The 55,925-nt window shown below is 68.2% G+C and carries 57 protein-coding genes (2 of these 57 cut by a window edge); 37 read left to right on the forward strand and 20 right to left on the reverse strand.

Annotation, left to right across the window (positions count from 1 at the left end):
• Both C5E05_RS00250 and ilvA read left to right on the forward strand, forming a co-directional pair.
• A protein-coding gene (locus C5E05_RS00250) for an AI-2E family transporter (protein WP_104241644.1) crosses the window boundary here: on the forward strand, positions 1-548 show its end. Its footprint begins 685 nt before the window's first position; only the last 548 of its 1,233 coding nucleotides appear in the window; its start codon lies off the left edge, out of view; its stop codon occupies positions 546-548.
• The gene (ilvA, locus tag C5E05_RS00255) at positions 545-1,792 is read left to right on the forward strand and encodes a threonine ammonia-lyase (RefSeq protein ID WP_104241643.1); all 1,248 of its coding nucleotides are present in this window, start codon (positions 545-547) and stop codon (positions 1,790-1,792) included. Before C5E05_RS00250 ends, ilvA begins: the two co-directional genes overlap by 4 nt.
• Before the next feature lie 85 nt (positions 1,793-1,877).
• Here ilvA and greA read toward each other — a convergent pair whose 3' ends face one another.
• Both greA and C5E05_RS00265 read right to left on the reverse strand, forming a co-directional pair.
• Complete coding sequence (gene greA, locus C5E05_RS00260) at positions 1,878-2,363, reverse strand: transcription elongation factor GreA (RefSeq protein ID WP_104241642.1); 486 nt, start codon at positions 2,361-2,363, stop codon at positions 1,878-1,880.
• Between the two features lie 67 nt (positions 2,364-2,430).
• Entirely contained in the window at positions 2,431-2,871 is a 441-nt protein-coding gene (locus tag C5E05_RS00265) for a DUF4307 domain-containing protein (protein ID WP_104241641.1), read from the reverse strand.
• Between the two features lie 109 nt (positions 2,872-2,980).
• Between C5E05_RS00265 and mca the strand changes: the two genes are divergently transcribed.
• Both mca and C5E05_RS00275 read left to right on the forward strand, forming a co-directional pair.
• A complete protein-coding gene (gene mca, locus C5E05_RS00270; protein ID WP_104340798.1) occupies positions 2,981-3,862 on the forward strand; it encodes a mycothiol conjugate amidase Mca in 882 nt (293 codons plus the stop codon).
• Positions 3,859-4,212 carry a hypothetical protein gene (locus tag C5E05_RS00275; protein ID WP_374953437.1) on the forward strand — a complete coding sequence of 118 codons (354 nt, stop codon included), beginning with the start codon at positions 3,859-3,861 and terminating at the stop codon, positions 4,210-4,212. The genes mca and C5E05_RS00275 overlap by 4 nt, the downstream gene beginning before the upstream one ends.
• Here C5E05_RS00275 and C5E05_RS00280 read toward each other — a convergent pair.
• Positions 4,209-4,949, reverse strand: coding sequence for a hemolysin III family protein (locus C5E05_RS00280; protein ID WP_258063140.1), 741 nt, complete (start codon positions 4,947-4,949; stop codon positions 4,209-4,211). The genes C5E05_RS00275 and C5E05_RS00280 overlap by 4 nt on opposite strands.
• A 70-nt stretch (positions 4,950-5,019) precedes the next feature.
• On the opposite strand from C5E05_RS00280, the gene C5E05_RS00285 reads away from it, so the two are divergent.
• The 3 genes from C5E05_RS00285 to C5E05_RS00295 all read left to right on the forward strand — a co-directional run bounded on the left by C5E05_RS00285 (position 5,020) and on the right by C5E05_RS00295 (position 8,103).
• Positions 5,020-5,796 (forward strand): isoprenyl transferase, encoded by a 777-nt coding sequence (locus C5E05_RS00285; protein WP_374953192.1) that lies wholly within the window; start codon positions 5,020-5,022, stop codon positions 5,794-5,796.
• 258 nt (positions 5,797-6,054) lie between these two features.
• Entirely contained in the window at positions 6,055-7,374 is a 1,320-nt protein-coding gene (locus C5E05_RS00290) for a PhoH family protein (protein WP_258063787.1), read from the forward strand.
• 102 nt (positions 7,375-7,476) lie between these two features.
• Positions 7,477-8,103, forward strand: coding sequence for a prepilin peptidase (locus C5E05_RS00295; RefSeq protein WP_104340799.1), 627 nt, complete (start codon positions 7,477-7,479; stop codon positions 8,101-8,103).
• Between the two features lie 98 nt (positions 8,104-8,201).
• Here the strand turns inward: C5E05_RS00295 and C5E05_RS00300 are convergent, their stop codons facing one another.
• From C5E05_RS00300 to fbaA, 6 genes are all read right to left on the reverse strand, one after another.
• Positions 8,202-9,602, reverse strand: a complete 1,401-nt coding sequence (locus C5E05_RS00300) for an aspartate ammonia-lyase (protein WP_104341181.1) — start codon at positions 9,600-9,602, stop codon at positions 8,202-8,204.
• Between the two features lie 62 nt (positions 9,603-9,664).
• Positions 9,665-10,312, reverse strand: coding sequence for a DUF4245 family protein (locus C5E05_RS00305; RefSeq protein WP_104241635.1), 648 nt, complete (start codon positions 10,310-10,312; stop codon positions 9,665-9,667).
• Positions 10,312-10,548, reverse strand: coding sequence for an exodeoxyribonuclease VII small subunit (locus tag C5E05_RS00310; protein ID WP_104241634.1), 237 nt, complete (start codon positions 10,546-10,548; stop codon positions 10,312-10,314). The genes C5E05_RS00305 and C5E05_RS00310 overlap by 1 nt, the downstream gene beginning before the upstream one ends.
• The gene (gene xseA, locus C5E05_RS00315) at positions 10,545-11,825 is read right to left on the reverse strand and encodes an exodeoxyribonuclease VII large subunit (protein WP_258064725.1); all 1,281 of its coding nucleotides are present in this window, start codon (positions 11,823-11,825) and stop codon (positions 10,545-10,547) included. Before xseA ends, C5E05_RS00310 begins: the two co-directional genes overlap by 4 nt.
• A 210-nt stretch (positions 11,826-12,035) precedes the next feature.
• On the reverse strand, positions 12,036-12,482 hold the full coding sequence (locus C5E05_RS00320) for a DUF6264 family protein (protein ID WP_146080500.1): 447 nt from the start codon (positions 12,480-12,482) through the stop codon (positions 12,036-12,038).
• Entirely contained in the window at positions 12,479-13,504 is a 1,026-nt protein-coding gene (gene fbaA / locus C5E05_RS00325; protein ID WP_104241631.1) for a class II fructose-bisphosphate aldolase, read from the reverse strand. The genes C5E05_RS00320 and fbaA overlap by 4 nt, the downstream gene beginning before the upstream one ends.
• A gap of 232 nt (positions 13,505-13,736) precedes the next feature.
• Between fbaA and glpX the strand changes: the two genes are divergently transcribed.
• Positions 13,737-14,669, forward strand: a complete 933-nt coding sequence (gene glpX / locus C5E05_RS00330; protein ID WP_258064762.1) for a class II fructose-bisphosphatase — start codon at positions 13,737-13,739, stop codon at positions 14,667-14,669.
• Positions 14,670-14,836: 167 nt separating this feature from the next.
• Here glpX and C5E05_RS00335 read toward each other — a convergent pair whose 3' ends face one another.
• Together C5E05_RS00335 and C5E05_RS00340 are read right to left on the reverse strand one after the other, a co-directional pair.
• Positions 14,837-16,060 (reverse strand): DNA recombination protein RmuC, encoded by a 1,224-nt coding sequence (locus tag C5E05_RS00335; protein WP_104340801.1) that lies wholly within the window; start codon positions 16,058-16,060, stop codon positions 14,837-14,839.
• 30 nt (positions 16,061-16,090) lie between these two features.
• Entirely contained in the window at positions 16,091-16,720 is a 630-nt protein-coding gene (locus C5E05_RS00340; RefSeq protein WP_258064727.1) for a 3'-5' exonuclease, read from the reverse strand.
• Between the two features lie 68 nt (positions 16,721-16,788).
• Between C5E05_RS00340 and ychF the strand changes: the two genes are divergently transcribed.
• The 4 genes from ychF to C5E05_RS00360 all read left to right on the forward strand — a co-directional run bounded on the left by ychF (position 16,789) and on the right by C5E05_RS00360 (position 19,262).
• Entirely contained in the window at positions 16,789-17,862 is a 1,074-nt protein-coding gene (ychF, locus tag C5E05_RS00345) for a redox-regulated ATPase YchF (protein WP_104341184.1), read from the forward strand.
• Positions 17,863-17,895: 33 nt separating this feature from the next.
• Positions 17,896-18,177: a type II toxin-antitoxin system RelE/ParE family toxin gene (locus C5E05_RS00350; RefSeq protein WP_104241628.1), complete on the forward strand. Its 282-nt coding sequence runs from the start codon at positions 17,896-17,898 to the stop codon at positions 18,175-18,177.
• Positions 18,152-18,472: a HigA family addiction module antitoxin gene (locus tag C5E05_RS00355; RefSeq protein WP_104241627.1), complete on the forward strand. Its 321-nt coding sequence runs from the start codon at positions 18,152-18,154 to the stop codon at positions 18,470-18,472. Before C5E05_RS00350 ends, C5E05_RS00355 begins: the two co-directional genes overlap by 26 nt.
• A gap of 91 nt (positions 18,473-18,563) precedes the next feature.
• Positions 18,564-19,262, forward strand: coding sequence for a mismatch-specific DNA-glycosylase (locus C5E05_RS00360; RefSeq protein WP_104340802.1), 699 nt, complete (start codon positions 18,564-18,566; stop codon positions 19,260-19,262).
• A 41-nt stretch (positions 19,263-19,303) separates the two neighbouring features.
• Here C5E05_RS00360 and C5E05_RS00365 read toward each other — a convergent pair whose 3' ends face one another.
• Positions 19,304-20,497 (reverse strand): N(5)-(carboxyethyl)ornithine synthase, encoded by a 1,194-nt coding sequence (locus tag C5E05_RS00365; RefSeq protein WP_104340803.1) that lies wholly within the window; start codon positions 20,495-20,497, stop codon positions 19,304-19,306.
• A 152-nt stretch (positions 20,498-20,649) separates the two neighbouring features.
• Between C5E05_RS00365 and C5E05_RS00370 the strand changes: the two genes are divergently transcribed.
• The 3 genes from C5E05_RS00370 (at position 20,650) to C5E05_RS00380 (ending at position 25,335) form a co-directional block, all read left to right on the forward strand.
• Positions 20,650-22,887: a hypothetical protein gene (locus tag C5E05_RS00370; protein WP_104340804.1), complete on the forward strand. Its 2,238-nt coding sequence runs from the start codon at positions 20,650-20,652 to the stop codon at positions 22,885-22,887.
• Positions 22,884-24,656: an HSP90 family protein gene (locus C5E05_RS00375; protein WP_181059252.1), complete on the forward strand. Its 1,773-nt coding sequence runs from the start codon at positions 22,884-22,886 to the stop codon at positions 24,654-24,656. The genes C5E05_RS00370 and C5E05_RS00375 overlap by 4 nt, the downstream gene beginning before the upstream one ends.
• Positions 24,657-24,723: 67 nt before the next feature.
• Complete coding sequence (locus C5E05_RS00380) at positions 24,724-25,335, forward strand: dihydrofolate reductase family protein (RefSeq protein WP_104340806.1); 612 nt, start codon at positions 24,724-24,726, stop codon at positions 25,333-25,335.
• Positions 25,336-25,387: 52 nt separating this feature from the next.
• Here the strand turns inward: C5E05_RS00380 and C5E05_RS00385 are convergent, their stop codons facing one another.
• Positions 25,388-25,822: a hypothetical protein gene (locus C5E05_RS00385; protein ID WP_104340807.1), complete on the reverse strand. Its 435-nt coding sequence runs from the start codon at positions 25,820-25,822 to the stop codon at positions 25,388-25,390.
• Positions 25,823-26,002: 180 nt separating this feature from the next.
• On the opposite strand from C5E05_RS00385, the gene C5E05_RS00390 reads away from it, so the two are divergent.
• Together C5E05_RS00390 and C5E05_RS00395 are read left to right on the forward strand one after the other, a co-directional pair.
• Positions 26,003-26,401: a VOC family protein gene (locus C5E05_RS00390; RefSeq protein ID WP_104241621.1), complete on the forward strand. Its 399-nt coding sequence runs from the start codon at positions 26,003-26,005 to the stop codon at positions 26,399-26,401.
• 69 nt (positions 26,402-26,470) lie between these two features.
• Entirely contained in the window at positions 26,471-26,830 is a 360-nt protein-coding gene (locus C5E05_RS00395; RefSeq protein ID WP_104340808.1) for a DUF2695 domain-containing protein, read from the forward strand.
• Between the two features lie 6 nt (positions 26,831-26,836).
• On the opposite strand, the gene C5E05_RS00400 is transcribed toward C5E05_RS00395, so the two are convergent.
• Positions 26,837-27,199: a TraR/DksA C4-type zinc finger protein gene (locus tag C5E05_RS00400; RefSeq protein WP_104340809.1), complete on the reverse strand. Its 363-nt coding sequence runs from the start codon at positions 27,197-27,199 to the stop codon at positions 26,837-26,839.
• A gap of 138 nt (positions 27,200-27,337) precedes the next feature.
• On the opposite strand from C5E05_RS00400, the gene C5E05_RS00405 reads away from it, so the two are divergent.
• From C5E05_RS00405 to C5E05_RS00435, 7 genes are all read left to right on the forward strand, one after another.
• The gene (locus C5E05_RS00405; RefSeq protein WP_104340810.1) at positions 27,338-28,588 is read left to right on the forward strand and encodes an NAD(P)/FAD-dependent oxidoreductase; all 1,251 of its coding nucleotides are present in this window, start codon (positions 27,338-27,340) and stop codon (positions 28,586-28,588) included.
• 31 nt (positions 28,589-28,619) lie between these two features.
• Positions 28,620-30,185 (forward strand): cryptochrome/photolyase family protein, encoded by a 1,566-nt coding sequence (locus C5E05_RS00410; protein WP_258064729.1) that lies wholly within the window; start codon positions 28,620-28,622, stop codon positions 30,183-30,185.
• A gap of 122 nt (positions 30,186-30,307) precedes the next feature.
• Positions 30,308-30,718 (forward strand): VOC family protein, encoded by a 411-nt coding sequence (locus C5E05_RS00415; RefSeq protein ID WP_104298544.1) that lies wholly within the window; start codon positions 30,308-30,310, stop codon positions 30,716-30,718.
• Between the two features lie 159 nt (positions 30,719-30,877).
• Positions 30,878-32,278 carry an MFS transporter gene (locus C5E05_RS00420; protein WP_104306965.1) on the forward strand — a complete coding sequence of 467 codons (1,401 nt, stop codon included), beginning with the start codon at positions 30,878-30,880 and terminating at the stop codon, positions 32,276-32,278.
• Positions 32,279-32,358: 80 nt separating this feature from the next.
• Complete coding sequence (locus C5E05_RS00425; protein WP_104340812.1) at positions 32,359-32,784, forward strand: Rieske (2Fe-2S) protein; 426 nt, start codon at positions 32,359-32,361, stop codon at positions 32,782-32,784.
• Positions 32,781-34,919 (forward strand): 4-alpha-glucanotransferase, encoded by a 2,139-nt coding sequence (gene malQ, locus C5E05_RS00430; RefSeq protein ID WP_104340813.1) that lies wholly within the window; start codon positions 32,781-32,783, stop codon positions 34,917-34,919. Before C5E05_RS00425 ends, malQ begins: the two co-directional genes overlap by 4 nt.
• Before the next feature lie 5 nt (positions 34,920-34,924).
• The gene (locus tag C5E05_RS00435) at positions 34,925-35,608 is read left to right on the forward strand and encodes a hypothetical protein (protein ID WP_146080977.1); all 684 of its coding nucleotides are present in this window, start codon (positions 34,925-34,927) and stop codon (positions 35,606-35,608) included.
• Positions 35,609-35,669: 61 nt separating this feature from the next.
• Here the strand turns inward: C5E05_RS00435 and C5E05_RS00440 are convergent, their stop codons facing one another.
• On the reverse strand, positions 35,670-36,476 hold the full coding sequence (locus tag C5E05_RS00440; RefSeq protein WP_104241611.1) for a CPBP family intramembrane glutamic endopeptidase: 807 nt from the start codon (positions 36,474-36,476) through the stop codon (positions 35,670-35,672).
• Positions 36,477-36,665: 189 nt separating this feature from the next.
• Here C5E05_RS00440 and C5E05_RS00445 point away from each other — a divergent pair, with 189 nt between their 5' ends.
• The 3 genes from C5E05_RS00445 to C5E05_RS00455 all read left to right on the forward strand — a co-directional run bounded on the left by C5E05_RS00445 (position 36,666) and on the right by C5E05_RS00455 (position 41,431).
• Positions 36,666-38,534, forward strand: coding sequence for an ABC transporter family substrate-binding protein (locus tag C5E05_RS00445; protein WP_104241610.1), 1,869 nt, complete (start codon positions 36,666-36,668; stop codon positions 38,532-38,534).
• A gap of 153 nt (positions 38,535-38,687) precedes the next feature.
• Positions 38,688-40,262, forward strand: coding sequence for an ABC transporter permease (locus C5E05_RS00450; RefSeq protein WP_104241609.1), 1,575 nt, complete (start codon positions 38,688-38,690; stop codon positions 40,260-40,262).
• 14 nt (positions 40,263-40,276) lie between these two features.
• A complete protein-coding gene (locus C5E05_RS00455) occupies positions 40,277-41,431 on the forward strand; it encodes an ABC transporter permease (protein WP_104340815.1) in 1,155 nt (384 codons plus the stop codon).
• Between the two features lie 44 nt (positions 41,432-41,475).
• Here C5E05_RS00455 and C5E05_RS00460 read toward each other — a convergent pair whose 3' ends face one another.
• Positions 41,476-42,081 carry a hypothetical protein gene (locus C5E05_RS00460; RefSeq protein WP_146080502.1) on the reverse strand — a complete coding sequence of 202 codons (606 nt, stop codon included), beginning with the start codon at positions 42,079-42,081 and terminating at the stop codon, positions 41,476-41,478.
• A gap of 80 nt (positions 42,082-42,161) precedes the next feature.
• Here C5E05_RS00460 and C5E05_RS00465 point away from each other — a divergent pair, with 80 nt between their 5' ends.
• The 6 genes from C5E05_RS00465 (at position 42,162) to C5E05_RS00490 (ending at position 49,410) form a co-directional block, all read left to right on the forward strand.
• Complete coding sequence (locus C5E05_RS00465) at positions 42,162-43,955, forward strand: ABC transporter ATP-binding protein (protein ID WP_104340816.1); 1,794 nt, start codon at positions 42,162-42,164, stop codon at positions 43,953-43,955.
• Positions 43,956-44,062: 107 nt separating this feature from the next.
• Entirely contained in the window at positions 44,063-45,979 is a 1,917-nt protein-coding gene (typA, locus tag C5E05_RS00470; protein WP_104241605.1) for a translational GTPase TypA, read from the forward strand.
• A gap of 45 nt (positions 45,980-46,024) precedes the next feature.
• A complete protein-coding gene (locus C5E05_RS00475) occupies positions 46,025-46,477 on the forward strand; it encodes a hypothetical protein (RefSeq protein ID WP_104306957.1) in 453 nt (150 codons plus the stop codon).
• Positions 46,478-46,491: 14 nt separating this feature from the next.
• Positions 46,492-46,818 (forward strand): ferredoxin, encoded by a 327-nt coding sequence (gene fdxA, locus C5E05_RS00480; protein WP_104241603.1) that lies wholly within the window; start codon positions 46,492-46,494, stop codon positions 46,816-46,818.
• Positions 46,815-47,945: a succinyldiaminopimelate transaminase gene (gene dapC, locus C5E05_RS00485; protein WP_104340817.1), complete on the forward strand. Its 1,131-nt coding sequence runs from the start codon at positions 46,815-46,817 to the stop codon at positions 47,943-47,945. The genes fdxA and dapC overlap by 4 nt, the downstream gene beginning before the upstream one ends.
• Before the next feature lie 130 nt (positions 47,946-48,075).
• The gene (locus C5E05_RS00490; RefSeq protein WP_104241601.1) at positions 48,076-49,410 is read left to right on the forward strand and encodes a citrate synthase; all 1,335 of its coding nucleotides are present in this window, start codon (positions 48,076-48,078) and stop codon (positions 49,408-49,410) included.
• Positions 49,411-49,601: 191 nt separating this feature from the next.
• Here C5E05_RS00490 and dapD read toward each other — a convergent pair whose 3' ends face one another.
• The gene (gene dapD, locus C5E05_RS00495; protein WP_104241600.1) at positions 49,602-50,585 is read right to left on the reverse strand and encodes a 2,3,4,5-tetrahydropyridine-2,6-dicarboxylate N-succinyltransferase; all 984 of its coding nucleotides are present in this window, start codon (positions 50,583-50,585) and stop codon (positions 49,602-49,604) included.
• A gap of 75 nt (positions 50,586-50,660) precedes the next feature.
• Between dapD and dapE the strand changes: the two genes are divergently transcribed.
• Both dapE and C5E05_RS00505 read left to right on the forward strand, forming a co-directional pair.
• Positions 50,661-51,791 (forward strand): succinyl-diaminopimelate desuccinylase, encoded by a 1,131-nt coding sequence (dapE, locus tag C5E05_RS00500; protein WP_104241599.1) that lies wholly within the window; start codon positions 50,661-50,663, stop codon positions 51,789-51,791.
• Complete coding sequence (locus tag C5E05_RS00505; RefSeq protein ID WP_104340818.1) at positions 51,773-53,035, forward strand: hypothetical protein; 1,263 nt, start codon at positions 51,773-51,775, stop codon at positions 53,033-53,035. The genes dapE and C5E05_RS00505 overlap by 19 nt, the downstream gene beginning before the upstream one ends.
• A gap of 83 nt (positions 53,036-53,118) precedes the next feature.
• Here C5E05_RS00505 and C5E05_RS00510 read toward each other — a convergent pair whose 3' ends face one another.
• The gene (locus C5E05_RS00510; RefSeq protein ID WP_104298556.1) at positions 53,119-53,715 is read right to left on the reverse strand and encodes a superoxide dismutase; all 597 of its coding nucleotides are present in this window, start codon (positions 53,713-53,715) and stop codon (positions 53,119-53,121) included.
• A gap of 217 nt (positions 53,716-53,932) precedes the next feature.
• Here C5E05_RS00510 and C5E05_RS00515 point away from each other — a divergent pair, with 217 nt between their 5' ends.
• Positions 53,933-54,103 (forward strand): DUF3117 domain-containing protein, encoded by a 171-nt coding sequence (locus C5E05_RS00515; RefSeq protein WP_082775374.1) that lies wholly within the window; start codon positions 53,933-53,935, stop codon positions 54,101-54,103.
• Between the two features lie 101 nt (positions 54,104-54,204).
• On the opposite strand, the gene C5E05_RS00520 is transcribed toward C5E05_RS00515, so the two are convergent.
• Entirely contained in the window at positions 54,205-54,834 is a 630-nt protein-coding gene (locus C5E05_RS00520) for an O-methyltransferase (protein WP_104298557.1), read from the reverse strand.
• 135 nt (positions 54,835-54,969) lie between these two features.
• On the opposite strand from C5E05_RS00520, the gene C5E05_RS00525 reads away from it, so the two are divergent.
• A complete protein-coding gene (locus C5E05_RS00525) occupies positions 54,970-55,389 on the forward strand; it encodes a Sec-independent protein translocase TatB (protein ID WP_374953186.1) in 420 nt (139 codons plus the stop codon).
• Between the two features lie 65 nt (positions 55,390-55,454).
• On the opposite strand, the gene C5E05_RS00530 is transcribed toward C5E05_RS00525, so the two are convergent.
• A protein-coding gene (locus C5E05_RS00530; protein ID WP_104341185.1) for an Mrp/NBP35 family ATP-binding protein crosses the window boundary here: on the reverse strand, positions 55,455-55,925 show its 3' end. Its footprint extends 654 nt past the window's final position; 471 of the gene's 1,125 nt are visible here — the last part of the coding sequence; its start codon lies off the right edge, out of view; it ends in the stop codon at positions 55,455-55,457.

Here is a 55,925-nt window from a genome sequence, read left to right on the forward strand (position 1 = left end):
CCATCGACGGTGCTGGCCAGCGGGGCTGGATCTCGGTCGGCCACTACGTGCGCGTCCAGGTGCTCGTCGCGCTCATCGACGCCGTCGGCATCTACCTCGGTGCCGTCATCCTGCAGGTGCCGTTCGCGTTGCCGATCGGCGTGATCGTCTTCCTCGCGTCGTTCGTCCCCTACATCGGCGCGATCTCGGCCGGCACGATCGCCGTCGCCGTGGCGCTGGCCTACAACGGCTTCCTCAATGCGCTCATCATGCTCATCGTCGTCGTCGCGGTCATGCAGATCGAGTCGCACATCCTGCAGCCGCTCATCATGGGCAGCGCCGTGAAACTGCACCCGCTCGCGGTGCTGTTGTCGGTGAGCGCAGGAACCATCTTCGGCGGCATCGCCGGCGCCGTCTTCGCCGTTCCCCTCGTCGCGGCAGGCAAGGTCATGGTCCAGTTCATCTCGCGTGGCACTTGGCGCGATGACCCCGACCCGACGAAGATCACGCAAACCCCCGTATCCAAGCGCGAGAAGGCCAAGCGCGAGAAGAAGGCAAGCACGGTATGACCGCTCCCACCATCACGCTGGAACAGATCGTCGCCGCACGTGAAATCGTGCGGCAGGTCATCTCCCAGACCCCCATCGACTCGGCCCGGTTCCTGTCCGAGAAGCTCGGCTCTCCTGTGCTCCTCAAGTGCGAGAACATGCAGCGCACGGGCTCGTACAAGATCCGCGGGGCGACGTACCGCCTCTCGCGGCTGAGTGAGGAGCAGCGCTCGCGTGGAGTCGTGGCCGCCTCGGCCGGCAACCACGCGCAGGGCGTCGCCTTCGCGGCCCGCGAGCTCGGCATCAAGGCGACGATCTTCATGCCGGTCGGCGTTCCGCTGCCGAAGCTGCAGGCGACCCGCGGCTACGGTGCAGAGGTCGTCCTGACCGGCGTCAACGTGGCGGATGCGCTCGTCGCCGCCAAGCAGTTCGCCGTCGACACCGGGGCCGAGTTCATCCACCCGTACGACCACGCCGACATCATCACGGGCCAGGCCACCCTCGCGCTGGACATCCTCGAGCAGGCGCCCGACGTCGACACGATCATCGTGCCCATCGGCGGCGGCGGGCTCATCTCGGGCGTCAGCGTCGCGGCGAAGCTCCTCGGCGAGCAGCGTGGGCGGCCCATCCGCATCATCGGCGTGCAGGCGGCCAACTCTGCGCCGTTCCCCGTCTCGCTCGAGGCCGGCTACCCCGTGAAGATCCAGGCTCGCCCGACCATCGCCGACGGCATCGCCGTCGACATGCCCGGCGAGATCACCTTCGAGGTGGTCCGCAATCTCGTCGACGAGGTCGTCACCGTCTCGGAAGACGACATCTCGCGCGCCATCCTGCTCCTCGTCGAGCGGGCCAAGCTCGTGGCCGAGCCGGCAGGTGCGACCGCCGTCGCTGCCATCCTCGCGGACAAGATCAAGGACGCGGGCACCACGGTCGCCATCCTGTCCGGCGGCAACATCGACCCGCTCATGCTCGAGAAGGTGCTGAGCCGCGGCCTCGCCGCCTCTGACCGGTACCTGAAGCTCGTCATCGAGCTGCAGGACGTTCCCGGCCAGCTCGCGCTGATCGCGAAGACCATCAGCGAGGTGAACGCGAACGTGGTCGAGGTGCTGCACACTCGCCACAACAAGGGTCTGCAGGTGAGCCACGTCGAGCTCGAGGTGTCGGTCGAGACTCGAGGCACCGAGCACTCCCACCAGGTGATGGATGCGCTGCGTGCGCTCGGCTACCAGCCGCGGACGAGCAGGGACGCGTCCCCGCTTCCCTGATCGCGAGCACCCTCGCAGGAACGAGAAGAGGACCTCCCGCGGGAGGTCCTCTCCGTGTGTCCGAGTGCGTGGCCGCGTCGAACGGCTACGGGTGGAAGGTCTCGACCTCGGTGATCTCGACGTCGATGGAGTTGCCGTTCGGCGCCTCGTAGCTCGTGGATGCGCCGATCGCGAGGCCGAGGATCGAGGCTCCGAGCGGGCTCTCGCCCGAGTAGACGCGCAGCTGGGTCTGAGACGCCATCTCGCGGCTGCCGAGGAGGAACTTCTGCTCCTTGCCGCCGATCTTCGCCGTCACGACGGTGCCCGTCTCGACGATGCCGGACGCTTCTGGCGCTTCGCGGACCTCGGAGTTCTTCAGCATCGTCTCGAGCTGGTTGATGCGGGCTTCGATCTTGCCCTGCTCGTCCTTCGCCGCGTGGTAGCCGGCGTTCTCCTTGAGGTCGCCGTCTTCGCGCGCCTCTTCGATGCGCTTGGCGATCTCTTCACGACCGTTCACAGCGAGCTCGTCGAGCTCCGCCTTGAGGCGGTCATACGTCTCCTGGGTGAGCCAGGTCACCGATGGGTTAGCCATGCTGGAACTCCTTGTGCAGCCGGATACGACCAAAGCCCTGACGCGAGTCAGGGCCTCTGGTGCCATTCTACGGCAACCAGCATTCCTTCACCAAAGCCGTGGTTCCTGCCTTCGTGGTGCGCACCTGCGCGTTGAGGACCTGCGAGGCCTCGTCGGTCGCGGGGACGTCGACGATGTCCCAGCCGACGACCGCCTGCTGCTCGTCGCGGATCTCGATCGCGCACGTCGCCTCGGTTCCGGCAGGGGCGGTGATGCGGTAGTCGAAGCTCACGTTCGCGTCGTCGACGATGGAGAAGCGCACCGTGTCGGCTCGGATCGCCGAGGAGGAGACGGGGCCGACCGTGGTCGTCGCCCAGAAAGCGACGACGGCGATGACGAAGATGCCGACGACCATCCAGATCCAGCGCTCCGGCTTCTTCTCCGAGCGAGGCGCGCGGGCGCCGTAGCGGTCGACGAGGTCAGCTGAGGTGGCGGCGGTGTCGGCGCGGGTCTCGCGTTCAGCTGACACGTGGATTCCTCTCGACTGAGGGCGGGCGCGGCCAGAAAGTGCGGGCCGCGCGAGATAGGCTCTCTGTCTAGGTTAACGTTCCCCGAGGAGACCAGTGACACTTCGACTGATGGCGGTCCACGCCCATCCCGACGACGAGTCCAGCAAGGGCGCCGCGACATACGCCGCGTACCGTGCCAAGGGCGCCGAGGTCATGGTGGTGAGCTGCACCGGAGGCGAGGCCGGCGACATCCTCAACCCGGGTCTCGAGTCCGTCTCGCACGCCCAGCGCGACCTGGCGGGACTCCGGCGCGTCGAGATGGCTGCCGCCCAGGAGTTCCTCGGCGTCGAGCACCGCTGGCTCGGGTACGTCGACTCCGGCATGGCCTCGGAGGACGGATCGCTGCCGCTGAACTCCTTCGCGAGCATCCCCCTCGACATCTCCGCGCGTCCGCTGCTGCGCCTGGTCAGGGAGTTCCGCCCGCACGTGCTCGTCACGTACGACGAGAACGGCGGCTACCCGCACCCCGACCACATCCGCACCCACGACATCTCGATGCGCGTGTGGCGGGAGTCGGGCCTCGCGACGCACCCCGAGCTGGGCTCGCCGTGGCGCATCTCGAAGCTGTACTACGACCGCACCATGAACGGGAAGCGGGCAGACAGCCTCCTGCAGCACATCAAGGCGCTCGACCCCGAGTCGCCGCTGCTCGATCGCCTCGAGCAGATGCTCGCCTGGATGCGAGACAAGCCGAGCAACGTGACGACGCAGATCCAGATCGACGAGTTCTTCGACGCCCGCGACTCGGCGCTCCGCTCGCACGCGAGCCAGGTGGCGCCTGACAGCGGGTTCTTCGCGATTCCTCGCGACATCGAGGCCGCGGCGTACCCGTACGACGACTTCGAGCTCGTCGACTCCCGAGTGGATGCCCCGACGCCAGAGACCGACCTGTTCTCGGGCGTCGACGAACGCAACGACGACAAGCAGGGCGCTGCGGAGGCCTCCGAGTGATGCTGCTCGCCTCCGCCCAGTCCTGGGTGCTGTCGCTTGCGGCGACGGCGCCGACGCCTGGGGAGGAGCTGCCCTTCAACCCGGACGACGTGACGCCGGGCCCGCTCGGCTTCTTCGTCTTCATCTTCGTCGCCGTCGCGACCGGCCTCCTGGTGATGGATCTCATCCGCCGCACGAGTCGGGTGCAGGCGAGGGCTCGTATCCGCGAACAGCTGCAGGCCGAGATGGCAGCGAACGAGGGCACGGTGGCCGAGGGCACCGAGAGCCCTCAGCTCGGCCAGGAGCCCGAGGAGCAGGCCGCGCCTGAGCATCGCGAGCCCGACCACGAACCCCCGGCGGCCAAGCCCTAGGCGAAGACCGGCGGGTCGATGCAGAGCAGCAGGATGCCCGTCCACTGGCTGAGGAACGCCAGCACCGTGAACACGTGGAACAGCTCGTGGAAGCCGAAGTGCCCCGGCCAGAAATTGGGGCGTTTGAGCGCGTAGAAGACGGCGCCGGCCGTGTAGAACAGGCCGCCGACGACGATGAGCACCACCGTGGCCACGTTCACGGCGGCGATGTCGCCGAGGTAGGCGACGGCAGCCCAGCCGAGCGCGATGTACAGGGCGACGTACAGCCACCGCGGGGCGCCGATCCAGAACACGCGGAAGCAGATGCCAAGCAGCGCTGCGCCCCACACGATCGCGAACAGCGGCCACCCCTTCTCCGGCGGCAGCGCGACCAGCGCTATGGGCGCGTAGGTCCCAGAGATGAGCAGGAAGATGTTCGCGTGGTCGAACCGCTTGAGGGCGACCCGCGTCTTCTCGCTCCAGTTGAAGCGGTGGTAGAGGGCGGAGATGCCGAAGAGCAGCCAGGAGCAGATCGCGTAGAGCGCGCAGGCCAGCTTGGCGGTCGTGCCCTCGGCGAGCACGATGAGCACGATCCCCGCCGCGATCGAGACGGGAAGCGTGCCGGCGTGCACCCAGCCGCGCCATGATGGCTTCGCCTCCGCGACGCTCGCGCCCGATTCAGCTTCGAGCAGGGGCAAGTGCACGGTGGGCTCCTGGCCCGAGTCGAGTTCCGAATCCGCGTGATGTTCTGAAGCCACCCTCGCACTCTACGCGGCCCCGTGCACGTGCATCTGACCCGTGGTCCGGTACGTTGTTCGAACCATGTCGATGATTCCCACGAGCCTGCGGAGCTTCCTGTACGGGCTGTACACGAGGCGACTGCGCCGATCTCTGCACGGTCGTCCCAAGCCGAAGCACGTCGCGATGATCATCGACGGCAACCGGCGTTGGGCCAGGCAGCTCGGGTTGCGGGATGCGGCCCAGGGGCACGCAGCGGGGGCCGCCAAGATGATGGAGTTCCTCGCCTGGTGCGACCGGGAAGGCGTCCAGGTCGTGACCCTCTACCTCCTGTCGAACGACAACCTCAAGAACCGCAGCAGCGAAGAGCTCGACGCGCTCATCGACATCATCGAGAAGCTCGCAATGCAGATCGCCGACAACGCGCGCTGGCGGGTGCACCACGCCGGATCTCCCGAGCACCTCCCTTCCGGACTCGGGGCGACGCTCGAGCGTCTGCAACGCGACACGGCGCAGCGTCGAGGCATGCACGTGAACCTCGCGGTCGGGTACGGAGGCCGCAGCGAGATTGTCGACGCGATGCGCAGGATCGTGCGCGCACACGCGGCAGATGGTGGCGACGTCGCGGCCCTCGCGGACATCCTCACGCCTGACCTCATCGCCGAGCACCTATACACGGGCGGCCAGCCGGACCCCGACCTGGTCATCCGCACCTCCGGTGAGCAGCGGCTCAGCGACTTCATGCTGTGGCAGTCTGCGCACTCCGAGTTCTACTTCGTCGAGGCACTGGGACCCGACCTGCGCGAGGTCGATTTCCTCCGCGCGCTGCGCGACTTCGCGTCCCGCCAGCGACGCTACGGCCAGTAGCCGCGACGCTCCCAGACACGACACAAAATTTAACTTTCGCCTGCGCGTGGCGTGGTCCCCGCCGTCGTACGTTAATGCCATCAGGTACGGTGCCTGATCGAAACGGCCACAGGTTCCCGAAGTTCGTTTCCCCCTACCGAGTGCCCCTGTGGTCGGAACGTAACCCAGCGACGAGCGAGAGCTTGGCGAAGGAGCGGAACTGCCGTGATACCCGCACAGCGCAACACCGACCACCTCGAGAACGAGGAAGGGGGCGCCGTGCATGTCGCGGTTCCCGACTCGTCCATCTCGACCCGCACCTACGTGCTCGACACGTCGGTGCTGCTCAGCGATCCGAGGGCACTCTTCCGCTTCGCGGAGCACGCGGTCGTCATCCCCGTGGTCGTGATCACGGAGCTGGAGAAGAAGCGCCACGACCCGGAGATCGGGTACTTCGCCCGCCAGGCGCTCAGGTTCCTCGACGAGCTGCGCATCAAGCATGAGCGCCTCGATTTCCCCATCGCCATCGGGGAGGCAGGCGGCACGCTGCGCGTCGAGCTCAACCACTCGAACATGAGCGTCCTCCCCAGCGGAATGCAGCTGGGAGACAACGACACACGCATCCTGGCCGTCGCGCAGAACCTCGCTGGTGAGGGCCTCGCCGTGACGGTGGTGTCCAAGGACCTCCCGATGCGCGTGAAAGCCTCGGCGATCGGCCTGGCTGCTGAGGAGTACCGAGCCGAGCTGGCCCGCGACACCGGTTACACGGGGGTCGCCGAGATCTCCCTCGGCGCGGACGAGCTCGACACGCTGTACACGGACGAGACGGTCGCGACCGCCACCGTCGACGAACTGCCCATCAACACGAGCCTCGTGATCCACTCGGACCGCGGATCAGCACTCGGACGCGTGTCGGGGAAGGGCGCCGTCCGACTCGTCCGCGGCGACTTGGACGTGTTCGGCGTGCACGGGCGGTCTGCGGAGCAGCGACTCGCCATCGACCTGCTGCTCGACCCCTCGATCGGCATCGTCTCCCTCGGCGGGCGCGCGGGCACTGGGAAGAGTGCCCTCGCCCTGGCTGCAGGGCTCGAGTCGGTGCTCGAGCGCGGGCTGCACCGGAAGATCATGGTCTTCCGACCGCTCTTCGCCGTCGGCGGGCAGGAGCTCGGCTTCCTGCCCGGCGATCAGGGCGAGAAGATGAACCCGTGGGGCCAGGCGGTCTACGACGCTCTGTCGGCGATCGTGTCGGAGAACGTCATCGACGAGGTCATGGACCGGGGGATGCTCGAGATCCTGCCTTTGACGCACATCCGGGGCCGCTCGCTGCACGACGCGTTCGTGATCGTCGACGAGGCGCAGTCGCTCGAGCGGAACGTGCTGCTCACCATGCTCTCTCGGATCGGCAAGAACTCTCGCGTGGTGCTCACCCATGATGTGGCGCAGCGGGACAACCTGCGCGTCGGCCGGCACGATGGGGTGGCCTCGGTCATCGAGACCTTGAAGGGACACAAGCTCTTCGCCCACATGACGCTCACGCGGTCCGAGCGCAGCGACATCGCGGCGCTCGTCACGGAGCTGCTCGGAGACTACGAGGTGTGATGGGGACGCGGGCCCGGCTCGGTTGCGCTGCACCGAGTCGGGCCTCGACCTGGCCTGTGGGGAACTTCTGCGGGTGGGTCCAGATCTGACTAGTGTCCGGGCATGGCAGAACGTGCGGAGGCCGACCCTCTTACTGGGACGGGGCCGGATCCCCTGCGCAGTGCTTCGGACGCGCAGGGTCCGGTCCCGCGGTCACGGTGGTCGCGCGCCGGAGCGGCGCTGTGCGTCGGGGCGCTGCTCGTGATCGGCGTGGCATCGGCGGTCCCGCAGCACTCGGAGCTCCTGCCGGCGTCGCTCGCCGTCGCAGCGGTTACTCCACGACTCGTGGCGGTGGATGCCCGGGAGCACCGGCTGCCGAACCGCCTCGTCGCGCTCGGGGCGCTCGGGGTCCTCATCGCCTGGGTCGCCGACTGGGCACTGCACGGAACGCCGGATCTTCTCGCCGCCGCCACCGGCGCCGCGGCAGGGGCCGTCCTGCTCGTCCTGGCGCTCACCGGCGGCCTCGGCATGGGCGATGTGAAGCTCGGGGCCGTGCTCAGCTGGGCGGCGGCGCTCGTCGACCCCTCGCTCGCCGTGCTCCTCGGCGTGCTGGCGATTCTCATCGGGGGAGTGCAGAGCGTCATCGTCCTGGCACGGACCCGGGATCGCCGTCGCAGCATCGCGTTCGGGCCGGCGCTACTCGCCGGGTACTGGCTTCCCGTCTTGTGGCTCGCCGTGCCGTTCGGGTAGTGCCGGCGCTTGCGCTCGTGCTGTCGAGGCGCAGGCCTCTGGGGACGCAGAAGGCCCGCCGGGTTCTCCCGGCGGGCCTTCTGCTGTCGGCTCTTCGCCTACAGGTTGGGCGTGGTCATGCTGAGCACGTCGAGCTTCTCGTCGAGCTGCTCTTCCGTGATGTCGCCGCGCTCGACGTAGCCGAGGTCGATGACGGACTGGCGCACCGTGACCTTGTTGGCAACCGAGTACTTCGCGATCTTGGCTGCCGCCTCGTACCCGATGATGCGGTTGAGCGGGGTCACGATCGAGGGCGACGACTCGGCGAGCGCGCGGGCACGCTCCTCGTTCGCGACGAGGCCATCGACGGTCTTGTCGGCGAGCACACGCACGCCGTTGGAGAGGAGGCGAATCGACTCGAGGAGCGCGGTTCCCATGACCGGGATCTGAACGTTGAGCTCGAACGAGCCGGAGGCTCCGCCGAAGACGATGGCTGCGTCGTTGCCGATGACGCGCGAGGCGACCATGAGCACGGCCTCAGGGACGACCGGGTTCACCTTGCCCGGCATGATCGAGGAGCCAGGCTGCAGGTCGGGGATCTGGATCTCGCCGAGTCCCGTGTTCGGGCCCGAGCCCATCCAGCGGAGGTCGTTGTTGATCTTGATGAGGCTCACCGCGATGGTGCGCAGCGCGCCGGAGGCCTCGACGAGGCCGTCGCGTGCGCCCTGAGCCTCGAAGTGGTCGAGGGCCTCGGTGAGCGGGAGCTTCGCGTTGTCGGCGAGCTCGGCGATGACCTGCTGAGAGAAGCCGGCAGGCGTGTTGATGCCGGTGCCGGTCGCGGTGCCGCCGAGGGGAACCTCAGCGACGCGCGAGATGGTCGACTGCACGCGCTCGATGCCGAGGCGGATCTGACGGGCGTAGCCCGCGAACTCCTGTCCCAGCGTGACCGGGGTGGCGTCCATGAGGTGCGTGCGCCCGGCCTTGACGGTGGATGCCCACTGCTGCGCCTTGCGGTCCAGGGCCTCGGCGAGGTGCGTGAGACCCGGGATGAGGTCGTTGAGGAGCGCGTCCGTCACGGCGACGTGCACGGAGGTCGGGAAGACGTCGTTCGACGACTGCGACGCGTTGACGTGGTCGTTGGGGTGGACGGGGCCGCCGAGGCCGCGCGTCGCGAGTGTCGCGAGGACCTCGTTGATGTTCATGTTCGAGGAGGTGCCGGACCCGGTCTGGTAGACGTCGACCGGGAACTGGTCGAGGTACTTGCCGTCGATGATCTGCTCAGCGGCCTCGACGATCGCGTCGGACACCGGCTGCTCGATGATTCCGAGCTTCGCGTTCACGATCGCGGCGGCGCGCTTGATGCGCGCGAGGGCGATGATCTGGCCCGGCTCGAGACCTGCACCGGAGATGGGGAAGTTCTCGACTGCGCGCTGCGTCTGCGCTGCGTAGAGGGCGTTCTTGGGAACGCGGACCTCGCCCATCGTGTCGTGCTCGATGCGGTACTCGTCTTGATTTTCCACCACGTTGTGTGACCTTTCCAGGTAGCCGATCTCTGTCCGAGCCAGCCTATCGAGTCCTGGCCTCAGTCGAGGTCGGCCGCGACCAGCTCTGCCAGCTTCGTGACCGTCTCGGGGGAGTTGTTGCCGTAGACGAGGTAGGCCTGGCCGTCCTGCTCGTGGACGAGCATGTAGGCCCGGTTGCCTGCATCCTCCGGGCTGAGGTCGGTCGCGTCGTATTCGATCCAGTCGAGGCCGCCGACCTGCACGGTGCCCGTCGGGGTGCGCTCGCGCGTCGCGTCCAGCAGCCAGGTGGGGTTGACGCCGATGCCCTGGCTGACGCCGACGTACTCGGTGGGTGCGCCCTTCGGGCCGACCAGGAAGCCGATGTACCACTCGCTGACGCCGTCGGCGCTTGTGCGGATCTCGGCTTCGTTCGCGGTCCAGTCCGCCGGAACCTGAGGCACGACCAGCGGGGCGGCGAAGTCGCCCTGCGCGCTCTGCGCCTCTGACGCGAAATCGACGTCGAAGGTCACGGGAGTGTCGTTGCGCGGCACGATCGCCACGATGAACAGCACGAGGCCCAGCGACACCAGGAGCGAGTAGACGAGGTTGTTGATCGTCTTGCGCTTCCGGTATAGCCGCGAAGACTCGGCCTTGCGCGCGAACGTCTCCTCCGGGGTCTCCGGCCGCCCGAGTTCCGCGACGACCGGTGGCTGCTTCTGCTTGGCCATCAGGCCTCGTCCAGAGCTTCGTCGTCGCGTCGACGTGCCGCCTCGAGGCGCTTCCTGGCACCGAGGAGCCAGGACTCGCAGTGCGCGGCGAGCTGCTCGCCGCGCTCCCAGAGCTTGAGCGACGCCTCGAGGGAGGCGCTGCCCTGTTCGAGCTGGCTCACGACCGAGATGAGCTCGTCGCGTGCCTGCTCGTAGCTGAGCTCGGCGATGTCGGTCTGTTCCTGCATGGTGGTCATTCTACGTTCGCCTCCGTTGCGCCGTCCGGGGCGCCTGGTGTGATGATGACCTCGCCGCCGAGCGACGAGGCTGAGATGCGGCCATCGGCCGTTCGGATGCGGAGCTCGGTCGACGCGGGGGCGTCCTGCCATCCGGTGACGAGCGACTTCGCACCACCGTCGACGCGTTCGACGATGGAGTAGCCGCGCTCGAGCGTGCCCTGCGGCGAGAGGCCCCGCAGGTGCCTCGCCAGCGACTCGAGCCGGTCGTGCTCGCGGTCGATTCGCCGAGTGATGAGCTCTTCGCCGCGCTGGGAGGCCCGCATGAGCTCCTCGCCGCGCTGGTCGATGATCCACGATGGGTTGGCGAGCGCTGGCCGTGAGACGAGCGACTCGAGGGCGTTGGACTCGCTGCGCACACGGTCGACGATGCGCTGCAGGATGCGGGCTCTGGCCTGCTGGACGCCGGCGAGCTCCTCCGCGACGTCCGGTACGACGCGCTTGGCGGCGTCTGTTGGAGTGGAGGCGCGGAGGTCGGCGATGTCGTCGAGGATCGGACGGTCGGCCTCGTGGCCGATGGCGCTGACGACGGGCGTGGAGAGCGTCGCGACGAGGCGCACCAGGCTCTCGTCGCTGAACGGCAGCAGGTGCTGGAAGTCGCCGCCGCCTCGGGCGACGATGATGACATCGACCTCGGGGTCGGCGTCGAGCTCGCGGAGCGCGGCCGAGACCTCGGCAACGGTGCGCTCGCCCTGCACGGGGGTGTGGATGGTGCGGAACTGCACCGCTGGCCAGCGGAGCTCGGAGTTGCGGCGCACGTCCTTCTCCGCGTCGGACTCGCGCCCCGTGATGAGACCGATGGTGCCCGGCAGGAAGGGGAGGGGCTTCTTGCGCTCGTCGGCGAAGAGGCCTTCTGCCGCCAGCTGCTTCCGGAGTCGCTCGAGCCGCTCGAGAAGATCGCCGAGCCCGACGTGCCGGAGGTCCGAGACCTGCATCGACAGCGTGCCGCCCTTGACCCAGAAGTCGGGCTTGATGCTGGCGATGACGCGGTCACCCTGCTTGAACTCGCCGTCGAGACGCTGCACGACGCTGCGCCAAGCGGTGACCGACAGGGTTGCGTCAGCGTCGAGGTCCTTGATCTTCCCGTAGGCGTGCCCACCGCGGATGCTCCAGCCGGTGAGCTCTCCCTCGATCCAGACCGACCCGAGGCGTGCGATCCAGTCGCGGACGAGCTCTGAGACGACGCTGACGGGCCACGGCGCATCCGGCGTTGACTTCGGGGGCTGGATGACGACCACGTGCCTCTTCTCGAATCTGATGTCTCCCGCTGCGGTAGCGGAGGGAGCGTGCTGCTTGGCACAGAGCATCGGCCGCCGCATGCGAGATCGAGGATATCGCGTGCGGCGGCCGATGCTTCAGTGCTGTGGAGAACCCGGCCCGCCCGGGCGGCCAGGTGGCTCGCCCGGGCAGGCACGTGGTGACGTCAGCGTGACTGCTGTCGCCACGCCCTACGTGGAGGTTGGCGTCGGCGTCGGCAGGGCGCCGCTCGAGATGGCCTCGAGCAGCTCACCGTGCATCAGGATCGCGGCGATCGTGAAGCCGAAGATCGTGATGAGGGTGACGACGGCGCCGATGATCGGGATCCACATCGCCCGCTTGCCGGCCTTCCAGCGGACGAGCGTCAGGTACAGCGTGAGGGCGTAGATCGCCGGCAGTACCAGGACAGCGGTGGTGGACAGGGAGCCGAGACCCTCAGGTCGCACGTAGCCGCTGATCCCGAAGTCCTCGTAGAGCAGGGCCATCTGGCCCGCCAACGAGTTCTCCGTGAACGTCGTCATGTTCAGGACTGTGGCGACGAGGCCGAGCACGAGGAACCCGATGCCGAGGAAGCGGTCGTTCTTCCGCTTTACCTCCTGCACCGAGTCCTGCGGCTCGGATCCCGGCGTCACGCTCACGCGGCCGAGTGACCGAACGAGCCGAGCTGCTTGGTGGCCTCGATGATGCGAGCCGCCATGGCGGTCTCGGCCTTCTTGCCCCATGAGCGGGGGTCGTAGACCTTCTTGTTGCCCACTTCGCCGTCGATCTTGAGGAAGCCGTCGTAGTTCTTCAGGACGGTGTCGGCGACGGAGCGGCTGAACGCGTACTGCGTGTCGGTGTCGATGTTCATCTTGATGACGCCGTTGCGGACCGCCTCGGCGATCTCCTCGTCGGTCGATCCCGAGCCGCCGTGGAAGACGAGGTCGAGCGGCTTGGCGCCGGTGCCGTACTTGGCTGCGAGGCCCGCCTGGATCTCCGCGAGGAGCTCGGGGCGCAGCTTGACGTTGCCCGGCTTGTAGACGCCGTGGACATTGCCGAAGGTGAGCGCGGCCATGTAGCGGCCGCGGTCGCCGAGGCCCAGTGCCTCGACGGTCGCGATGGCGTCGTCGAGCGTCGTGTACAGGTGCTCGTTGATCTCGTGCGCGACGCCGTCTTCTTCGCCGCCGACGACACCGATCTCGACTTCGAGGATCTGGTTGTTGGCCTGCGTGAGCTTCAGGATCTTCGACGCGATCTCGAGGTTCTCCGTGAGCGGCACAGCCGAGCCGTCCCACATGTGCGACTGGAAGATCGGCTCGCCGCCGCGCTTGATCTGGTCAGCGGATGCCTCGAGGAGCGGGTAGACGAAGCCGTCGAGCGCGTCCTTCGGGCAGTGGTCGGTGTGCAGCGCGACCGTGATCGGGTAGTTCTTCGCGACCTCGTGCGCGAATGCGGCCATGGCGAGCGCACCGGAGGCGCGAGCCTTGACGGACTGGCCGGCGAAGTAGTCGGCACCGCCCGTGGTGACCTGGAGGATGCCGTCTGAGCCGGCTTCGGTGAGACCCTGGAGGACGGAGTTGATCGTCGACGAGCTGGAGACGTTGATCGCTGGGTACGCGAAGCCGCCTTCCTTGGCTCGGTTCAGCATCTCGGCGTACTGGTCCGGTGTTGCGATGGGCATATGTGCTCCTTCAGCGCTTGGAACTTACGACTGAAGTCTAGCCAGGGCCGCCGACTTTCTCCGAGCGCTCGTACTAGGGTTGAGAACCGGATGGCGCGGAGCAATGGTGTCGTGTGATTGCTCGGCGAGAACGTCCACAACGCCAGCGAAAGGGACCCTTGTGACCTCATCTTCCGCCACTTCAACTCCGGAGCACGGGCAGCTCTTCGCGAACCCCGACCGCAACCTCGCTATGGAGTTGGTGCGTGCGACCGAGGCTGCGGCCATCCGGGCGACGCCGTTCATCGGGCGAGGTGACAAGAACGCCGCCGACGGTGCGGCGGTCGACGCCATGCGCAAGTTCCTCTCGACCGTCGATTTCGCCGGCGTCGTCGTCATCGGCGAGGGCGAGAAGGACGAAGCCCCGATGCTCTTCAACGGCGAGCAGGTCGGCAACGGGCAGGGCCCCGACTGCGATATCGCCGTCGACCCGATCGACGGCACGAGCCTCACGGCCGCTGGCCGGCAGAACGCGCTGAGCGTCATCGCCGTGGCCGACCGCGGCTCGATGTACAACCCGAAGGACCTCTTCTACATGGAGAAGATCGTCACGGGTCCCGAGGGTGTCGGCGTCATCGACCTGGCCCGCCCGATCGGCGAGAACATCCGCGCCCTCTCCAAGGCGAAGAACAAGCCGGTCGAGGACATGGTCATCGCCGTGCTCGACCGTCCGCGCCACGAGGATCTCATCAACGAGATCCGCGCGGCGGGCGCTGGCACGCAGCTCATGCTCGACGGCGACGTCGCCGGTGGCATCAACGCGGCGCGAGGCACCGGTCGCATCGACATGTGCGTCGGCATCGGCGGCACTCCTGAGGGCATCATCACGGCGTGCGCCATCAAGGCGCTCGGCGGCGTGCTGCAGGGCCGCTGGTACCCGCGCAACGCCGAGGAGCGCGAGCGCGCGATCGCTGCCGGGCACGACCTGGACGCAGTGCTCACGCAGGACGACCTGGTCCGCACCGAGAACACGTACTTCGTGGCGACGGGTGTGACCGACGGTGGACTGTGCGCCGGGGTTCGCCGGTCCGGCAACCGCATCTTCACGGACTCGGTTGTGCTCCGGTCCCGCTCCGGCACTGTGCGTCGTGTGACGGCCGAGCACCTCGCGGACAAGTGGCTCTGATCTTTTTCCGCAGCTGACGCAGTTCTTCTTCTGGAGCTGCCGCCAAAGCGCTGCCAGTCTGATGTTCCCGGCATTCCCTGTCGCGGCATCAGGCTGGCAGCGTTTGTCGTTGAGGAGCCGGTGCGCGTGCGATTCTTCCGGGAGTTCGCCCGTTCGCTGGGTCTGGGTCAGCGCTCCGTGAGCTCGGGCTGCGTGTCTCGATGCTCGGTGAGTTCGGGCGCGGTGAGCCCGCGGAGCTGCTCCTCGACGGGGCGCGGCGTGCTGATGGGGGAGCCGATGTTGAGGGCGTCCAGCTTTCGAGCGGTGGGGAGGACTCGCGTCTCGAGGGAGCCCAGGAACGCGTTGTAGCTGGTGGTGGCACCAGCCAGCGACCGGCCGAGCTTGTCGATGTGCGTGGCCAGCGTGCCGAGACGCGTGTGGAGCTGGGTGCTGAGTTCGAAGATCTCGTGGGCCTGGTCTTCGAGCACGTCCTGCTGCCAGGCGTAGGCGATGGCGCGGAGCGTGGCCCAGAGCGAGACGGGAGACGTGACCGCGACTCCGCGGTGGATCGCGTCTTCCAGGAGCGACGGGTCGGAGGCGACTGCGGCCGAGAGCGCCGACTCGCTCGGGACGAACGCGATGACCAGCTCGGGGGATCCGGGCACCGCGCTCGGGTAGCCGCGCGCAGCGAGGGCGGTGACGTGTGAGCGAAGGGCCTTCGCGTGGTCGCCCATGAGGCTGCGCCGGCGTGCGGTCTCCTCCTGGTCGCCGAGTTCGCTGAGCTGGCTCGCGGCGAGATACTTCGCCATCGGGGCCTTCGCGTCGATGACGAGGTGCTTGCCCCCTGGCAGGTGCACGATCATGTCCGGGCGCCCCGGGCCCTGCTCCCCGGTGAGCGTGACCTGCGTGTCGAAGTCGACGCGCTCGATCATTCCGGAGGCCTCGACGATGTTGCGAAGCTGCGCCTCGCCCCACACACCTCGGGCCTGGTTCGACTGCAGCGCGGAGGCGAGCGAGTCGGTGGTCGCCCGCAGGCGCTCGTCTGCTTCGTGCTGGTTGCGGAGCTGCTCGCTGAGCTCGCCGTGCTGCTGCAGGCGCTGCTCCTCGATGGCGGCGACGGCGCGGCGCATGAGCTCGAGCTGCTTGTTCACCGGCGCGAGCGCCGTGAGCACCTGCTGTTCGCCGACGTCCTTCGTGCGTCGCGCCTCGAGCTGCGAGCGTTCCCGTGCGAGCACCTCCTCGAGATGCTGCTCGGCGGTGGAGCGTGCCTCGCTCGCAGCGAGGGCGCGTGCGCTGGCACCCGCCAGCTCGGTCGCCAGCTGTTGGCGCTGATTCGCTCCTCGCATCGCGGCGATCGCGAAACCGACGATGAGGCCGAGGAGGAGGCCGATGACGAGCGGAAGAAGGTCCATGCATCCACCCTCGCAGGTGCCTCCGACATTTCAGGCGAAGGTGGCCGCCGCGGTGAGTGTCGCGGCGAGTTCCCGCTCCCTGCTGAGCTCGATGCGCTCGATATCGACGCCCGTCGACGCGCCCACGTCGGCGAGTTCCGCAGCTCCCAGCCTTCGCGAGACGTCGACGACGATGGCGGCGCTCGCCTCCGCATCGGAGACGGGGTCGTGGTGCACGAGCGTCGTGAAGCCTGCCGCCTCCGCGGCCACCGGGAGGCGGTAGGAGTGCAGCTCGTAGCTGCGTCTCGCGAGTCGGAGCGAGCAGAAGTAGGCGAGCGGTGGGAGCGTCGTGTTCGTCGCAAGGCTGATCGTGACGGCAACGCCGATGTCGAAGCGGGCGTTGTGCGCGACCAGCACATCGTCTCCGACGAAGGCCAGGAGACGGGGGAGCTGCTCCTCCCAGGTCGGTGCGCTGCGGGTCATCTCCCGGCTGATGCCGTGCAGCTGGACGTTGAAGGGCAGGAACGCGTCGTGGGGCTGCGGGGGCTGGATGAGCCAGCTCGCGCGCTCGACGACGGCACCGTCCCGCACCTTGACGAGTCCGACGGCGCACGCCGAGGCGGGGGAGCCGTTGGCGGTCTCGAAGTCGATCGCGGTGAAGTCGATGGTCACGTCATTCATGGTGGCACGAACCTGGCGCCGGTCGAATCGGGTGTGGCGCATCCGGTGGGCAAGTACGATAGGTGCTCGTGGCTCTTACTCTTGGCATCGTCGGCCTGCCCAACGTCGGCAAATCGACCCTTTTCAACGCACTCACGAAGAACCAGGTTCTCGCGGCGAACTACCCGTTCGCCACGATCGAGCCCAACGTGGGGGTCGTCGAGCTGCCGGATGCACGGCTGAAGGTGCTCGCCGAGATCTTCGGCTCTGAGCGCATCCTGCCCGCCGCCGTGTCGTTCGTCGACATCGCCGGCATCGTGCGCGGTGCGAGCGAGGGCGAGGGGCTCGGCAACCAGTTCCTCGCGAACATCCGCGAGGCGGACGCGATCGTCCAGGTCGTGCGCGGCTTCGAGGACGGCGACGTCGTGCACGTCGACGGCAAGGTCGAGCCCGCGAGCGACATGGAGACGATCAACACCGAGCTGATCCTCGCCGACCTGCAGACCATCGAGAAGGCGCTCCCGCGCTTCGAGAAGGAGGTCAAGCAGAAGCGCCTCGACTCCTCCGTGCTCGAGGCGGCGAACGAGGCGAAGGCGGCGCTCGACGAGGGCACGCTGCTCTCGGCCACCAAGATCGACCTCGAGCCCATCAAGGAGCTCGGCCTGCTGACGGCCAAGCCCATGATTTTCGTCTTCAACATCGACGAGGCCGCGCTGAGCAGCGAGGAGAAGCTGGCTGAGCTCGCGGCGCTGGTCGCTCCGGCGAAGGCGATCTTCCTCGACGCGCAGACCGAGTCCGAGCTCATCGACCTCGACCCCGAGGAAGCCGCCGAGCTCCTCGCGTCGCTCGGTCAGGACGAGTCGGGCCTCAGCCAGCTCGCCCGCATCGGCTTCGACACGCTCGGGCTGCAGACCTACCTCACCGCGGGCCCCAAGGAGTCGCGCGCGTGGACGATCCGAAAGGGCTGGAAGGCACCAGCGGCGGCCGGCGTCATCCACACCGACTTCGAGCGCGGCTTCATCAAGGCCGAGGTCATCTCGTTCGACGACCTTGTCGAGACCGGCTCCACCGCCGAGGCTCGCGCCAAGGGCAAGGCCCGCATGGAGGGCAAGGAGTACGTCATGCAGGACGGCGACGTCGTGGAGTTCCGCTTTAACGTCTAGCGTTATTGACGCTCTGCGTTATACGCTGACCTCGTGATCAGATCGTTCGGGAGCAAGGAGACCGAGCGCATCTGGCGCGAGCAGTATGTCAAGGGCGTCGATCGGGCGGTCCAACGAGCAACCCTGAGGAAGCTCGAGCTGATCCATGCGGCGAAAGATGCGGAAGATCTGAGGATCCCTCCGGGGAACCGCCTGGAGAAGCTGGCTGGCGATCGACGCGGTCAACACAGTATCCGTGTGAACTCCCAGTGGCGTATCTGCTTCGTCTGGAGAGAGGGAGGGGCGGAAGATGTCGAACTCATCGACTATCACTGACGCGGACGCGATCGAGCCGATCCACCCAGGGGAAATCCTGATGGAGGACTTCATCGAGGGGTTCGGCATCACGCAGAACAAGCTCGCGGTGTCCATCGGTGTGCCTCCGCGTCGGATCAACGAGATCGTGCACGGCAAACGCGGCATCACCGCCGACACCGCGATCCGACTGGCGCGGTACTTCGGGACGTCGGAGGAGTTCTGGATGAACCTGCAGTCGAACTACGAGTTGCGACTCGAGCGCAGGGCTCTGCGCGACAAGGTTGCCGCGATCACACCGTTGAAGGTCGCATGATGGATCTGTCGATCGGTGTCTCTGCGCACGGTGACGCAGTCGACGCTGAATGCCTGTCGCCGTGACTCCGCATGGCTTGGATGGCGTGGAGATGTCGTCCCATTCTCCGCCTCGTGCGGCTGGAGTCGAGATCGAACCGCCGGATTCCTCGCACGTCCCGGCCAGGGAGCGTCGCGCGTCCCCACTCGGCGGACGCAAGCCCGTGACCGCCGAGCTGGCACAGTTCCAGACGCCCGATGAGCACGCCATGGACGACATCCTCCCCGTCGACCTCGCGACGGTTCGTTTGCTCATCGTGGGCGTCAACCCGGGACTGTGGACGGCCGCGGTCAACGCCCCCTTCGCGCGACCCGGCAACCGATTCTGGCCATCGCTCCACCGGGCCGGCTTCACGGATCACACCGTCGACGCATCGCGTGGCCTGTCTGCGCCAGACGAGCAGCAGCTGCTCCGGCGGGGCATCGCGCTCACGAACCTCGTGGGCCGAGCCACGGCGCGTGCCGACGAACTGACGCCCTCGGAGCTGCGCGACGGTGGGCAGCGAATCATCGAGCGAGTGAAGGAGATGCGGCCCGACGCCGTCGCCGTCGCCGGGATCACCGCATTCCGCACCGCGTTCGGCCTGCCGAAGTCGAAGCTCGGACGCCAGGAGGCGGGGACTGTCGTGGGCTGGACGGAGGACGTCGACCTGTGGGTCGTCCCGCAGCCCAGCGGACTGAACGCGCACGAGACGATCGACACCCTCGCCGCCAAATGGCGAGAGGTCTGGGACTCGCTTCCTCCCGAGTGACGACGCAGCCCTCACGTCACGGAAACTCCAGGCATGCTCCGTCAGGACGCGAGCGGCACCTGGGCGGCGGCAACGCGGTGCGGGTACTCGGCCTCGCGCCCCTGGAAGCTCAGGATGCTCGGGTTCTGGATCACACCGTCCCGAATCTCGATCGCGCGAGTGAGCGTCGCACTCTCAGCCCACGCCTCCGGGCCTTCGAGAGCGGGGCGGAGGAACGGGAGCAGGGCCTCGCTGATGTCCCAGGTCGCGGAGTTCCACAGGTAGGACGGGCTGTGGTCGACGGCGTAGTAGTTGACGCCCTGCCCGACCGTGAACATCGGCTGCTCAAACGTCGTGGGCCGTGCCCACTCGAACCCCATGCCCTCGTCGCAGGAGACGTCGATGATGAGGCTCCCCGTCGAGAACCGTGCGAGGTTCTCCGTGAGGAGGTAGGTCAACGGTGCGGCGACATCCTGGAAGGTGCAGTTGACAACGATGTCGTAGGTGGCCAGGAAATCGGGGAGCAGCCAATCGCCCTGCTCGGTGCTGACCGTGCTCAGGTGCGTCGGCCCGTCATCCGTGTTGAGCTGCGTGATGTGGGCGTTGTGGATGGGGGAGCCCACGGCCGCCGCGCCGCGCTGCGTGAGCACCTCGATGTCGTGGATGCCGTGCGCGTTGAGCGCCGTCACCGCGCCTCGAGCGGTCGCACCGAAGCCGATCACCACGGCCCTGAGGCGAGGGCCGTAGAGGCCCGTCAGCCCGATGAGGCTGAGCGCGTGGATGACGGAGCAGTAGCCGGCGAGCTCGTTGTTCTTGTGGAAGACATGCAGGCTCATGTCACCCTGCGGCGTCCAGTGGTTCATCGCCTCGAACGCGATCAGCGTCAGCTTCCTGTCGATGGCGAGCTGCGTCACCTCCGGGTCCTGGACGCAGTGCGGCCACCCCCAGAGCACCCGCCCTGGTGTGAGCGCCGCCACATCCGCAGCCTGCGGCTTGGGGAGCAGGAGCACGTCAGCGGAGGCGAGGACCTCGGCTCGCCCGGCGACCCTGCCGACACGCGATTCCACGTAACCGGGCTCGAGCTGGAAGTCGGCCCCGTAGCCGCGCTCCACGATCATGCGAGCCCGCACGTCCGCGTCGATCCGATCGAGGTGATGCGGGTGGAGGGGAAGCCGGCGTTCGTTCTCCATCGAGGAGTCGGCGAGGACACCGAGCGAGAGCAGCGGAGCACGGGTGGAGGCGACAGCGGACGACATGGGATCCCATCATTGGGGAACCAGAGTCAGCTCCTGCCCTGACAGTACGCCCATTTCGGGCAGGCGCATTCGCTAGGGTGACCGGCAGCCACCTTCCCCAGCGTCCAAGCGTGCGGTGACCTCGGGAAGCAGACCGCAGCCTGGAGGCCCAGATGATCGCGTACTCAGAGATCGCCACGCTCGACGCCGAGCAGCACGAGCGCATCCAAGCTCTCTTCGAACGCAGCTCCGCGATCTGGGACCTTCCCGAGGACGAGGGCAAGCTCGAGGTCTGGGACGAGTTCATCGAGGACTGTGAGCGCGCCGAGTTCCCCCACCTCATCGCGAGCGCCCGCTTCGGCCAGTACACGACCCTCGTCAAGGCGGGACTCGCGGTCCGAGCGCTCGATGCGTACGTGCGGCTCATGCAGGTCATCCACCGCCACGGCGACCTCATCGCGCCCGAGAACGTCGGGCGCATGCTCAATTCCATCGCGACCGCGAGCATGACGCTCGTCGACGACCCGGCGGTGTCGCTTGAGCAGATCGCCCGCGCCATCGACCTCGTCGAGCAGCAGATACGACAGCGCGGTGCCGACATCGTGGGCGTCTACGTGGCGCGCGCCGTGGTCTCCGCGGCCAGGGGAGACGCCGACGCGACGTTCGACTGGATCCAACGGTGGCGATCCGAGAACAGCGTCGAGTGGCGGCCGGACGACTCCGGCGTCATCCAGATGGAGCTGCCGCTCGTCGCGCGCTTCGATCTGCCGCGCGCGACGGAGACGCTCGAGCAGCGGCTGCGGATGCTCGAGATCGACCCGAGTCAGTTCGACGCCACGCGTTCCGACGCGGAGAACGCCACGCCCCTCCTCATCCTGCTCGCCTTCTTCTACGTGCGCGCCGACCGTCGAAGCGACGCGAACCTCATCGCCGACCAGCTCCTCGCCGGGATCGGGGCCTCCCGACTCGCGCGGGACGGGGTCGCGGAGTTCCTCATCCCAGTCCTCGAGGAGCGTCCGGAGGCCGCGCTCGAGGCCGTGGACCACACCCTCCGCAACCTGCACCTCGACGGGAGCGACTGGGAGGCCACCGCCGCCACGGCGCGCAACCGCATCCTCGCCGACCCGACTGGGGACGAGGGCGGGCTGCTGCGAGCGCTCGCCGAGGAGGCTGCCGCCTCGCTCGACCGACGCGGCGGAACCGACGTGCACTCGCGGGAGCTCGACGAGTTCTGGTGGGCCGGCCTGCCCGCACCGACGCGACCGGAGGCTGCCGATGACGAGGACGTCTGGGGTGACGTGGAAGAGCGCGCGGAGACGATCCTCGCGTCCGGCTGGCTGCCGCGCACCGCCTCGGTCAGCATGGACGAGCCGCCCATCTCCATCAAGCACCGCTACGTCGCGCACCTCGGCGCCACGATGGACCTTCTCTCGGCCGAGACCGCGGAGGACGCCGACGCCCTCGCGGCCTCGCTCTCCGCGCGCTCAGAGCAGCTGAAGTGCGCCACCACTCGGTACTGCGTGCCGCTGCTGCATGGCCTGCGCGCCGGCCAGCAGGGCGACATCGCCACGCTCGTGCGCGACTTCCGCGCGGCCCAGGTGGAGCTTCGGAACGACTCGGACGCGATCGAGGACTCCATCGCGGCCATCGGCGAGCGCTTCTTCGCCGTGACCGTCGACCAGGCGGTCGCCGCGCCCGACGTCACGTGGCCGGAGATCGAGGAGCTCATCGAGGCAGAGGTGCGCCTCCGAGCGGTCACCGGGGGACCCACCGCCCACCTGACCCTCGCACGCGCGGAGGTGGCGGCCCACCGCGGCGATACGGCGTCGCTGCGCGCCGCCCTCGAGCAACTCGGACCCCAGCTCGAAGCGGAGAGCCGAATGCTCGATCGGGTCACGGTCGACCTCGAAGTCGTCCGCCTCACCGCGTTCGCGGCGCCTGCGTTCGCGGCGGCAACCGCGAGAGTGATCCTCGCGGATGGCGACGCTGAGCAGGTGCGCGCCGCGACCGCCTGGCTGTGCTGGCTGGACGCTCGGTCAGGGAACAGGGCCGAAGCCTCGGCCGAGCTGGCCCGCATCCTCGAGAGTGTCGACGGCGACGTGGACGCGTTCGGTCCGCTGCCCGGATGGGTGCTGCTCGAGGGGATAGCCGCACCCGGCGTCGAGCTTGGGCCGCTCATCGACGCGCTGCTGGCGGACGTCGACGAGTCGCCGAGCGACCTGATGATCTTCGCCGCGTGCGGCAGCGCCCTGCTCGCCACGGCCCCCGACGACCCTCGAGGGCCGGACCTCCGTGCGCTCGCCGCCGACATCACCCGACGGCTGGATGCCCGCAACGGCGATGACCGCTGGAGCACCTGGGTGCGCGAGAGATGGTTCGCGGGCGACGCTTCCCTCGGGGCGTCCGCATGAGCGGGGAGAGCTTCCGCGTCGACCTGCGCGGCATCGTCGACATCCTGTCCCATCACCTGTACTCGAGTCCGCGCGTGTACCTCCGCGAGCTCATCCAGAACGCCAGGGACGCGGTCGTCGCCAGGAGCGAGCTCGATCCGACCGCGCCCCAGGAGATCGCGGTCGAGGTCGAGGGCGGTGGGGCCGTGCTGGTCCGCGACCATGGCATCGGGCTGACCGAGGAGGAGATGCGGTCGGTGCTCGCCACCATCGGCGCGTCGAGCAAGCGCAGCGACTTCACCCGAGTGCGCCGACAGTACCTCGGCCAGTTCGGCATCGGCCTCCTCTCCTGCTTCCTCATCGCGGATCGCATCGAGGTGCGCTCGCGCAGCGCGCGCTCGGCGGACGCGCCGACGATGAGCTGGGTTGGGAGCTCGGACGGCACGTTCACGATCACACCAGCGGAGACTCCGTTGCCGGACGCGGGCACCGAGGTGCGCGTTCAGGCTCGCGCCGACGACCGAGAATGGGTCGACCCGGTGCGGGTGCGTCTGCTCGCCGAGCGCTTCGCCAGCCTGCTTGAGCTCCCGATCTCGCTGCGCACGACTCCCCGGCAGCCGCCAGAGCTCGTCAGCACCGGGACGCCACCGTGGCGGACCTCCGACTTCGAGGCGGCCGAGTGGTGTCGCCGTGAGCTCGGGTTCATGCCCCTCGCGGTGCTCCCCGTCGACGTCCCGACCGCGGGTGTGGTCGGCGTCGCCTTCATCTCGGACAGCCCGGGGCGGGTCGGGAACCGACACGGCGACACGGTCTACTCGCACGGCATGTTCGTCGCCGACGACAACGTGCAGCTCGCTCCGAACTGGGCCTACTTCGTGCGGCTCGCCGTCGAGGGCGGCGACCTGCCCTTGACCGCATCCCGCGAGTCCCTCCAGGACTCGTCGGCGATCGGCGAGGTGAAGGCGCAGATCGGCACGCAGCTCCGGCAGGGCATCGAGCACTTCGCGCTGCGCGATCCCGTCGGCTTCGACCGATTCATGGACGTGCACGCGAAGGGCATCCTCGCGATGGCGGCGGGGGACGACGACATGCTCGACCTCGTGATCGGCCACGTGCCATGGGAGACCAGCGAGGGCACGATGACCCTCGCCCAGATCCTGCGCATCTCGGACGACGTGCAGTACGCCGCCTCGATGACCGACTTCACGGCGTTCGCGCCGCTGCTTCGCGCGAGGAAGGCGCTGCTGGTGAACGGCTCCTACGTGTACGGGAGCGAGATCCTGCGCAAGGTGCGCGAGCGTCGTGGGCACGCGGCGCGCGTTCGGGCGTTCGACCCCCACTCGTTCCTCGACGAGCTGCCGGAGCCGCGTGACGACGACGCTGCGGCTCGAGGATTCGAATCGCAGGCGCGTATCGTCCTCGACCGGCTCGGGGTCGATCTCGACCTGCGGGAGTTCGCCCCGGCATCCACCCCTTCCCTGTTCGTCGCCGCACCGAGCGAGCAGTACCGGGGTCAACCGACCGATGCCGACGCGGAAGCGGACCCGTGGGCGGACCTCCTCAGCGCACCGGCGTCGCAGCCCACGCGACCGAGGCTCGTCATGAACGTGTCGAGCGACGCGGTGCGCTCGCTTGGGCAGGTGCGTGACGAGCGCGTGCGTGCCGAAGCGATCAGCGGACTGTACGTCATCGGCCTGCTGCGAGCCGGCGAGACGCTCGACGAGCGGCACGGTGAGCTGCTCAGCAGCACGCTGCACACGCTGATCGCCGCGGTGGGCTCCGGGGCGTGACAGGGCGACGAGACCGGGAGTAGGGTCGCGTTCACGGGCCGATCCCGCGTCGACGGAAGGACTCTCGATGTCCGACACCACCTGCCACATGTCCATCTCCCTGGACGGCTTCGTAGCGGGTCCCGAGCAGAGCGCGGAGCATCCGCTCGGCCGAAGAGGGCACGAGCTGCACGGCTGGCACATCGGCGACCCACGGGCGACGGACGCCGACGAGCTCGCGACCGGCTGGCTCATGCGACCTCGCGGCGCCTACGTGATGGGCCGGAACATGTTCGGTCCCGTTCGCGGCGAGTGGGATGAGGATTGGCGCGGGTGGTGGGGTGACGAGCCGCCGTACCACGCGCCGGTCTTCGTGCTCACGCACCACGCACGCGACCCCATCGAGATGCAGGGTGGCACGAGCTTCCACTTCCTCACGGGCGGCTTCGACGCCGCCTACGCGAGGGCCGTCGAGGCCGCTGGAGGCAAGGGCGTCGACATCGCCGGCGGCGCTTCCACCGTTCGACAGGCGCTCAACGCGGGGGTTGTCGACGAGCTCACGCTCGACGTCGCGCCAGTGCTGCTCGGCTCCGGCGAGCGGATGTTCGACGGCGTCGAGGTGTTCGACTACGAACCCGTCGAGGTGCTGCACTCGCCCCTGTCGACGCACATCCGCTACCGGAGGTCGGCCAAGCGCTGACCGCACCGGGTCGGCAGGGGTCTGCCCGTCATCTCTCCTCGAGGGGCTCAGCTCAGCCAGCGGCCTTGCGGACGTGATCCGCGATGGTCTTCTCGGTCTCGGGGGTGAGGCTGATGAGCGCGAACGACGTCACCCAGAGGTCGCCGTCGTCGAGCTGCGCTGCCTCCTCGAACCCGAGCGTCGCGTACCTCGTCGTGAACTTCGAGGCCGCCTTGAAGAACACGACGACCTTGCCGCCGGCGTCGGTGTACGCGGGGAACCCGTACCAGGTCTTCGGCATGAGCTGCGGGGCGACCTCCTTCACGATGCGGTCGACGCCCTCGGCGAGCACTCGATCCTCGTCTGTCATCTCTGAGATGGCCTTCTGGATGGCGGCGTCGCCCGCGGCACGATTCTTCCCGGCCTTCTGCTCAGCGCGCAGCTCTGCGGCGCGCTGCTTGACCGCGTCCCGCTCGTCCTTCGACAGTCCAGCCGTCTTCTCCGCCATTGCGCGCTCCTTCTCCGTGTTCCTGACCGGTGGTTCAGGACCAAACGTACGACCCATCGGGGCTGCGCGCTTCTCTGAAGCTGCTCGGACCCGCCATCGAGGCCCCATGGCATCCCGCTCGCACCCAGCTCCGGCCAGCAGGATGGGCTGATCGTGATGGGCCGGTCTGAGGAGGCACGCATGGGACTTCGCTGGTATTCGACCGTCGTCGACGCGCACGACCACCGTGCGCTTGCGGCCTGGTGGGCGGAGACGCTCGACTGGCAGGTGAGCTTCGAGGACGAGAACGAGGCCGCGGTCATCCCCAAGTGGCTCGACGAGGAGAACCCGGGGGTGCCGTTCGAGCAGGTCGGGCCGGGACTCGTCTTCGTGCCGGTTGCGGACGAGCGGACGGTGAAGAACCGGTTGCACATCGACCTCGCCGCCCCGTTGCACGAGAGCCAGGTGGCGCACGTCGACGCGCTGCTCGCCCGCGGGGCCAGCCGAGCTGACGTGGGGCAGGGGGAGGACACCACGTGGGTCGTGCTGCGCGACCCAGAGGGCAACGAATTCTGCGTCCTCTCGTCTCGGGAGTCCTGAGCGCCGTCCCGCACACCACCCCCGCGAGTGGCCCGTCAGAATGTCGGTGGTCCGGTCCAAACTGTCGGCATGACAGATCAACGAATTGACAGAGAAGCCGAGTCCTTCGTGCGGAGCCTCGCCGGTGAGCTCCTTGCGCCGAGATCAGGGGAGTGCGTGCTCTGCTACGTCGCCGACCAGCTCGACGAGTTCGGATGCGATGGAACGCATCGGTTCTCGAAGTGGTACCAGGAGCGCCAGGCGCCGCGGGCAACCGCGCTCCTCGAGCGACTCGGCCGCATGGGCGCCTACTGCGACTGCGAGATCTTCCTGAACGCCGCTGATGCCGGCGAGGACGAGCCCCAGGTCCTGCCAGCCTGCCTGGGCGTTCGTCGCGGGTCGACGCAGCCCTGCAGGCTCTGGTGGACAGAGCGCGGAAGCGCCTACTGACCTCGGTCAGCGACGAGGGAGCGACCGCTCCGCGCAGGCGACGCACTGCTCGGCGAACGGGCGCACGCGCAGGCGCTGGTCCGGAATCCGCCTGCCGCACGTCACGCAGACACCGTAGGTGCCCGCCTCGATGCGCAGCAGCGCTGCTTCGATCTGCCGGAGCTCCGACTTCGCGGCGTCGGACTGGCCTGCGAGCCTCGACCACTCCGCCGAGAGGGGCGCCCCATCTGGGTCGTGCTCGTCGTCATCGTTGAGCGACGCACGATCATGCACCAGCGTCTCGAGGGCGGCCGCACTGCTCGCGACACGCCCTGCAGCGAGCAACCGCAGGGCCTCCAGGCGTTCCGCGTGCGTGTCAGCTCCATCCATGCCGCCATTCTCGTCCAGCACACGCCGGAAGTCCTGACGGAACCCGAACCGCCTGAACCGCCTGAAGTGCCTGAAGCGCTCAGGGGCGGCCCGGGTTGCTCACGGACAATGACGCACTACGCCATCGAACGGAGTTTTATGGACACGGACGTCGTCATCATCGGAGCCGGACTCGCCGGCCTTCGGGCAGCGCAGAGCCTCGAGTCTCGTGGACAGAGCGTGGTCGTCCTGGAGACGCACGACGAGGTCGGCGGACGAGTCCGCACCGAGGCCATCGACGGGTTCCTCTGCGACCGGGGCTTCCAGGTGCTCAACCCCGCCTACCCGGCACTCAGGGAGTGCGTCGACCTGGGGGCGCTCGACCTGCAGAGCTTCGGCGTCGGGGCGATCGTGCGATCGGGCGAGAAGGCGACGACGCTCGCGCATCCGATCCGCCACCCTCAGCACGCGCTGCCCACCCTACTGAGCGCGCACACCCCGCTCTCCGATCTCCTCGCGCTTGCCCGGTGGCTCGGCCCGACGCTGCTGAGACCCGACTCGGAGCAGGCGGGCACCGACCAGGAGCTCGGCGCCTCGTTCGACGATGCGGGGCTCACCGGCCGCCTCCGCACCGACCTGCTCGACACCTTCCTCGCCGGTGTCCTCGCCGACAGCAGCGGCACCTCGTCTGCCGCCTACGTCAAGCAGCTCGTCCGCTACTTCGCCCTTGGCGCGCCGGGACTCCCCAAGGACGGCATGCGCGCGCTGCCGGCACAGATGGCCGCGGGGCTCCACGAACCCGTGCGGCTCGGCACCGTTGCGCGCGACGTCGAGGAGACGTCTGGCGGGGTGAGGGTGACCACAGACCGCGGCACCATCCTGGCTCGCGCCGCGATCGTCGCGGTGGCGCCCGACGAACTGCCCGCGGTGACAGGCCAGACGGCGCCGAAGACCCACGGGCTGACGACCTGGTGGTTCCGGGCGACGGGTACGCCGCGAACCGGGCCCTTCCTGCTGCTCGACGCCTCGCGTGCTGGCGGGGGACCGGCTGGGCCCATCTGGAACACCGCCGTCATCTCGGAGGTCGCGCCCTCCTACGCCCCAGCAGGAGCGCACCTCGTGCAGGCGACGACCCTGCTCGATCGCCTGGACGGGCTGGCGAGCGAGGCGGAGGTGCGCCGTGATCTCGCACGCCTGTACAAGACCTCCACCGCGGATTGGGAGGTGATCACGCACCACGTCATCCCGCACACGCTCCCGGTCCAGCTGCCACCCCTGCGGGATCGCGGGCCACAGCTCCTTGGGGAGCGGGTCGTCGTGACCGGGGACCACCGCGAGACGGGGTCGATCCAAGGGGCGCTCGTCGCCGGCCAGCGAGCGGCAGCGGCAGTCGCCGAGTCCCTTGCCTGAGCCGGCCAGGAAGGGCGGCAGTCTGCGCCTGGTGTTCCCGAACCAGCTCTTCGAGGAGCACCTCGCAGCGCCGGTCGGCACCCGCTTCGTGCTGATCGAGCACGAGCTCCTCTTCCGCCAGTACCGATTCCACTCGCACAAGCTGGTCCTCCACCGGGCCTCCCTTGCGCGGTTCGCGAAGAGGCTCACCGGGCACGGCTTCGCCGTCGAGTACCTCGAGAGCAGGAAGGAGCTGCCTTCCAAGCGGCAGCTGGCCGAGCTCATCCGCCGCGAGGCGCCTCGCCGGGTCACGTGGTTCGACGTGGTCGACGACTGGCTCGAGCGCGACCTCCTCGGCGCGCTCGAAGCTGGTGGCTACACGTGGAGCGGCGACGACGAGCTCGAGTCGCCCAACTTCCTCACTGGGCGAGCCGAAATCGACGCGTGGTTCTCGGGCAACGATGCTCGCATGCACGCCTTCTACACCTGGCAGCGACGGCGACTCGGTCTCCTGCTCGACGAGGACGGTGAGCCCCTCGGCGGGCGGTGGTCGTTCGATGCCGAGAACCGCAAGAAGCTGCCCCGCGGGTATGTGCCACCGAAGGTCGCGCGCTTCGAGGGGCATCCCGTGCTGCAGCGGGAGGGGACGTTCGACCTCGACGCGCTCCTGGGGGACGAGCCGGCGGCAGGCAGCGCCGAGCCTAGGAACGCCGACGTCGAGGAGGCCATCGCGTGGGTCGGCAGCGAGTTCCCCGATGCCCCTGGCGACCCGACGACGTTCGTGTGGCCGACGGACGCCGACGAGGCCCAACGTCACCTGGCGGAGTTCGTCCGGGAGCGGCTTCGCGACTTCGGGCCCTACGAGGATGCGATCTCGAGCGAGCATCCTTTCCTCAACCACGGGCTCCTGACCCCGGCACTGAACATCGGCCTGCTGGACCCGAGGCAGGTCGTACAGGCCGCGCTCGATGCGGCCGACACGGAGACACCCCTCGCCTCCCTCGAGGGCTTCGTCCGCCAGGTCATCGGGTGGCGCGAGTACATGCGGGCCACCTACCAGGTTCGCGGTCGAGAGCTGCGGACCTCGAATGCCCTGGAGCATCACGGGCGCCTGGCCCCCGGCTGGTGGCAGGGCACGACAGGACTCGAGCCGGTCGACCTCGTCATCTCCCGTGTCCTCGAGACCGGTTACGCCCACCACATCGAGCGGCTCATGGTGCTCGGCAACGCCATGTCGCTGCTGCGCATCCACCCCGACGAGGTCTACCGCTGGTTCATGGAGCTGTTCGTCGACGCCTACGACTGGGTGATGGTGCCGAACGTCTACGCGATGAGCCAGTTCGCGGCGGGCGCGGACATCACGACCAAGCCGTACGTCTCCGGCAGCAACTACCTGCGCAAGATGTCCGACCTGCCCGCTGGCGACTGGACCGCTCGGTGGGACGCCCTCTACTGGGCCTTCGTGGACGACCATCGTGCGGTGTTCGCGCGGAACCCGCGCACCCAGATGACCGTCGCGCTCCTCGACCGGATGGAGCCGGAGAAGCGGGCCGAGCACCTGGCGACCGCGGCCGAGATCCTGCGTCCGTCAGCAGCAGCGGCAGACGCGGACCGCTGAGCGGAGAAGCCGGCCACCGCAAGGCCCGAATCCCGCATTTTCCTTCTAGGATCATGAGACGACGAGGACCGCGTCATCTCAAGATCCCGTCATCACATGATCCACGTGCAAAGGAGCCGCTCATGGGCGCGTCCATGGTCTTCCCGAACTTCCCCGTCGCCGATGTCAAGGCGGCGACCGACTTCTACGTCGGCCTCGGCTTCACCGTGAATCCGATGTTCTCCGACGACAGCACGAGCTGCATCGTCGTGAGCGAGCAGGTGGCGATCATGCTGCTGCAGACGGAGCGCTTCCAGGGCTTCCTCCCCGAGGGGGCAGAGGCGATCCTCGGTGGCAACCGTCACGAGAGCACAACAGCCCTGCTCCTCGGCAGCGACGCGGAGGTCGACGAGATCACGGCGAAGGCCGAGGCGGGTGGTGCGAAGATCCACCGTCCCGCGGAAGCCAACGAGTTCGGCATGTACGGCGCCGCCTTCGATGACCTCGACGGCCACCTGTGGGAGGTCTTCCACATGGCCGCGCCCGAGGCGTAGCCACCCGACGCCAACCCCAACAGGGGAACGCCGAGCGTGACCTCTCGGCACCTCGGCTCCACCTGCTCCATTGCCGATTGCGGCACGGGGACTGGTGGAGCCGTTTCCCGTCTGGCACGGTTAGGCGTCCACTCCACTCCCGCACCCTTGGATACGCACATGACCGAGCCTCGCCCGGCAGACAGCCCCGCCGCCGCAGCACCGCAGGTACCCCTCACGCGCAACCAGCGCCTCGACCGGCTCCCGTTCACGGGCAGGCACCGGAAGCTGCTCTTCGGCTCCGGCATCGGCTGGGCGCTCGACGCCATGGACGTGAGCCTCATCTCGTTCGTGATGGCCGCGCTCGCGGTGCAGTGGAGTCTCGACGCGACGACGCTCTCGTTCATCGCGTCCATCGGTTTCGTCGGGATGGCGATCGGGGCGAGCCTCGGCGGTCTGCTGGCCGACAAGCTCGGCCGGCGTCAGGTCTTCGCCGCCACGCTGCTCATCTACGGCCTCGCGACGGGAGCCTCGGCGCTCGCGGCGTCGGTGGCGGCGCTCATCGTGCTCCGCTTCGTCGTCGGCCTCGGGCTCGGGGCCGAGCTCCCCGTCGCGTCCACACTCGTGAGCGAGTACGCGCCGAAGCGCATCCGCGGCCGAGTCGTCGTGCTGCTCGAGGCCTTCTGGGCCGTGGGCTGGATCGGTGCCGCGCTCATCGGCGCCTTCATCATCCCGCTGTCCGACGACGGCTGGCGCTGGGCGCTGCTGACGGGTCTGCTGCCCGCGATCTACGCGGTCGTCGTGCGCTTCGGGCTGCCGGAGTCGGTGCGCTTCCTGGAGAGCAAGGGCAGATACGGGGAGGCCGAACGCGCCGTTCGGCAGTTCGAGGAGTCGGCGGGGGTGGATGCGCCGGAAGCATCGGCCGTCGAGGCCACGGACCGCGCGCAGGCCGCTGAGCGCGCGAGTGCGGCGTCCGGCGCGCGGCCGGCGCGGTGGCGTGACCTGTGGGCTCCCGCGCTGCGCCGCAGGACGGCCGCGCTCTGGGCGGTGTGGTTCTGCATCAACCTCAGCTACTACGGCGCGTTCATCTGGATCCCGAGCCTGCTGGTCGGCCAGGGGTTCACGCTCGTGAAGTCGTTCGAGTTCACGTTGATCATCACGCTCGCGCAGCTGCCTGGCTACGTCGTAGCCGCCTTCCTCATCGAGCGGATCGGCAGGAGGGCGACACTCGCGATCTTCCTGCTCGGCTCGGCGGGGGCCGCCTTCTGGTTCGGCTTCGCGACCACGGAAGGCACCATCCTGGCCGCAGGAATGTGCCTGTCGTTCTTCAACCTCGGCGCCTGGGGTGCCCTGTACGCGATCGGACCCGAGCTCTACCCGACGAGACTGCGGGCATCCGGAACGGGGGCGGCGGCCGGCTTCGGCAGGATCGCGTCGATCATCGCGCCGCTGCTTGTCCCCGTCATGCTGGCCGCCGGCGGAGGCGTGCTCGTCTTCAGCGTGTTCTCGGCGGCCTTCCTCCTCGCGGCCGCGGCGGCATTCACCCTTCCCGAGCTCATGGGCACCGAACTCGAGGAGTAGCGCTGCGCGAAGCCCGTGCTCCGTGCGCGGACCGCGCGCGCCGCAGCTCGACCGAGGCGGTCGCCGACTAGCCTGGAGCCGTGAGCGAACGACAGGATCCTTCACGACGCGGGGTCATACGGGGAAGCGCGGCGGTCGGCGGAGGAATCGCGACGGCGGCGCTGCTCGCTGCCTGCGGAGGGCCAGACAGCGAAGGCGCTGGCGGTTCCGATACGGCGGCGAGCGGATCCATCCCGCTCACCGAGGTGCCCGTGGGCGGTGGGGCCATCGTCGCAGCCACCGAGACCGTCATCACGCAGCCGGCGGCTGGCGAGTTCTTCGCCTTCAGCTCGATCTGCACGCATCAGGGCTGCCCGGTCTCGCAGGTCACCGCTGAGCACATCATCTGTCCATGCCATTCGAGCCACTACGACACGAGGACCGGCGAGCCCGTCTCCGGACCAGCCAACCAGGCCCTCGCCCCGCGCACCGTCACCGTCACCGAAACTGAGGTCGAATACTCGTGAGCATCACCAACATCGAGGCGATCCGCGACCTCGCGTCGAACGCCGGCCTGGAAGTCGAGTACTGGGGCTGGCGGGGCGAGAAGGAGCAGGTGTCGCCGGAGACGTTGGCGGCGGTGCTCGATGCGCTCGGGCTGTCGGCGAACACCGATGACGAGGTGGCCGCATCGACCGTCGCCTTCGAGGAGCGTCCGTGGCGGCGCACGGTGCCCGCCTGCACGACCGTGCGCGCGGGGAGTTCCGCGAGCGTCTTCATCCACGTGCCGCACGGCAGCGCCGTCACCGCAGAGGTTCGGCTCGAGGATGGCACCGTCCGCCAGCTCGAGCAGCTCGACAACTGGGTCGACCCGCGCAGCATCGACGGCGCGCTCGTCGGGCGAGCCACGTTCGCCGTGCCGACCGACCTGCCGACGGGCTGGCACTCGATCGCCGCCAGCGTCGGCGAGGGAGCAGCCGCCGTGGAGGAGGCGGACTCGGGCACGCTCATCGTCGTGCCGACGACCACGCCATGGCCCGAGCAGCGCTCCTGGGGACTGTTCACGCAGCTGTACCAGCTGCGCTCCTCCACGTCCTGGGGCATCGGCGACCTCCGCGATCTCTCGGTGCTGACCGCCTGGGGAGCTGAGCGCGATGCCGACTTCGTGCTCGTCAACCCGTTGAACGCGAACCCTCCGGTCTCACCACTCGAGCCGTCCCCGTACCTGCCGACCTCGAGGCAGTTCGTCGACCCCCTCATCCTCAACATCGACTGGGCTGCCGTCTTCGTCGCGGAGCGCACGCCGCTCCCAGCCTCGACGATCGAGCTCCTCTCGGGGCTCGCAGCCGCGGCCATCGTCGGGAACGGCATCGACACGATCGACCGCGACGAGGCCTGGGCGCTGAAGGAACCCGCTCTGCGCGCGCTCTTCGAGGCCTGGCGGTCGGCGAACGTGGTCGACGACGAATTCGAGGACTTCCGACGAGCCTCGGGTGAGCCACTCGAGCGGTTCGGCGTCTTCTGCGCCATCTCGAGCGTGCACGGCCGCGACTCCCGCGAGTGGCCGCGCGAGCTGGCGACGGCCAACGGAGCCGAGGTGCTCCCGTTCGCCATCGCGCACGCCGAGGACACCGAGTTCCATGTGTGGCTCCAGTGCCTCCTCGAGGTGCAGGCGAGGAGGGTGCAGTCCGAGGCCAGGGCCGCCGGGATGTCGCTGGGAGTCGTGCATGACCTCCCCGTCGGCGTGCATGCCGGTGGCGCTGACGCCTGGTCGTTCGGTGCGGCGATGGCCCGTGGCGTGACGGTCGGGGTACCTGCCGACCAGTACAACCAGTTCGGTCAGAACTGGTCCCAGCCGCCGTGGCGCCCAGACATGCTCGCCGAGCTCGGCTACGCGCCGTACCGGGACATGCTCCGCGCCGTCTTCCGCAACGCGGGCGCCGTCCGCATCGACCACATCCTTGGCTTCTTCCGCCTCTGGTGGATCCCGGAGGGGAACACCGCGAAGGACGGCTGCTTCGTGCGCACCGACGCGGAGGCGATGCTCGGCATCCTCGCGCTCGAGGCCGAGCGCGCCGGCGCCGTCGTGATCGGTGAGGACCTCGGCACGGTGCCACCCGAGGCTCGGGATGCACTGGCTGAGCGGGGCATGCTCGGCGCCTCGGTGCTCTGGTTCGAGTGGGAAGAAGACGGTGTCCCACTCGCCGCCGAGGACTACCGGCGCGCCTGCCTGGCGACGGTGACGACACATGATCTGCCGCCGACGGCCGGGTTCCTGGCCCTCGAGCATCTTGACGTTCGCGAGCGCCTCGGCCTCCTCGAGGGCTCCGTCGAAGAGGCGAGGGCCGAGGAGACCGAGACGATCTCGAAGGTCGTGGACCGCCTCCGGACGGCGGGTCTGGTGGGGGAGGAGCCCTCCAACGAGGATCTCGTCGTCGCGCTCCACGAGTACCTGGCGGCCTCCTCGGCGCAGCTCTTCGGGGTCGGGGTCTCCGATCTTGCCGGTGACCGCCGCGGCGTGAACCAGCCGGGCACGGCCGACGAGTATCCGAACTGGCGTGTCCCGATGACGGATGCGAGTGGTCGTCTGGTGCTGCTCGAGGAGCTGCTCGCCTCGCCGCTGGCGGCGAGGATCGCGGCCTCCTCGGCCAGATCTGAGTGATGTCCATGAGGCGCGTCGACCGCTGGCGGTCCCGGCGGGGTCGGGGCGTCCTCCTGGTCGGGGCGCTCGGCATCCTGCTGCTGCTCTCCGCCTGCTCGCCGGCGTGGCCCGAGCCCTCTCCCGGCCCGGCTGAGGCGGTCGACGTGATCGCCACCCCGGGGGCGACGCCGGTTCCCACGGCCACTTCGAGCCCCGTGAACGTGCAGGTCGTGGCGGCGCCGCGCGTGGCCGAGAACGAGAACCCTAAGCCGGTCGACGGCGAGCTGCGCTTCACCCGTGGGCAGTGGGCGACCGTCCTCGGCGCGAGCGGAGAGCCCGTCGGCCGCTTCACGGTGATGGGGGTCTCCTTCGGCGTGAAATGCCTCGCTGCGGACGCGCCGAAGGCGAAGGGGAGCTACGTGGCCATCCAGCTGCAGGTCGAAGGCTACGGCGCGTTGGGGGCAGAGCATGACGGCGGGGGCTACGGGCCCGTCTTCGGGTTGAACGACCTGCAGCTCCTCGAGCAGAACTCCGAGTCGCGTCTCGGCGGTTCCATCGCCGAGGACTGCATGGACGGCTCGGTGGAGCAGCGCGAGTACGGGGTCGGCACGGAGTCCGGCTACCTCGTCTTCGACGTGCCCAAGAAGAAGTTCGACGTCGTCTGGGAGTACGGCGAGCAGACATTCCGCTACGTCAACCTCATGCAGTGACGCCCCTCGTGCTCTGACGAGGGGACGCAGGGGATGCCTGCGAATCGCTTCAACCGCGGGCTCAGGTGAAGAGCTGGGGGAGGAGTGCCGCCGCCAGGGGATAGCCGAGGAACGAGACGGCATCGAGGATGAAGTGGGCGACCACGAGCCCGCCCACGCGCCCCCTGCGCAGGAACCACCACGAGAACAGCGCGCCCATGGCGACGTTCCCGATGGCCATTCCCGGCCCCTGGTACAGGTGGTAGGAACCGCGCAGCAGCGAAGAGGCGACGATGATCTGCCACGTCGCCCACCCGAGTTCACGCAGTCTCGTCACGAGATAGCCGACGACGACGACCTCCTCGAGCAGTGCCGCTCGCAGCGCGGCGAGCAGCAGCAGGATCACGGTCCACCAGGTGATCTCCTGGGCGCTCGCCTCGACCGAGAGCGTGAGGCCGAGGGCCCGCGTCGCCAGGTAGAACAAGATGCCGGGGATGCCGATGCAGGCGGCGAGCAGGAGACCATGGCCCACGTCGCGGACCGGCTGGCGCGCATCCAGACCGAGCCTCCGGAAGCCGGAGACCGTGGGTGTCCAGAGCAGCCAGATAACGAGCGCCACGGGGACGAGGTCGGTCGCGACGCTCATGAGCTGCAGGAGCGCGTCGAAGAGCGGCCTGGCGTCGCGGGAGGCGTTCAGCGTGGTGGTCTGGTCGGCGATGGCTGTGTCGCGGGTGGCCCGCTCGGCGAGCGAGATGATGGCGTAGAGGCTGGACGGGAGGATCGCCAGCGCGAGGACGATCCAGATCTCCCAGCGCGTGCGGATGCGCGCGGAACGGTCCAGGAGTGGGGGACCTTCACTGACCGTGACGTCAATGCGCGAATGTGACATGTCGGCAGTCTACGAACGCCGACGGGCTTGTGTGAGATGAACAAGACCCGTTTCGTGTGCGTAACAATCTTCTGAATTGGCAAGAGGGCGCGCGCGCGGGGGCGTAGGTTCAACGGGTATTTGTCGAGAATTCACAGAGTCCGTGGATCTTCGACGCTCACACCCCCATGTTTCCCCCAAGGAGGTCCTATGAGGACATCACGAGTTATCGCCACGGGAGCCATCGTCGCCACAAGCGCGTTGGTGCTCGCTGGCTGCTCCGCCCCGAACCGCGATCCGGAGATCGTCGGTGGCTCCGCCATCACGGTTGCCTGGAACGATCCGTTCTTCGCGTTCAACGTCAACACCTCGGCCAACAACGCCGCGGCGAACGCCAACATCGTCCACGTCACGTCGGACGGCTTCATCGACTACGACCCGACCCCTGAGCTCGTGGAGAACACCGAGTTCGGCACGGTCGAAGAGGTCTCGAGCGACCCGCTCACCATCAAGTACACGGTCAACGACGCGGTGACCTGGAGCGACGGGACGCCGTTCGACGGCGCCGACCTGCTCCTCACCTGGGCTGCCAACACGACGCACCGTTCCGCCGGCGAGGTCCCAGAGGCCGAGTACGACGACGAGGGCAACGTCACCAACCAGGACGCGATCGACGCGGCCGCAGACGCTGGCGTCTACTGGGGAACCGACCCGGCTCCCGGCCTCCAGCTCGATCTCGCCTCGGCAGTTCCGACGCTGGCCGACGACAACAAGTCGTTCACGGTCGTCTACGACCAGCCGTACGCCGACTGGAAGACCATGTTCGCGCCGGACACGACGGCGATCTCGGCACACGGCACCGTCCAGCTCGCCTACCCGGGTGAGTACGACGACGCGCAGGCCGCCAAGGATGCCTTCATCACGGCCGTCAACGACAACGACACCGCTTTCCTCGGCAAGGTCGCGTCCGAGTACCGCACGGGCTACGACTACACCTCGATGCCAGAGGAGCCGCAGAAGACGCTCTCCAACGGCCCGTACACGATCACGGATCTCGTCGAGAACCAGTACGTGACGCTCACGGCCCGCGAGGACTACACGTGGGGCCCGCTGCCGCACTACGAGACCATCACGATCCGCTTCATCCCGGACCCGCAGGCACAGGTGCAGGCGCTCCAGAACGGTGAAGTCCAGATCGTCTCCGGCCAGCCGACGACCGACCTCCTGCAGCAGCTCGAGGCCACCGAGGGCATCGAGTGGGAGTCCTCGCTCGAGGGCACCTACGAGCACGTCGACCTCCAGGTCGCCAACGGCGGCGTCTTCGACCCCGCAACCTACGGCGGCGACGAGGCCAAGGCCCAGCAGATCCGCGAGGCCTTCCTGCTCACGATCCCGCGCCAGGAGATCGTCGAGAAGCTCATCACGCCGATCGCACCGGATGCGACCACCCGCGACTCGCTCGTGTTCCTCCCCGGAGCCGACGGCTACGAGGATTCCGTCGCCGCCAGCGGCGTCGACCGCTACTCGGGCGACGACGCGGCCATCGAAGAGGCCAAGGGCCTCCTCGCGCAGGCCGGCGTTGCCAACCCGTCCGTCCGCTTCATGACGGCATCGTCGAACCCGCGCCGCCAGCAGGAGCTGCAGCTCATCAAGGCCTCGGCTGAGAAGGCCGGCTTCACGATCGTCGACGCGAGCGCCGAGGACTGGTCCACCGTGCTCACGACGCAGACCGACGCCTACGACGCAGCCCTCTTCGGATGGCAGTCCGAGGGTCTCGGTGTCGGCGAGCCGTCCCCGAACTACATCACGGGCGGCATCAACAACTACTACGGCTGGAGCGACCCCGAGCTCGACCAGATCCTCAAGGACGTCGAGGTCACCCTCGACCCGGCTGAGGCTCAGGGCAAGCTCGTCGACGCCGAGAAGATCATCATGGACAAGTCCTGGTCCGTGCCGATCTTCCAGTTCCCCGGCGTGGTCGCCTGGAGCGACCAGGTCGCGAACGTCAAGCCCGGATTCCTCTCCCCGCAGTACTTCTGGAACGCCTGGGAGTGGGCACCCGTGGAAGCCGCTGAGTAGTCACACCAGCGTCGAGCTCTCGACGCGCTGACCGCCGCGCGGTCAGACCAAGCGACGGCGGGAGTACCGTAGTCTTCTCGACTGCGGGACTCCCGCCTCGTCTGTTCGCGGCCACACCCCGGCCGAATGCCTCCTCCAGAACAGGACACCTCTGTGCTGAGATTCACCCTCCGACGCCTCTTCGTGTCGATCTTCATCCTGCTTGGCGCGCTCTTCATCGTGTACAACCTCGTCGCGATCTCGAAGGACCCGCTCGCGGACATCTTGGAGTCCACGGCTCCCAACAAGGAGCAGCTCATCGCCGCGCGCGTGGAGCTCCTGCAACTGGATGTGCCCGCCCCAGCCCGCTTCTTCCTCTGGCTCGGTGGCATCCTCGGGTTCTTCATCCCGACCTTCGACGACCCGAACGGACTGTTCGGCTTCCTCGGCAACAACTTCTCCATGGGCGTCAACATCGTCGGCCAGGACGTTGGACCGCTCATCGCCTCGGCGGTCGGCCAGACCCTGCAGCTCGTCACCGCCGCGACGCTCATCGCCGTCGTGATCGGCGTCGCCGTCGGCGTGACGACCGCTCTGCGCCAGTACTCGGGCTACGACTACACGGTGACGTTCCTGTCGTTCCTCACGTACTCGCTGCCGATCTTCTTCGTCGCCGTGCTGCTGAAGCAGTACATGGCCATCGGCTTCAACGACTTCCTGCAGGCCCCGCAGATACCGATACCGATGCTGCTGCTCATCGGCGTGGTCATCGGCTTCATCTTCATGTCGATCATCGGGGGGCCCGCAAAGACGCGAGCCATCGTGTTCGGAGCCGGCACCGCTGGCAGCATCGCGATCCTGTTCGGGATGGAACTGCTCGACTGGTTCCGGAACCCGGGCCTCGGCACGGTGCTGATCATCTTCCTCGGGCTCGCGACGGTGCTCATCACCGCGGCGCTGACCGTCGGCCTCTCGCACCGCCGCAACCTCATCGTCACCGGTGCGGTCGCGGTCGTCGGGGGAGCGCTCTGGTACCCGCTGCAGTTCGCGATGACGAACGAGATCGGCGCCTGGTTCCCGATCGTCCTCATCGTCGCCTTCACCGCCATCGCCTACTTCGCCGGCAAGTTCTTCGGCGGCCTCGACAAGCGCAACGTCGCAGGCAATGCGGCGATCGTCGGCTTCGTCGTCTCGCTGCTGCTCGTCATCGACCGCGTCATGCAGACCTGGTCCGGCTACTACGACCAGACCGGCGGGCGACCGATCGCGACGGTCGGCGCATCCAGCCCGCAGCTCGGCTCCGACCCGTCCATCTGGCTGCAGATGCTCGACGGCTTCACGCACCTGCTGCTGCCGACCATCGCGATCATGGTCATCTCCATCGCGAGCTACAGCCGATACTCCCGCTCGAGCCTGCTCGAGATCATGAACCAGGACTACGTGCGGACTGCTCGCGCGAAGGGCCTGCCGGAGCGCACGGTGGTCATGCGCCACGCACTGCGCAACTCGCTCATCCCGATCACCACGATCGTCGCGGCCGACGTCGGAGCCATCATCTCCGGCGCGATCGTGACCGAGCAGATCTTCGGCTGGAGGGCGATGGGCTCGATCTTCTCCGAGTCGCTGCGCAACGTCGACCTCAACCCGCTCATGGGCTACGTCCTCGTGACCGCCGCCCTCACGGTGATCTTCAACCTGATCGCCGACATCCTGTACTCCGTCCTCGACCCGCGAATCCGCCTGAGCTGAGAGAGGGCTGAGCTATGACGACTCCGAACTTCACTGAGATCACCTCACCCCAGCCGCACGGCCCCGGGGACGAGCTGACCATCGAGCAGCGAGAGACCATCGGCCTGAGCCAGGGCCAGATCGTCTGGCGCCGGTTCGTGCGCCACACGGGTGCGATGGTCTCGACCGCCGTCCTCCTGGTCATCGTGCTGCTCGTCTTCACCTCCGTCGGCATCGTCGTGCCGTGGTGGGACTTCTCCGAGGGCAAGTTCACGCAGATCCAGGTCCCCGGCTGGTGGGCCTATGACTGGAACTCCATCGCCCCCATCGAGAACGGCGGCAACCCGACCTTCGTGAGCCTGTTCGACTGGGGCTCGCACCCGTTCGGTCAGGACGAGATCGGCCGCGACATCTTCGCCCGCGTCATGCGCGGAACGCAGCAGTCGCTCACGGTCATGTTCATCTACGGCATCCTCGCCGCGGTCATCGGCATCATCGTCGGCGGCATCGCGGGCTACTACCGCGGATGGGTCGACAACGTGCTCATGCGCGTCACCGACCTCTTCCTCGTCATCCCGACGCTTGTCTTCGCGGCCGTCCTCGGCCAGCTCGCCGGCCAGAACGAGGTCCTCCGGGCCTACGGTGCCGTCTCGCTTGCCGTCGTGCTGGGTCTCGTCGGCTGGATGTCGCTCGCCCGCCTCGTGCGCGGGGAGTTCCTCACGCTCCGAGAGCGCGAGTTCGTCGACGCGGCTCGGGTCGCCGGTGCATCGGGGCGCCGCATCATCTTCCGCCACATCCTGCCGAACGCCCTCGGCGTGGTCATTGTCTCCACGACCCTGCTCATGAGCGCGGCCATCATCCTCGAGGCCAACCTGTCGTTCCTGGGCTTCGGCATCCAGCCGCCAGACGTCTCGCTCGGCCAGATCGTGCAGGAGTACCAGGGCGCGTTCGCCACTCGCCCGTGGCTGTTCTGGTTCCCGGGTGCCTTCATCGTCGCCATCGCGCTGTGCATCAACTTCATCGGCGACGGACTGCGCGACGCGTTCGACCCGCGCCAGCGCAAGATCCCCGGCAACGGCACCTGGTCGCGCATGTGGCGCACGCTCACGTCGCGCGACGGCCGCCCCACCAAGGGCGACACGAGCACGGGTGGCGCAAGCACGGGTGACGCGAGCAAGGCGGATGCGTGACGCGCCTCGTCGCAGAGCACGCCCCTCGCCTGGTCCTCGCCGGGCTAGATGGCGATGAGCGCGCCGACCACGAGCACCGTCGTGATGAGCACCACCGTGTTCAGCACGTTCTGGGTGCGCACGACCGGACCGATCGGCGTTCCGGCGTCTCGCTGCTGCTGAGCCCGGCGATGCGTGAGGTTCACGGCGGCGTCGCCGGAGTAGGTTCCGGGAGCCGCGCTCGTGCGGATGCTCTGGGACTCGTCCGTGAGCCGGCGCGGGTCCTTCCACAGGAGCGGATCGCGCGGGTCCATGCGCTCAGCGCTGAGTCGGTCGGGCGGGGGAGCAGCCCACGCGCTGACCTTGCCCTCCGGCGTCGTGACGGTGAAGCCGCGCGTCGTCTCGACGAGCTCGATCTGCCCGTAGGGCACGACCGTCTTCTTGAGCGGGTTGTTCACCTCGAGCGCATCGTCCGTGAAGACGACGCTCGGGCTCACCAGGGTGATCCATCCGAGGCCGAGGGCCAGGATGGGCAGCGGCAGCACCGAGAGCAGGTGCCGCTCGGCTCCCGGAGTGATCATCACGGAGATGACGGCGACGAGCGCCATCGCGGCGATGACGCCGTAGACGACAAGACCCATACGGGGGCGGAGAACGGTTCGCTCGGACACCCGCCCATTCTCGCAGAGGCCGCACGGCCCACACCCCAGACAGCACGCGCTGCAACCGCAGCCCACCGGGAGGCACGCTCATGAGCACGACTTCACGCAAAGACGACGCGACGCCGATCCTCGAGGTCCAGGATCTGAGTGTCGAGTTCTGGGTCGGCGGCGACTGGGTCACCGCCGCGAAGGACATCAACTACGTGGTCCGGCCGGGCGAGGTGCTCGCCATCGTCGGCGAGTCGGGTTCCGGCAAGTCCGTGTCGTCCATGACGCTCCTCGACCTCCTCCCGAAGAATGGGCGCACCTCCGGCAGCGCGAAGCTCAACGGCACCGAGCTCATCGGGGCGCCGCAGTCGACGCTGCGCCGCGCTCGAGGCAACGACATCGCGGTGATCTTCCAGGAGCCCATGACGGCGCTCAACCCGGTGCTGACGATCGGGTTCCAGATCTCCGAGGCGCTGCGCATCCACAACCCCACGATGACGCCGAACGCCGCCAGGGAGCGCGCGCTCGAGCTCCTGCGTCTCGTCGAGATGCCCAACCCGGCGAAGGCGTTCGACTCGTACCCGCACCAGCTCTCCGGCGGACAGCGGCAGCGCGCCATGATCGCGCAGTCGCTCAGCTGCGACCCTGACCTCCTCATCGCCGACGAGCCGACGACGGCCCTCGACGTGACGATCCAGGCCGAGATCCTCGAGCTCATGCGGTCACTGCACGAGCGCCTCAACTCGGCGATCGTCATCATCACGCACGACATGGGCGTGGTCGCCGACATCGCCGACAACGTCATCGTGATGAAGGGCGGCGAGATCGTCGAGCGCGGCACCGTGCGAGAGATCTTCAAGAACCCGCAGCACGCCTACACCAAGACGCTGCTCGACGCGGTTCCGCACCTGGGCACAGGAGAGGCGAGCGGGCTGGATGCGCGCGAGTTCACGGGCGAGCCGGCGCTCGTCGTGCAGAACGCCGACATCGAGTACCCGAAGCAGGGCCGCGTCCCCGCGTTCAAGGCCGTCGAGGACGCGACCTTCGAGATCTACCCGGGCGAGATCGTGAGCGTCGTCGGAGAGTCGGGATCGGGGAAGACCACGGTCGCTCGCGCGGTCGTCGGGCTGCTGCCGGTCGCCGCCGGCTCGATGAAGCTCAACGGCGTCGAGCTGAACGGGGTCTCGAGGCACGACCTCGCCAAGGTGCGCCGCGATATCGGCATCGTCTTCCAGGACCCGGGCTCGTCGCTCAACCCGAGGTGGCCCGTCGGGCAGTCGATCGCGGAGCCGCTCATCCTCGAGAAGAAGCTGACGAAGGCGGAGATCGAGGCCAGAGTCGGCGAGCTGCTCGACCAGGTCGAGCTTCCCCGCTCGTTCCGCAACCGCTACCCGAACGAGCTGTCCGGCGGACAGCGTCAGCGCATCGGCATCGCGCGCGCCCTGGCGCTCGAGCCGAAGCTCCTCGTCGCCGATGAGCCCACCTCCGCCCTGGACGTGTCGGTGCAGAAGCGCGTGCTCGAGCTGCTCGTCGAGATCCAGCAGCGGCTGCAGTTCGCCGTGCTGTTCGTGACGCACGACCTGGCCGTCGTCGACCAGCTGGCGAACCGAGTCATCGTCATGAACCACGGCAAGATCGTGGAGCAGGGGCCGACGGACCAGATCCTCCGTGCTCCGCAGGACCCGTACACGCAGCGCCTCGTCGCCGCCGTGCCGGTGCCGGACCCTGACGAGCAGGCGATCCGCCGAGCCGAGCGGGCCGCGCTCAAGCGCGCAACCGAGGGCGCGGTCACGGCCGAGGTCCTCGGCGACGACATCGTGGCCTCGGATGCTCCTTCGGCGCAGCAGGAGGACATCCTGCGCGCCGAGGCGGAGGAGCGGGAATCCGGCCAGTGACTCGATAGAAACTTCGGCCAGCGTGGGGGCGATCTCACGCTGGTCGGGAGGCGTGTCCTCCGTGACGTAGGATGAACTGCCCTTTTCTCAAATGAAAGCACCCTTGAATGACTGCTGTGCCTGTCGCCCACCGTTCTGAACTCCGTAACGTCGCCATCGTGGCGCACGTCGACCACGGCAAGACGACCCTCGTCGACGCCATGCTGAAGCAGACGGGCTCGTTTGGCGAGCACGACAGCAACTCGACCGAAGCCCGAGTCATGGACTCGAACGACCTCGAGCGTGAAAAGGGCATCACCATCCTCGCCAAGAACACGGCGATCTCCTACAAGGGGAAGCACGCCACGGATGGCCCGATCACGATCAACGTGATCGACACCCCTGGCCACGCCGACTTCGGTGGCGAGGTCGAGCGCGGCCTGTCCATGGTCGACGGTGTCGTCCTCCTCGTCGACGCCTCCGAGGGGCCCCTCCCGCAGACCCGCTTCGTGCTCCGCAAGGCGCTCGCCGCGAACCTCCCGGTCATCCTGTGCGTCAACAAGACCGACCGTCCGGACGCGCGCATCGACGAGGTCGTCGCCGAGAGCCAGGACCTGCTCCTCGGTCTCGCCTCCGACATGGCCGATGAGGCGCCCGATCTCGACATCGACGCGCTCCTCGACCTGCCCGTCCTCTACGCCTCGGGCCGTGCTGGTGCCGCTTCGCACAACCAGCCCGCCGACGGCGAGCTGCCGGACAACGACGACCTCGAGCCGCTCTTCGAGACGATCCTCAAGCACATCCAGCCGCCGGCCTTCGACCCGGAGGCGCCGCTGCAGGCGCACGTGACGAACCTGGACAGCTCGCCGTTCCTCGGTCGTCTCGCTCTGCTGCGCGTCTTCAACGGCACGCTCAAGAAGGGCCAGAACGTGGCCTGGGTGAAGAACGACGGCTCGGTGCACAACGTGCGCATCACGGAGCTGCTCGAGACGAAGGCGCTCGACCGCGTCCCCACCGACTCCGCTGGCCCCGGTGACATCGTCGCCGTCGCCGGCATCCCCGAGATCATGATCGGCGAGACGATCGCCGACCCGGAGGACATCCGTCCGCTTCCCGGCATCACGGTCGACGAGCCCGCCATCTCGATGACGATCGGCACGAACACCTCGCCCATCATGGGCAAGGTCAAGGGCCACAAGCTCACCTCGCGCATGGTCAAGGACCGCCTCGACCGCGAGCTCATCGGCAACGTCTCGATCCGCGTCCTCGACATCGGGCGCCCGGACGCCTGGGAAGTCCAGGGCCGTGGCGAGCTCGCGCTCTCCGTCCTCATCGAGAACATGCGCCGCGAGGGCTTCGAGCTCACCGCCGGCAAGCCGCAGGTGGTCACGAAGATCGTCGACGGCAAGACCCACGAGCCGTTCGAGCACCTCACGATCGACTCGCCGGAGGAGCACCTCGGCGCCATCACGCAGCTCCTCGCCGCGCGCAAGGGCCGCATGGAGTCGATGTCGAACCACGGCACGGGCTGGGTCCGCATGGAGTTCATCATCCCGTCGCGAGGCCTCATCGGCTTCCGCAGCGAGTTCATGACGAGCACGCGTGGAACCGGTATCGCGAACGCCATCTCGCACGGCTACGAGCCGTGGGCCGGCCAGATCACGACCCGCATCTCGGGTTCGATCGTCGCCGACCGCGCGGGAGTCGCGACGCCGTTCGCGATGCAGGCACTGCAGGAGCGCATGTCGTTCTTTGTGCAGCCGACCGAAGAGGTCTACGAGGGCATGGTCATCGGCGAGAACTCGCGCGCCGACGACATGGACGTCAACGTGACCAAGGAGAAGAAGCTCACGAACATGCGTTCCGCCAACGCGGACACGTTCGAGTCGATGACGCCTTCTCGCCAGCTCACGCTCGAGGAGTGCCTCGAGTTCGCCCGCGAGGACGAGTGCGTCGAGGTCACGCCCGAGAAGATCCGCATCCGCAAGCTGCTCCTCGACGGCAACGCGCGTGCGCGTGCCACGTCGCGCGCCAAGAAGCAGTAGTTGCGCGTGCGCCCTCGCACGGCAACACGTGAACAGTAAGGTCGTATGACGGAAGTCATCGAACAGCCTGCCGCAGAGCAGCGAACCGGGGAACGCATCCTCGGGGCGCTGCTCTACGCGCTTTTCGGCCTCATCGTCGGCACCGTGACGACGTTCCTCCACCGTGGCCGCGTCGAGCTCTTCGAGACGACGCTCTGGGTGGGCATCGTGCTCGGCCTCGCCTGCATCCTCTGCCTCGGCATCGGCCTGCGCCTGTACCTCGTCGACCGGTGGATGAGCACCGGGTTCGCGGTGGGGGTCATCGTCGCGGTCGTCGGCCTCGGCGTCTGGAATCCGGGCTCGAGCGTCGTCGTGGTCGGCGACGTGGTCGGCCTCGCGTGGCTCGCGCTTGCGTCCCTCGTCGCGGCGGGCTGCGCGTTCTGGCCGGCCCTGCCCAGTCGCCGATCGCGAACGGCGACCGGCGGCGGCGAGTACGATGAGAGATCGCAACCGAGCTAGGAGGAGTCACCTCAGTGACCTACGTCATCGCCCTTCCCTGTGTCGACGTGAAGGACCGGGCCTGCATCGATGAGTGCCCCGTCGACTGCATCTACGAGGGCGACCGGATGCTCTACATCCACCCCGACGAGTGCGTCGACTGCGGTGCCTGCGAACCCGTCTGCCCTGTCGAGGCCATCTACTACGAGGACGACCTGCCGGAGGAGTGGAGCGAGTACTACACCGCGAACGTCGACTTCTTCTCCGAGATCGGCTCGCCAGGGGGAGCGGCGAAGGTCGGCGTCATCCACCATGACCACCCGGTCATCGCGGCGCTCGAACCGCAGGGAGAGGGCGCGTGACGCTCGGCGAGCTGCCTGACTACCCCTGGGACCAGCTGAAGCCCTACATCGACCAGGCGAACGCGCACCCGGATGGTGCCCTCGACCTCTCGATCGGCTCTCCCGTCGACCCGACGCCGGAGGTCGTTCGCGCGGCGCTGCGGCAGCACGCCGACGCGCACTCCTACCCGACCACGATCGGCACACCGGAAGCCAGGGACGCCGTCGTCGCCTGGTTCGCGCGGTGCCGTGGCGTGAGCGGTCTGCTGCGCTCGAACACGATGCTCACGGTCGGCTCGAAGGAGTTCGTCGCGACGACGGCCTTCTTCCTGCGACTCGGCGAGGGCGACACGGTCGTCTACCCTGCCCGGGCCTACCCGACGTACGAGATCGGCGCGGTCTTCGCCGGAGCCCAGGGCTTCGCGGGCGACGACCCCGCGGCCTGGCCGGAATCGACGAAGCTCATCTGGCTCAACAGCCCAGGCAACCCCGACGGCCGAGTGCTCGGCGTCGAGGAGCTCGCGGCAGCCGTCGCCCGTGCTCGCGAGCTGGGCGCCGTCATCGTCAACGACGAGTGCTACGCGGAACTCGGCTGGGGGGACTGGTCGGGGGAGCGCATCCCGAGCATCCTCGACGAGCGGGTCACGGGTGGAGATCTCAGCAACATCCTCGCGTGCTCGTCCCTCTCGAAGCGGTCGAATCTGGCGGGCTACCGGGCGGCCTACGTCGCGGGTGACGCGCAGCTCATCTCGCGCCTGCTCACGGCACGCAAGCACGCGGGGCTCATCGTCCCGGCCCCGGTGCAGGCGGCCGTCGTGGCTGCGCTCGGCGACGACGAGCATGCCGTCGAGCAGTACAACCGCTACCTCCGTCGCCGAGAGGTGCTCCTTCCCGCGCTCCAGGCGTGGGGGCTGCGTATCGAGCACAGCGAGGCGGGCCTCTACCTGTGGGGCACCAAGGGCGACGACTCCTGGGCAACGATCGAGGAGCTCGCAGAGCTCGGCATCATCGCGGGTCCCGGGGTCTTCTACGGCGAGGCCGGCGGACGGCACGTCCGAGTCTCCCTGACGGCCACGGATGCGCACGTCGACGAGGCCGCGCGGCGCCTCATCGCGGCCAGTCCTGACCATTCCGCGCAAGCTCAGTAGGTATCGAACAGCACATCGCGAGTTTCATTGTGGATTCGCATAGTCACCTGGTCGACCGATTAGGCTATGAGAACACTGCGCGTTCTGCGTGCTCGCCGGGGAGCATCCCCCACCCGCTCGAGGAGGATCTGTGACTGAACAGCACAAGCAGGCTGAGGCCCACCGGAATGAGGCGGACTCAGCCACCTTCAGGATCGGCGACAGGACTGCTGAGTTCCCGGTTCTGCGCGCCACCGAGGGCGCTGACGCGGTCGACATCTCGACGTTCATGAAGCAGACCGGGTACACCACGCTCGACCAGGGCTTCGTCAACACCTCGTCGACCAAGTCGGCGATCACGTACATCGATGGTGCCAACGGCATCCTCCGCTACCGCGGGTATCCGATCGAGGAGCTCGCCTCCAAGTCGAGCTTCCTCGAGGTCGCGTACCTGCTGCTCTACGGCCAGCTGCCGACCGAGTCGGAGTACGAGAACTTCACCGACCGCATCCGCCACCACACGCTCCTCCACGAGGACCTCAAGCGCTTCTTCACGGCACTGCCGCCGCACGCGCACCCGATGTCCGTGCTGTCGAGCGCCGTCAACGCGCTCTCGACGTACTACGAGGATTCCCTCGACGTCCACAACCCCGAGATGGTCGAGCAGTCGACCATCCGCCTCCTCGCGAAGATCCCGGTCATCGCCGCCTACGCGCACAAGAAGAGCATCGGCCAGGCGTTCCTGTACCCGGACAACTCGCTCGACTTCGTCGACAACTTCCTGAAGCTCAACTTCGGCAACCTCGCGGAGCCCTACGAGGTCAACCCCGTGCTCTCGAAGGCGCTCGAGCGCCTCCTCATCCTGCACGCCGACCACGAGCAGAACGCGTCGACCTCGACGGTGCGTCTCGTCGGCTCGACCGAGGCGAACATGTACTCCTCGATCTCCGCTGGCATCAGCGCCCTCAACGGCCCGCTGCACGGTGGCGCCAACGAGGCCGTCCTCAAGATGCTCGCGCAGATCCAGGAATCCGGCGAGGGCGTCGACCGCTTCGTCGAGCGGGTCAAGAACAAGGAAGACGGCGTGCGCCTCATGGGCTTCGGGCACCGGGTGTACAAGAGCTACGACCCCCGTGCGAAGCTCGTCAAGGAGTCTGCGGACGAGGTGCTCGCCGCGCTCGGCGTCAACGACCCGCTTCTGGAGCTCGCGACGCAGCTCGAGCAGGTCGCCTTGAACGACGATTACTTCAAAGAGCGAAGCCTGTACCCGAACGTCGACTTCTACACGGGCCTCATCTACAAGGCGATGGGCTTCCCGACGCGCATGTTCACGGTGCTGTTCGCCATCGGGCGCCTCCCCGGCTGGCTCGCGCACTGGCGCGAGGCGAACGCGGATGCCAAGACCAAGATCGGGCGCCCGCAGCAGCTCTACACGGGTGAGGCCGAGCGCCACTACCCGGAGAACCGCGGCTTCCAGCTGCTCTGACGCCGGACCCGCGCCGGTGACGCGTGCCGCCGCAGCCTGGAATCCCCTGTGAGGGGTTCCGCTGCGACGGCACGCGTTCTACGCTGATCGAACAAGACACTCCCCGCTCGAGCCGCACGACAGGTGGCCAGCGGGGAGTGTTGTTCTGTCTCCGGGCTGCTGACCACAGGGTCAGTCCGAAGGCGTTGGGGTCAGGCGTGCAGGGCGTCGTTGAGCTGGATGCCAGCCCCGGTCCGCGCCAGGGCCTCGACCGCGCCATTGACCGAGTTCCGTCGGAACAGCAGGTTCGGCACACCGGAGAGCGCCGACGCCTTGACCGACTGCGGCTCGCCGATCTGGCCATCGGGGTCGCTCTGGCCGATGAGCGAGACCTTGGTTCCGGCGGTCACGTAGAGGCCGGCCTCGACGATCGAGTCGTCGCCCAGCGAGATGCCGATCCCGGAGTTCGCGCCGAGCAGGGCGCGCTCGCCGATGCGGATGCGCTCCTTGCCGCCACCGGAGAGCGTGCCCATGATGGACGCTCCGCCGCCGATGTCGCTGCCTGCTCCGAGGACCACGCCCTGCGAGACGCGCCCTTCCACCATCGAGCGGCCGAGGGTGCCAGCGTTGAAGTTCACGAAGCCCTCGTGCATGACGACCGTGCCTGGTGCCAGGTGCGCGCCGAGACGGACCCGTCCGCCGTCGGCGATGCGCACGTCCGCCGGCATCACGTAGTCGAGGAGGCGTGGGAACTTGTCGATCGCGTAGACCTGGATGCCCTCGCGCTGGAGGATCGCGCGCGACGAGGCGGCGAGGTCGGGTCGCATGGGGCCGACGTTGGTCCAGGCGTTGGTCGGCAGGTGGCCGAAGATGCCATCGAGGTTGATGCTGTTCGGCTCGACGATGAGGTGGCTCAGGAGGTGCAGGCGGAGGTAGGCGTCGACGACGCTCTCGACGGGCTCATCGAGCCGCACCGTTACGGTGACCGGGCTGACCTGCACCTGGCGACGCTCGTCGTCGTAGGAGAGCGCCGCGAAGCTGGCGGGAGAGATGTGCGGGTCGCGGCCCTCTGGCAGCGGGCCGAGCGCGGGGGTCGGGAACCAGGCATCGAGCACCTGTCCGTCGTTCGTGATCGTGGCGAGGCCGTCGCCCCAAGCTGTCCGCTGGTCGTGGGAGGTGGGTGCATCGTTGGTCATGCGCTCCAGGCTACCCAGGGAAGGGCCCGCGCGGGCACCGCGCTGTGCTCTTGCCGAGCACTTAGGCTTGAACCCATGTCTTCCTTCGCGAGTGGCGACGCCCTCGACCTGACGCGACCCTCCACCGAGCTCACGCGCCTGCTGTGTGACATTCCCTCTGTCTCCGGAGACGAGGCGACGATCGCCGACGCCATCGAGGCCGCGCTGGCGCCGTTCGCGCATCTCGAGGTGCAGCGGCTCGGCAACACCATCGTGGCGCGCACCTCGCTCGGGCGCGCTCAGCGGGTCGCGATCGCGGGGCACATCGACACCGTGCCGATCAACGAGAACCTCCCGACGCGGCTCGAGGTCCTCTCTCCCGAGCAGGCCGCGGCAGATGTGCCGGATACGCCGTCTGGGGAGTACCTCTGGGGGCGCGGCACGGTCGACATGAAGGCCGGCGTTGCCGTGCAGCTGAGGCTCGCAGCTGAGCTCGTGGAGCCCGCCGTCGACGTGACCTGGATCTGGTACGACAACGAGGAGGTCGCGTCCGAGCTGAACGGGCTGGGGCTGCTCGCGGATGCCCGGCCGGAGCTCCTGGCCGCCGACTTCGCGATCCTGGGCGAACCCACGAAGGGCGAGGTCGAGGGCGGCTGCAACGGCACCATCCGCGTCGACATCCGGACCAGGGGGAAGCGCGCCCACTCGGCACGCGCGTGGGTGGGGGAGAACGCCATCCACAAGGCGGCGCCCATCCTCGAGCGGCTCGCGGCGTTCGAGCCTGCGACGGTGCCCGTCGAGGGCCTCGAGTACCGGGAAGGGCTCAATGCCGTCCGCATCTCTGGCGGGGTCGCCGGCAACGTGATCCCCGACGAGTGCGTCGTGCACGTCAACTACCGCTTCGCCCCGGACAAGACGCTCGATGAAGCCGAGGAGAAGCTGAGAGCGTGGTTCGGTGACTTCGAGCTCGACTTCGTCGACCGCTCTCCCGCAGCCAGGCCGGGACTCGACGCCCCTCTGGCGCGCGGATTCCTCGAAGCGGTTGGCGCCGAGGCGAAGCCCAAGTACGGGTGGACGGACGTGGCCAGGTTCTCGGCGCTCGGCATCCCAGCGGTGAACTACGGCCCTGGCGACCCGCTCAAGGCGCACGCCGACGACGAACGTGTGCTCCTCTCCGAGATCACGCGAGTCGAGGAGGGGCTGCGGACATGGCTGACCTCACGCTAGCGAGGACGGGCCGCGAGGAGTTCACGATCGCCGCGGACACCAGGCCGACGTACTTCTCGTACTACTGGAGCCGCCTCCCGGCCCTGGCGCAGGTCGCCATCATCTTCTTCGGAACGCGGGTCGTGACGACCGTCTTCCTGCTGGCCTTCGCATCCCAGCAGCAGGAGACCTGGCAGTCGCCGGCGAAACCCGACCTGTGGACCTTCTCGAACCTGTGGGACTCGGCCTGGTTCGAGCGCATCGGAACCGGTGGGCCGTTCGGCTATTCGAGCGAGCTGCCCCGAAACGACGAGGGGCAGGTCACCGAGAACGCGTGGGCCTTCATGCCGCTCTACCCGGTCCTGGTCCGTGGGCTCATGGTGGCGACGACGCTGCCGTGGGAAGTGGCGTCCGTGCTCGTCGCGACGGCGTTCGGGTTCGCGGCGGCCTGGGTCTTCAACCGGACCCTCGCGCTCGTGGTCGACAAGAGCACCACGGCGTTCGCGACGCTGCTCTTCTGCATCGCTCCGACGAGCCCCCTGCTCCAGCTCGGCTATGCGGAGAGCGCGCAGAGCTTCTTCGTCGCGCTGCTGCTGTACCTGCTCATCAAGCGCCAGTGGCTGGTCATGCTTCCCGTCATCGTGCTCGCCTCGTTCACACGCCCGACTGGGCTCGCGTGGGCCATGACGCTGGGGCTCTACTTCCTCGCACGCTGGTGGATGCACGCCAAGGGTCGCGAGGCGTTCCCACGCTGTGAGGTCATCAAGGTCATGGCCGCCGGGCTGCTCTCCGCGGTCGCGGGCTTCGGCTGGCTGCTCATCGCCTGGGCCGTGACCGGAGTCCCATCCGCGTACATCGACACGGAGCTCGCCTGGCGCATCCACTACACGGGGCCCATCGAGCTGGAGCCGTTCACGGGGTGGTTCCACGGCTCGACGTTCTGGTTCGGCCAGCCGATCGGGGCGATCATCGTGGTGCTCTTCGTCATCGTCGTGGTCGGCGCCATCGCGCTGCCGATCATGCGCAGGCTCGGCATCGAGATCCGCATCTGGCTCTTCAGCTACTTCACGTACCTCTTCGCCGTCTTCTTCCCGCAGTCGAGCACGTTCCGGCTGCTCATGCCGATGTTCCCGATCCTCGGCGCCGTCGCGATCCCCAAGTCGCCGCTCTACCGGGTGAGCGTCGTCGTGCTCATGCTCGTCGGGCAGCTCCTGTGGCTCTACGTCTGCTGGTACACCGTAGAGGGCGACTGGACCCCCGCGTAGCCGGTCCGGCCCCCACACGCAGCGATCGCCGCATCCATCACCGGATGCGGCGATCGCCGTCTGTGCTGAGCGCTGGGGTCGCGTCAGCCGCGTGCCGCGTCGAGGCGCTGGCCCACGTTCTCCCAGTTCACGATGTTCCAGAAGGCCTTGATGTAGTCGGCCCGAACGTTCTGGTAGTCGAGGTAGTAGGCGTGCTCCCACACATCGAGCTGCAGCAGCGGGGTGACCCCGAACGGGATGTTGCCCTGCTGGTCGAAGAGCTGGAACGTGGTGAGGTTGCCACCCGTCTGGTCGTAGCCGAGCACGGCCCAGCCGGAGCCCTGCACGCCGAGCGCCACGGCGGTGAACTGCGCCTGGAACTTCTCGAGACCGCCGAACTGCTCGTCGATCGCATCCTTGATGCCACCAGCGGGCTCCCCGCCTTCCGGCGAGAGGTTGGTCCAGAAGACGCTGTGGTTGACGTGTCCGCCCAGGTTGAAGGCGAGGTCCTTCTCGAGCTTGTTGATGTTCGCGAGGTTGCCGCTGTCGCGCGCCTCGGCGATCTGCTCGAGTGCCGTGTTGGCGCCCTTCACGTAGGTCGCGTGGTGCTTGTCGTGATGCAGCTCCATGATGCGTGCCGAGATGTGGGGCTCGAGTGCCGCGTAGTCGTAGGGGAGGTCGGGAAGCGTGTATTCAGCCACGTGAGGTCCTTTCGATCATCTGGCCAGGACAGAAGGCGCCATCGACGCCAACGAAATTCGACGCTACACCTCGGTTCTGGCCGTTCCCCTCGCCGTTTCCTCGCAAGTCGGACCGAATTTGATCCACGACTTTGCGCATTCCGGAGGGCCGAATGCACACTCGGTCCGCGAATTTGGGATACTAGGGAGACACTGCACAAATCTTGGAGGCGCAATTATGGCCGCGATGAAACCGCGTACTGGTGACGGACCTATGGAAGCCATCCGCGAAACACGGCTGATCATCGTTCGTGTACCCCTAGAGGGTGGCGGGCGCCTCGTGGTGTCCGTCAACGACGACGAGGCCCGCGAGCTTCGCGACGCGCTGAGCGCAGTCGTCGGCGAATAGCCGATTCGCACGGAGAGAAGGGCGTCGACCACCATGGTCGGCGCCCTTCTTCTTCGTTCCGCGTGTCTGAATCCAGCGCCTTGGCGTGCAGCGTGCCGCGCTCAGCGCAGCTTCGTGAGCTGGAGGATGCCACCGTCGAGCGGCAGCAGAGCCAGGCGCAGATCCTCCTGGAGATCGAACTCGGAGTAGAGGGCGCGCAGGCCGCTCGTCAGCGCGTCGCGTCGGGCCGGTGAAGCGACCTTCCCGCCGTTGAGCGCACCGAGGGCGACGATCGTGCCGCCGGGGCGGATGAGGCGCAGCCCATGCTGCAGATGCGCGCCGATGTGCGCGATGTCGCCTCCGATGACGACCAGGTCGTAGCCGCCCTCGGTCATCCGAGGCAGCACGTCCTGTGGGTGACCCGTGATGAAGCGGAGGCTCGCGCCCCGCGCCCCCGCCGAGATCAGCAGACGCCGCGCGTGCCCGAGGTACTCGGGCTCGGCGTCGATGCAGGTGATCGTCGAGCTCGGCGCCCCGCGCCAGACCGCGTGCGTGAGCACCCCCGCCCCGGTCCCGATCTCGATGATCGTGGCGGCTCCCGTCGCGGCCGCGAGGAACGTCAGGTGAGCCGCGGTTGCGGCAGAGGGGAGCGGCAGTCCCAGCTCGAGCGTCAGCTGACGAGCATCCCGGACGAGGGCATCGTCCACGATTCGCTCGTTGATGTAGCGCGAGCTGAGCTCCAGTTCAGACATTCTTCAAGACTAGCGGCGGGCGAGGTCCCGGAGTCCGATTCCCGCATCCGGGTTCTGGGCTCCCGGGGTGAGGTGTCGGCGCATCGCAGACCCTATGATGGGACGGTGTTTGGGCTGACGTTTGAGAAGTTGCTGTTGATCGGCATTATCGCGGCCTTCATCATCGGTCCCGACAAGCTCCCGAAAGCTGCCGAGCGTCTCGCTGATGCGGTCAAGTGGCTTCGTGGCGCGTCCACGAACGCGAAGTCGCGCATGAAAGAGGAGATGGGCGACGATTTCGCCGATGTCGACTGGCGCAAGCTCGATCCTCGCCAGTACGACCCTCGCCGCATCATCCGCGACGCGCTTCTCGCCGAGGATGAGCCCGCAGCGCCCCAGCCTGCCCCCGTGAATGGCGCTTCTGCGTCTGCCGCTGCGAGCGCCGCGACTCTCGCAGCCGGAGCAGCCGCGGCCGCCGCCGCGCCCGGGAGCGCCTCGCGACCGAGCTGGGCTTCGAGCGCACAGCCGTCCGCATCGATCGTCGGTCCCGTGCCGTTCGACGCCGAAGCCACCTGATCTGAGTCCCATCCGAGACGCCGAGGCACCGGCCACTCGACCAGGAGACGGACGAGCTCGGGAGCCTAGACGAGCGAGACCGGAAGCCTTCGACCGCTGAGTCCGCGAGGCTGAGCGAGCAGGGCGTCCGCCGCGCGCTGGAGCGCCTCGCCTGCAGGTTCCGTCGGCTCGGCCCGCAGCAGGGGAGTGCCGGCGTCGCCAGACTCGCGGAGCGTCTGGCTCACCGGCACCTCGGCGAGCAAGGCGACCGCATCGCCCTCCGCGCTGAGGCGCTCTGCGACGGCCAGCCCTCCGCCTTCGCCGAAGAGCGCGACCCGGCCCCCGTCCGGCGAAGCGAACGGCGACATCGTCTCGATGACGCCGACGACCCGCTGCCCGGTCTTCCTAGCCAGAGCCCCGGAGCGCCAGGCGACGTCGGCGGCAGCCGCCTGCGGAGTCGTGACGACGACGACCTCGGCGCTCGGGAGGAGCTGGCCGAGCGATATCGCGATGTCGCCGGTGCCAGGGGGCAGGTCGAGCAGCAGCACGTCGAGGTC

This window comes from Pseudoclavibacter sp. AY1H1 (genome assembly GCF_002931055.1).
Taxonomy (GTDB): Bacteria; Actinomycetota; Actinomycetes; order Actinomycetales; family Microbacteriaceae; genus Pseudoclavibacter.

Bases quoted from the DNA above. Each gene is read 5' to 3' on its own strand.
- C5E05_RS00505 (WP_104340818.1), top strand. From the start codon at position 51,773: ATGGCTGACCTCACGCTAGCGAGGACGGGCCGCGAGGAGTTCACGATC.
- C5E05_RS00335 (WP_104340801.1), bottom strand. From the start codon at position 16,060: ATGGACCTTCTTCCGCTCGTCATCGGCCTCCTCCTCGGCCTCATCGTC.
- C5E05_RS00515 (WP_082775374.1), top strand. From the start codon at position 53,933: ATGGCCGCGATGAAACCGCGTACTGGTGACGGACCTATGGAAGCCATC.
- C5E05_RS00380 (WP_104340806.1), top strand. From the start codon at position 24,724: ATGTCCGACACCACCTGCCACATGTCCATCTCCCTGGACGGCTTCGTA.
- typA (WP_104241605.1), top strand. From the start codon at position 44,063: ATGACTGCTGTGCCTGTCGCCCACCGTTCTGAACTCCGTAACGTCGCC.
- C5E05_RS00285 (WP_374953192.1), top strand. From the start codon at position 5,020: ATGATTCCCACGAGCCTGCGGAGCTTCCTGTACGGGCTGTACACGAGG.
- C5E05_RS00385 (WP_104340807.1), bottom strand. From the start codon at position 25,822: ATGGCGGAGAAGACGGCTGGACTGTCGAAGGACGAGCGGGACGCGGTC.
- C5E05_RS00465 (WP_104340816.1), top strand. From the start codon at position 42,162: ATGAGCACGACTTCACGCAAAGACGACGCGACGCCGATCCTCGAGGTC.
- C5E05_RS00475 (WP_104306957.1), top strand. From the start codon at position 46,025: ATGACGGAAGTCATCGAACAGCCTGCCGCAGAGCAGCGAACCGGGGAA.
- C5E05_RS00405 (WP_104340810.1), top strand. From the start codon at position 27,338: ATGGACACGGACGTCGTCATCATCGGAGCCGGACTCGCCGGCCTTCGG.
- dapD (WP_104241600.1), bottom strand. From the start codon at position 50,585: ATGACCAACGATGCACCCACCTCCCACGACCAGCGGACAGCTTGGGGC.
- C5E05_RS00305 (WP_104241635.1), bottom strand. From the start codon at position 10,312: ATGGCCAAGCAGAAGCAGCCACCGGTCGTCGCGGAACTCGGGCGGCCG.
- C5E05_RS00520 (WP_104298557.1), bottom strand. From the start codon at position 54,834: ATGTCTGAACTGGAGCTCAGCTCGCGCTACATCAACGAGCGAATCGTG.
- C5E05_RS00390 (WP_104241621.1), top strand. From the start codon at position 26,003: ATGGGACTTCGCTGGTATTCGACCGTCGTCGACGCGCACGACCACCGT.
- C5E05_RS00355 (WP_104241627.1), top strand. From the start codon at position 18,152: ATGTCGAACTCATCGACTATCACTGACGCGGACGCGATCGAGCCGATC.
- greA (WP_104241642.1), bottom strand. From the start codon at position 2,363: ATGGCTAACCCATCGGTGACCTGGCTCACCCAGGAGACGTATGACCGC.
- C5E05_RS00440 (WP_104241611.1), bottom strand. From the start codon at position 36,476: ATGTCACATTCGCGCATTGACGTCACGGTCAGTGAAGGTCCCCCACTC.
- C5E05_RS00375 (WP_181059252.1), top strand. From the start codon at position 22,884: ATGAGCGGGGAGAGCTTCCGCGTCGACCTGCGCGGCATCGTCGACATC.
- glpX (WP_258064762.1), top strand. From the start codon at position 13,737: ATGGAGTTGGTGCGTGCGACCGAGGCTGCGGCCATCCGGGCGACGCCG.
- C5E05_RS00340 (WP_258064727.1), bottom strand. From the start codon at position 16,720: ATGAATGACGTGACCATCGACTTCACCGCGATCGACTTCGAGACCGCC.
- ilvA (WP_104241643.1), top strand. From the start codon at position 545: ATGACCGCTCCCACCATCACGCTGGAACAGATCGTCGCCGCACGTGAA.
- C5E05_RS00360 (WP_104340802.1), top strand. From the start codon at position 18,564: ATGTCGTCCCATTCTCCGCCTCGTGCGGCTGGAGTCGAGATCGAACCG.
- C5E05_RS00455 (WP_104340815.1), top strand. From the start codon at position 40,277: ATGACGACTCCGAACTTCACTGAGATCACCTCACCCCAGCCGCACGGC.
- C5E05_RS00295 (WP_104340799.1), top strand. From the start codon at position 7,477: ATGGCAGAACGTGCGGAGGCCGACCCTCTTACTGGGACGGGGCCGGAT.
- C5E05_RS00445 (WP_104241610.1), top strand. From the start codon at position 36,666: ATGAGGACATCACGAGTTATCGCCACGGGAGCCATCGTCGCCACAAGC.
- fbaA (WP_104241631.1), bottom strand. From the start codon at position 13,504: ATGCCCATCGCAACACCGGACCAGTACGCCGAGATGCTGAACCGAGCC.
- C5E05_RS00370 (WP_104340804.1), top strand. From the start codon at position 20,650: ATGATCGCGTACTCAGAGATCGCCACGCTCGACGCCGAGCAGCACGAG.
- C5E05_RS00420 (WP_104306965.1), top strand. From the start codon at position 30,878: ATGACCGAGCCTCGCCCGGCAGACAGCCCCGCCGCCGCAGCACCGCAG.
- C5E05_RS00435 (WP_146080977.1), top strand. From the start codon at position 34,925: ATGAGGCGCGTCGACCGCTGGCGGTCCCGGCGGGGTCGGGGCGTCCTC.
- C5E05_RS00415 (WP_104298544.1), top strand. From the start codon at position 30,308: ATGGGCGCGTCCATGGTCTTCCCGAACTTCCCCGTCGCCGATGTCAAG.
- C5E05_RS00365 (WP_104340803.1), bottom strand. From the start codon at position 20,497: ATGTCGTCCGCTGTCGCCTCCACCCGTGCTCCGCTGCTCTCGCTCGGT.
- C5E05_RS00310 (WP_104241634.1), bottom strand. From the start codon at position 10,548: ATGACCACCATGCAGGAACAGACCGACATCGCCGAGCTCAGCTACGAG.
- C5E05_RS00400 (WP_104340809.1), bottom strand. From the start codon at position 27,199: ATGGATGGAGCTGACACGCACGCGGAACGCCTGGAGGCCCTGCGGTTG.
- mca (WP_104340798.1), top strand. From the start codon at position 2,981: ATGGCGGTCCACGCCCATCCCGACGACGAGTCCAGCAAGGGCGCCGCG.
- dapE (WP_104241599.1), top strand. From the start codon at position 50,661: ATGTCTTCCTTCGCGAGTGGCGACGCCCTCGACCTGACGCGACCCTCC.
- C5E05_RS00395 (WP_104340808.1), top strand. From the start codon at position 26,471: ATGACAGATCAACGAATTGACAGAGAAGCCGAGTCCTTCGTGCGGAGC.